Source organism: Allobacillus halotolerans (assembly GCF_018967645.1).
GTDB lineage: Bacteria > Bacillota > Bacilli > Bacillales > Alkalibacillaceae > Allobacillus > Allobacillus halotolerans.
Genome location: NZ_JAHLZF010000017.1, coordinates 1 through 57,671, shown reverse-complemented (window position 1 = coordinate 57,671; position 57,671 = coordinate 1). Strand labels below are relative to the sequence as shown.

Sequence of the window (57,671 nt, the reverse complement as noted above, 5' to 3'; positions counted from 1 at the left end):
GTTTCTTGGTGAGGTTAGCCTTATGGCTTCTTAATAGCTCTTTAGCTTCTTCAAAAATTTCCTTACTCTCATTAACCAAGTTATCTCTTTTTTGTATTGCACTATCTAAAGCCTGTTGAATGGTGTTGAGGTCATTGGTCACCCCCTTATTCTTTTCAATATCTTCAAGCTTATGGCTGTTAGGATTAACTATCTTTCCTTGAAGTTCTGCTTTCTTTCCTTCTAGTTTTTCAATGTCTTTGTTGAGTTCTTCCAATGGCTCATGGATTTTCTGCAAAAACTCATTTGCTCCATTAATATGAGTATGTCTTTCATAATTCATTATTTTTCCCCCTTAAATAGTTCCATATTTTCTTGAATTAGTTTTTGTCGCTTGGTAGCGTCTTTCTCGTTCATAATTGCTTGTTTACGTTCCTCACGTTTCATATAATCGGCTTTCTTAGGTGGTTGTTCTTCCTCTACAATCTGACTATTAATATTTCTCAATTTACTCATTAAACCTAAATTATCTGATTCCATAACTACTTGTGACAATTCTTGATAAGCTTTTTTATAATCCATAATATCTCTCCTTTTGTTTTTGTTTGTCTGTTCCATATTAGATATTCACCCCCTTTTCTAGCACATGAGGATTAACGTAAATGACTTGTTTCCTACCCTTTTTAGCCTGCTCGATATAGTGGCGATCTTCCAATTCATCTAGCACCTCGCCAAGTTTTTCAGTATCAAAGCGGTGTTTCACTAATTGATATAGATCACGTCTTGGAATTTCTTCTTTTAGCTGGTCTATGATACGTTTTAAAATATACTGATTATCTTCTAACTTGGAATTACTTCGCATAACCCCAAACGTAGCCTTGGCGTGTGCTATCATGTACGGTATTAAGTTTCTAGCACGTTCTAGGGTTTCTTTACTCACCATAGGGGTGAAACTATCACTTAGTGCATAGTCGCTTACATGTAGCAATCCAGCGATTTTAAATACCTTTTGATTGAGTCGACTTCCCCAATTCTTGAGGGGGTCACTTTCCCTTAGTTCACCATCTTCTCTTAATCTTGCTTCGTTTTCGTCAATGATCTGTTTCTTCAACTCGTTTGCTTCTTCTGTGAACTCTAATGTTGTTAGTTCTCCAAATAGATTTAATAAGCGTTTAATGGCCTTAAAATAGCTCGTTCTTACTTCTTCAGTTATATACTCGGTTTCATCACTTAGGTTTCTATAACCAACATTTGAAGGTGGTAGACTGAAAATGAACCTTTGAACAAAACCCTGCTCCATAAAGTCACGATTTAATGATTGAATGATATTCTCTTGCACAAATAAACACATATTGAGATATGGCTCATTTAACTGAATAGACTCCCTGCCTACTCGGTCTATATTGATTTTTTCGCCATCATAAGCACTTAAATATAGTTCAATATCACTTGTGCCATTACTTGAATACTTTCCAGCTATATTCTTGATGACTCCGCCACCTTCAGCGGTCATAATAGCCATTTTCTCCGCTTGTTCCTTCAGTAACATACCAAGTTTTTCGGCTGTTATATCTGAAGTGAAAAACCTAGGAGATTCTATTTTGTCCTTTTCAAGTTCGATTATCTCTGCTGTGAGTGCTTGTATTTCCTTCATAGATGTTTCTTCAGCTTTTTTGGCATACTCACCGCTTAGGTGATCCCTACGCTTATATAAGGCTTTTAATCTTTCCTCTTGGTTAGCTAGTTCAATTTTTAACGCTTCTTGTTCTTCTGCTTCATAGTCGTCCAATGGTTTGCGATAGTTTTTAAGAGTCCTAGATTTACCCCCTCCGCTTTCCATGGTTGCCATTACATAGAGATTTAGAGATTCACTCCAGCTATGTTTAACCTTGATTTTAAAGCGATTTGTTGAGATAATAGATAGTATAGAAAGGGCGGACAATGAACCTAAATCATTAGGCGTTTGCGTTGCCTTGCTAACACTTTCTATATACTCCCTAAGCCAAGTAGGGAATATTTCAACAGGAAATTGTGGTAGACTCACACTCTCGAAAGGTATCGGCTGACTCCATTCGTGTTCGTGAGTCTTATTTTTTTGTACTTTTTCAGCTTCTTGAATATCATTTAATAATTCTTTAGGTAGTGCCACGTTTTACGCTCCTTTCCTGCGTTGTATTTCTCTGTTTAGTACAGATCTGAATGTTCTCAATAACTCTTCTTCTTCGATTGGCGGATTGTTTCGGTCATTCCAAGCCATTAATAATTCCCAAGCTAATTCCAAGTTATCGAAAAACCTTCTGACCAGTAGACCGCTTAATGAGGTAGCTGATTCATTTCTTGCACCTTCTCCAACGCCTTGTATTATGCTATTCCAATGGCTTTTAGGTTTGGCTTGGTGTTCAACTCTGTTTGGCTCTTTAATCATCTCTATAAGCCATCTTGGAGCTTCTGCAATGTGCGTTTCTAGTGGGTGGTTAATCCATTCATAGCGGTTGCCTGTTTTGTCGTGGATTGAAGGCGAAACGACCAAATATCCATCCTGCCCCTTTATGTCCAAACCTTTCTGAAATTCTATTCTGTTCTTTATTCCTTCTTCGTACTTAAAAAGGAAGTGCGAACCTCCGCCACCTGTTTTCGCTTGAATCGTATGTGGTAGAACTCCGTTTTCTGTGATTAAATTGAATAGCGTATCTTGGCCATTGTTCTTTACGTCAACGTCTAAGGCAAAAAAACCATTTTCAAACCCTGTTGGAATGCCTATATTAGCGTTAGGCCACCTCGTCCACCATTCTTTTATCTGTTCTTCATCTCTTGTAGCGTCTTTAAATCCGTTAGCTGTGAGAGGATTTTTGCTCTTTGGTACGAGAGGGAAAACACTCCACGTTCTAAGTCTTGCATACGCTAAAGCTGATTCTAGATTACTCATAAATTCTTTCTTCCTTTTCACTCAACCATTTTTCTATGCTGTCCAATTTAAAGACCAAACGCCTACCAATACGGATATGAGGAATTGCTTTTTCTCTCGTCATCTTATAGATCATGTCTTTACTTAATCCTAGGTACTCGGCCACCTCGCCAACTGTTAATGTAGAACGCTTAATTTCCATTGATATCCTCCTAACTTAAAATGCTCACTCTTGGCAATTTTTGTATAGCTTAAATGCTGAATCGCTTCTACTTGTTCGTATTCCAATTAGATCACTTCCTCTTTTTGTCCGTTATCAACGGACGTTTGGATTAAAAAAATATCTTCAATATTTACGTTCAATCCTTTTGATATCTTGTTTGCAATTATTGGTGACGGGTTGCGTTTACCATTGATTATTTGAGAAACATAAGCACATGATACGCCAATCTTTTTTGAAAACCCTCTAAGGCTTTCCCCCTCCTTAGCAATTAATAAAAGTACTTCTTTTTTGTTTTTTAAAGTTAATCTAACCAACTAAATTCACCTCCTATTAGATGATTTGTATTTATTGTAATATTACTGTCCGTTATTGTCAAACATATTTATCATTTTCGCTAAAAATTGTTTGACAACAGCAAACACTATGGTATATATTTTAGGTACTTACAACAAAACAAAGGAGGTGAAAATAGTGTCATTAGGACAATATCTAAAAGATCTGAGGGAAGGTAAAATGTCACTAAGGGAAACAGCAAGAAGGGCTGGCATTTCAAGCTCTTATCTTTCTCAACTTGAAAATGGACACAATAAAAGACCTAATAAAGATGTATTAAAAAAGTTAGCTTCAGCATTAGACACAACTTATATTAGTCTTTTAATGAAAACCGATCTAGTTCAAAGTGAAGTAGATAAAAGAGCGGAAATAGCAATGTTGTTGAACGAATCTTCTGACCATGACACTGACCCGTCTATTAATCCTGAAGGCTTCCCTCAACCTAATACATTGAAAAAAACCATCAATGTTCCTAGTCAATACAAGATAGGTGAAGAAACAAAGCACTTTGAAAATAGCGACCTCTTAGATCTCTACTATCTTATACACTTAGCGATTGATAATAATGACAACATTAATTTGACTTTCAAAAACAAACCAATTGATAAAGAGAAACTTCCTAAGGTATTAGAAGCCATTCGGTTGTACTTGGATTAATCAATTGAGGAAGTGGGGCGACAAGTGAGGGAAGTGGGAATAAGCGGGGGAACAGCCCCCTCCAGTCGCAACCCTTGATATAAAAGCATTTAGGGAAATTGGGGGAATTGGGGTAACGTTTTTAACATATATACGAAAGGGGTAATGAAATGGCTGGTAGTATCCAAAAAAGAGGAAAAGAGTCTTGGTTATTAAGTTATCATGTTGGTTATGACTCCAAAGGGAAGAGAATAAGGAAAACTAGAACTGTACAAGCCAAGAATAAAACTGAAGCTGAAAAGTTACTCGCCAAGTTTATTGTAGAAGTGGACGCTGGAAAACATATAACTCCTACTAAAACAACCTTTGGTGAATATGTCCATCTGTGGAAGATTGAAAAAGAAAAAGCAGTTTCACCATCTACAATGGAAAATTATAACTACGATCTAAAGAATTACATTTTACCAAAGTTTGAGGATTATAAATTAAAGGATATAACACACATATATATAAATGACTTTTTGAAGGAATTAGAGAATGAAGGTCTAAAGTCTGCCACCATTAAAAAGAAATATAACCTTTTGAACAGCATTTTTAAAATGATAGAGAAAGATGATTTATTACCAACTAATCCAATGAAAAAAGTGGAAGTTCCTAAAGTACAGCATAAAGAAGGTGACGTTTATAATTCTAAGGAATTAAAGGAACTCTTCCTATTATTGAATGAGGATAACAATAAGCAGATGGCTTTAATTGTTAAATTAGCTTTAAAAACAGGTATGAGAAAAGGTGAATTATTGGGGCTTCAATGGTCTGATATAGACTTCTCAACGAATACCATTCATATTAAACGTTCGTTGAGCTATACCAAGGATAAAGGTTATTTCCTTAAAGAGCCAAAAACTAAGGGATCTAATAGGAAGGTAGCACCACCTAGAAAACTAATGGAAGAATTGAAGAAGCATATTTATATAAAGAAAACTGAAAGAATGGAAGCTAAGGAATTGTGGGAAGGTGGTAAATACGAGTTTGTGTTCTCCACTGACTTAGGAAAACCACTCAATCTTGATTATGTTAATAAATGGTGGAATAGATTTCTAAAGCGTACAGGATTTAAGAAAATTCGCTTCCACGATCTACGCCATACAGCTTCAACAGATTTAATTAATCGTGGAGCAAACATTCATTCTATATCTAAACGCCTTGGCCATTCCAATATAACTACTACGCTTAATATATATGGCCACTACCTAGAAGAAGCTGACCAAAAAATAGCTGATATGTTAGATGAAGATTATATATAAAAAAAGACCTCACAATAAGTGAGATCTAACCCCTAATTTAGCACCGCTTAGACGGTGTTTTTTGTTGCCATTATATACGAACACACATTCTAATTTTAGAATTGGTCAACAATTGGACAACAACTAAGCATTATTTATAACCATTCTAGTTAGGATTAAAACTCTCAATCCCTTATGGCTCTAAGGTTAGGTAGGTATGACTCCGATTGGACTTGAACCAACGACTTCCACCCTGTCAAGGTGGCGCTCTCCCACTGAGCTACGGAGTCATTTGAGATAAAGTTTTTGTCGACAATTACTAATATAATGTTTTATACTGAACTTGTCAATCTTTTTTTGGAGGTTTTATTATGATCGCCAGAATACTTACTTTTCTGTTAATTGGCGGACTACTATTGGCAGCAATTGCCGTAGCAGCACCTCAATACTTAACTGAATTTTGGATTGTTTTAGCGCTTTTATTTTTAATTGGTATATCGACCTTAGTTATTATTTACTTAAGAAGGGCTATATCCTTAATCAAGGAAATGAATGCTAAGGAGTAAATTGATTCATTTTTTAGATATTACTTTCAATTCGCACTCCCTTCGAATAAACTATAGGTAAAGAGAGTCTTTGGGAGGGGTTATGATGTCAAACCAATTCGTAACAGCAATTAATTGTATGGATGGCCGTGTACAAGAGCCGGTCATTAAATGGATGAAAGAAAAATACAATGCTACCTATGTCGATATGATTACAGAAGCAGGTCCGAACAAAACACTCCTTTATGGAACCGACGAAGATAGAAAAAGAATTAGGGATAAAGTGGACATTTCCTATCATAATCATGGTTCTAAAGTTCTCGCTATCGTTGGCCACCATGATTGTGCAGGTTATTCACTTGAAGACTCTAGAAAAAAAGAAAAAATTAAATCAAACGTACAAATGTTTAAAGATTTGGGTTATGAAATGGAAATCATCGGACTTTTTGTAAATGCAGATTTTGAAGTCGAAGTTGTAGTTGATTAATAAGATGCCGTTCAAGTGATTCATCATGCTTGAGCGGTTTTTAAATGCATATTTTTAATCCGTTTGGGGAACCTCGTTTGTATGGGATTGGGGTGTAAAAATGGCAGATGTTCAACTGACAAAAGAAACAATTGAAATCAATCATACAAAGATCTATTGTGAGCATGCAATAAACGATCGGCCACCGTTATTCTTAATACACGGCTTTCTTGCCTCTACATACACGTTTAATCGAATAATTCCATTATTGGCTGAAGATTTTTCAATAGTGGCATTCGATTTACCAGGGTTCGGGAGCAGTGAGAAATCTACTTCTTTTAATTATTCATTTGAGAGCTATTCACAGTTCGTCAATGATTTAATGGATTACTTTCAATTGGATAAAGTTTTTATTGCAGGACATTCCATGGGTGGCCAAGTTGCTTTGTACACTGCGAAAAACTTTCCTGATCGTGTAAATAAGCTCGTATTATTAAATAGTTCTGGTTACTTAATGAGACCTGCACAAAAATATGTGACAGCTTCTTATCTTCCTTTTTTCCCATCATTTTTAATGCGTTATTTTAAACGAATAGGTGCTGAAAAAACATTACAAAATGTTTTATATGATCACTCGCTGATTAATCAAGAAATGATTGATGTATACGAAAAACCTTTTTTAAAGAAAGATTTTTATCGCTCATTAGTACGTCTCATCAGGCAGCGGGAGGGCGATCTATCTCCCGAACAACTTCGTTTAATTCATCAACCTACATTGTTGCTTTGGGGGAAGAATGATAAAATCACCCCCCTTCGAACAGGAAAACGACTGGCAACAGATTTACCGAATGCAACCTTGAAGGTATATGATCAGACTGGACATCTGATCACAGATGAACGACCGAAAGAGATTGTTAAGGAAATGAAGCAATTTTTACTTGAATAGTCCATCTTTAATCACTTTTGATTAACTGGTGGTCGAGCGGTTGCATCGCTTTGTCGAGCGGTTGCATCACTTTGTCGAGCGGCTGCATCGCTTTGTCGAGCGGTTGCAATGCCTGGTCGAGCGGCTGCATCGCTTTGTCGAGCGGTTGCATCGCTTTGTCGAGCGGTTGCATCGCTTTGTCGAGCGGCTGCATCGCTTTGTCGAGCGGCTCGAGTGTTTTGCAATGCCGACGCCAAGAAAAAGCCCTGAACGAAGAATCACTCCTTCGTCCAGGGCTTTTATACTTACGTTTATTTTGTAACATTTCCCTCTGCAGGGATTGGTTTCGCATTCAACATTCGTGCGAAATGAGTAGTGTTATAAGCTAGCGTTGTAATGGCGTTTTGGGTGAAGTCGCTATCTGTGCCAGCTTCCATATAAGATGGACCCGGACCTGCTTCACCTACCCAATAGGCGTCGGCGTTTGGTGGAATGGTAAATCCTAAATGGCTCAAACCATAAATGATGTCGTGTGAAGCATGCTTGGCGCCGTCCTCATTACCTGTAACCACTGAACCTGCAACACGGTTGTAGAAAATCTCTTGGCCTTTGTCATTCGTTTGTCCACTGCTTCCGTTCAGTCGCTCTAGAGCCTTTTTGGCCAAGCTACTTTTCTCACCTAACCATACTGGTGATCCAAGGATAAAAATATCTGCATTAAGGATTTTTTGGAGGATTCCAGGCCATTCATCACCCTCACCTAAATCATCTGAAATTCCAACAGGAATATTGTAATCGGCCATCCGCAATACTTCTACTTCAACGCCTTCTTTTTCATAAACTTTTTTCGCCTCATCAAATAAGGCTTCTGTATTAGATTTTTCACCACTTTTCTTAAGTGATGTGTTTAAGAATACACATTTTAAAGCCATAAAAAATACCTCCTATCTATAAATTCTTTTCCCGTCAGATAGGAGGATTAAACGAAGTTGGTTACTGGACCATCTCTACAGCCATGACGTGACGTTTCGTTCGCATGCATGCTTCTTTATTAACATCCGATTTCGGACAACCTTTACAATACTTACCGCTATTTGTTTCATAATTAAAGCAGCATGTCCGGCGTACACGGACCGGTTCATCTTTACCTTCTACTTCAATTTTATTCGTATAAAAGCGTTGTAATGGGTTGAAGCTCGTTTGGAAGAATTCCCCCTTCAATTGGAGGAGATAAGCAAAGTCATTCCATGCTTCCTTTTGTTCATACAAGTTCAATACTTCACTTTGTAACTTCGATTCATATAATTTATAAATATAAACAGCCACATTCTCCCATAACAAAGGAGTTGGCACTTTTGCGACTTTGTTGATTGCCTGAACATAATAGGAAATCTCACGGATACTTTTTTCCAAATATGCATTGCGGTCTGCACGATTAATTACTTCTGTTACTTTATCTGTCTCGCTATATAAGTAAGGCATCCATTTTTGTTTTTTCATCGCTGAAATGATATATCGATTGTCGGCACTAAAGTCTATTTTTTTATTGAAAACAGCTACGGTATATAGAGCAGGAACGAATAGTATGTTTGTTAAACGTTTTATTAGTTGTGATCCTACAACCAATAACTGGTCTGTTTGCAAGATTTCACCCGTCTGCTTTAGATAATCATATAGATAGCCTTCATCTAATAATGATTGAACTACAACAGGTTGGTCAGTTAAGTTGTTTTGAAATAAAATTCGAAATGTTTGTTGTAGCTGTTCTTTTTCTATTCTTGTAAGCGTCATTTCCATATTGATCATCCTTTACGAATTAACCTTTTCATGATTTAACAAACCTCAGACATTTTTAACAACTCAATCTATACCTCATTATAGCTTAAATGATAATCATTCTCAAACATAGTATGTCAATGATTAAAATGACACAAAAAAAACCACAGCTTATTTACTGTGGCGTGAATGGCTCTATCTCATTGTTTGATTGCTTCTATAGGCAAAACCTGTCTTTTCGTTACCATACATGCAGCCTTATTGACGTCTGTCTTTGGACAGCCTTGGCAATACTTTTTTCCAGCCTTTGTTTCATAGTTGAAACAACACGTTCGTCTGATACGGATCGGTTGATCATTTCCTTTTACATCGATTTTATTTGTATAAAAACGGTGTAATGGATTAAACCGTTCGTCAAAACACTGCGGATCAAGCTGTAACAAGTAAGCAAAATCATTCCATGCTTCTTTTTGTTGGAGTAATGTAAGGTCTTGATCCTTTAACCGTGTCTCATATAACCAGTAAATATAGACCGCGACATTTTCCCATAATAAAGGCCTTGGCACTTTTGCTACACGATGGACAGCTGTAATGATTTTTGCGATTTCTTGAATGACTTGTTGGAGATAAAGTTCACGGTCGGATTGATCCTCAACAGAAGTTGCATTCCAATTTTTCTGATATAAATGGGGCAACCATAATCCTTCTTTTATTCTCGATACTAAATATAAATCATCCATTTGTATGTTTAATTTCTTTTTGGAAGTGGCTAATAAGAAAAATGCTGGAACAGTTAAGATAAATCCAAGTCGTTTAATAAATTGAGAGCCCAGTGCCAATAGCTGATTTGTTTGAAACTGTTCCTTCAAATTCGGCAAGTAGGTTGATAAAAATTCTGCGTCACGTAATTGTTGGAATGAAACGGATGTATCTGTTTCATCCAAATCAAAAAGAATTCGAAATTGATTTTGGAATTGCTCTCGATTTTCAGGCATCCATTTTTCTTTCATGGTCAGCATCCTTTTTACGTCTTCCCCTACTGAATGGAATACACATTGGTGTTCCACTATGCGGGTCATTCATAATTTGGCAACGAAGACCAAAAACATTCGCCACTAATTCTGGTGTTACGATAGTGTCTGGGTCACCTTGTTGATAAATATTTTTATTGCTGATTGCTACGATATGATCAGCGTAACGACAAGCAAGATTGATATCATGCAACACCATCACGATTGTCCGATTTTCTTCCTCATTCAAATCACTCAACAAATCCAAAATATCAATTTGATGGGTCAAATCTAAGTAAGTCGTTGGTTCATCGAGTAAAATAATATCTGTATCTTGCGCTAAATTCATCGCAATCCAAGCCCGTTGACGTTGTCCACCGGAAAGTGAATCTACTTTTCTTTCGGATAAATCTTTTACTCCGGTTACTTCCATTGCCCGCTGAACCGCTTTTTCATCTTTCTCAGACCATTGATTTAACCAACTCTGATACGGATACCTTCCCTGTTTAACAAGTTCAAGAACAGTCAAACCTTCCGGAGCTACAGGTGATTGAGGTAATATCGAAAGCTTCTGGGCAATTTTTTTCGTTGGCGTCCGCGCAATATCAGCTCCATCTAATACGACAGATCCATCTTTCGGTTTTAGCAAGCGTGCCAGTGAACGAAGCAATGTCGATTTCCCAGAACCATTCCCTCCGATGAATACAGTGATTTTTCCTTTTGGAATCACTAAATCAAGCTCTTCAATGATGTCTTCTTCTCCATAACCTAGCGTCAATGCATTCGTACGAATGGCATCCATTCCAAACACTCCTTTCAGGTCGATCATTCTGAACCTTTATTGATTTCTACTTTTGTATAGCAAATAAATGAAATACGGTGCACCGATCGCTGAAGTGAGCACACCTACTGGGACCTCAAGCGGTGCGAATGCCGTGCGTGCAATTAAGTCAGCCGCAATGACAATACATCCACCGACCAAAGCTGAGACTGGTATAAGCGATCCAAAAGATGAACCAACTAATCGTCTAGCCATATGCGGAGCCATCAAGCCAACAAATCCGATTCCTCCCGCAAATGCGACTGCGATTCCAGCTAAGGAAGTACTAAGGGTAATCAACATGAATCGGTCACGTTGAATGAGGCTACCTGCATTCGCTGCAAGATCCTCACCTAGCTCCTGAACATTTAATCTTCTTACATAAACAAACAAAATGGCCATCAAAAGAAAGAACCACGGAATAATTGTCCAAACTTCACTCCAATTTGCACCATTTACACTTCCAGTAATCCATATATTTGCTCGTGAAGCCGTAAATATAGGTCCTAAAATCATAATCATGGTTGTAAATGCTTGTACAGCAGCTGAAACTCCTATACCTATGAGTACTAACCGTATGGGTTTGATTCCACCTTTTTTCCAAGCAAGAAAATAAACAAGAAAGCCTGTGACAATCGCTCCTATAAATGAAGCAAGTGGTAACCACTGAATACTGACCGTTAATGTATTGCTCCGATCACTGAAAAAGGCTAAAAATCCGACGGTCGCGAATGCAGCCCCGCCTGTGATTCCGATAATATCCGGAGATGCCAATGGGTTACGAATCATGCCTTGCAGAATCGCGCCTGATACGGCTAATCCAGCACCTGCAAACAGGGCCATTAATACACGAGGCATTCGAAAAGATTGTACGACTAAGTTATTCATGTCTGAACTGGAGTCGAAAACCGCTCTGACTACTTCTAATGGTGACACTTTTAATTGTCCAATGCCTAAGCTTAAGATAATTAAAATGATAGTTAATAAAACTAAACCGATCACATAAGCTATGGATCGATAATTCATTAAAAATGAAATATTTCCAATTCGAAAAGGCACATATCTCTTCATTCGTTAATCCCCCTTCTTGCAATGTAAATAAAGAAGGGAACTCCAATGAATGCAGTCATGACACCTACTGGAACTTCTGCTGGCATAATGATGTATCTCGCTCCAATATCGGCTATCAATAATAATACTGCTCCTAACATGCCACTGTAAGGAATAACCCACCGATAATCAATGCCTACCATCCATCTGGCGACATGCGGAATGATGATGCCAATGAAACCAATCGGCCCAGCAACCGCGACAGCTCCACCTGCCAATAGAACAATTGTCAATGCGGCCAACACTTTTATTAACCACGTTTTTTGTCCTAATCCTTTGGCCAAATCTTCTCCCATAGCAAGGACGTTGATTTGTTTTCCAATCAGTAAGGATGCGACCAAGCCAATAAGTATATATGGAAAAACCGCGACTAATATGTCTAAATCCCTTCCTTGCACAGAGCCTGCAAGCCAAAATAATGCCTGATCTAATGATTGCTCATTTAATGTAAGCATTCCTTGTGTCAAAGATGAAAATAAAGCTGCAATGGCTGCACCAGCTAATGTCATTTTTATTGGTGTCAAGCCATCTTTTCCTAAGGTGCCCAATGAATAAACAATGATCACCGCTAATGCTGCTCCTAAAAAGGCCAACCATGTAAAGGACATGAGAGATGTCATGCCAAAAGCGGTAATTCCAAGAACGACGAAGAAACTAGCACCAGCATTCACACCAAAGATACTCGGTGAAGCTAATGGGTTATTCGTAATACCTTGCATAATCGCTCCGGCGATCGCTAAACTCGCTCCAACTGCTGCAGCGATGAGTGACCTAGGAATCCGGGTGTCCTGAATGATAATATGCTCATTCGATCCATCGAAATGAAGAAATGAATCAATGACCATTTGTGTATCAATCTTTGTCAACCCCCAGATGACACTTCCCCACATAAAAAACATTACGAGAATTGAACCAATTCCTAGCCCAATCCATTTCCCTTTATTTTTTTCTATCATAATGATGTTACCTTTCTACACTGAAACTCCGTAGGTACGGGCAAAATAGCACATAGCTCTCACCAGTCTAGATGAACGTGTCTAGTGTGTCAAAACAGAAAGCGCTTATAAATTAGCTTTTACATAAAAGATAAATAAAATTTAATAATTTTGTTGACACTCTTATTATAAATGATTACGATAGTTATTGTAAATGATAATCATTCTCACCAAGGTGAATGGAGGAACAGAAAATGAAAAAAAGCATATTTTATTTAATTACTGGTTTACTCGTATTATTCTTAGCTGCTTGTGGCGGAGATGATTCGTCAGAAGAAAGTGGTAGCAATGAGAACGGTGACAACCAGACTGAAAGCGAATCAAGCAATACTTATGAGGTAGAGCATGCGATGGGCACAGCAACCATTGAAGAAGATCCGGAAAAAATTGTCGTATTGACAAATCACGGAACAGAAGCTTTACTCTCTTTAGGCATCACACCAACTGGCGCCGTCCAATCGTGGGTTGGCGATCCTTGGTATGAACATATTAGCGACGATATGCAAGGTGTTGAGGTCGTCGGTACGGAAAGCGACATTAATTTAGAAGCAATTGCTGCTCTTGAGCCTGACTTGATCTTAGCAAACAAAATGCGTCAAGAAGAACATTATGAAGCCCTTAACGCTATTGCACCAACGGTCATGGAAGAAACATTGCGAGGCGATTGGAAAGTAAACTTTGAATTGATTGCCGAAGCTGTCGGGATGCAAGACGAAGGCCAACAAGTACTTGATGATTACCAAAGCAAGGTTGAAGAACTTTCTGCAGATTTGGAAGACGCAGGTAAACTAGATACAAAAGTATCAATGGTACGCTTCATGCCACAAGATGTGCGTATTTATTATAAAGATTCATTCTCAGGAATTATCTTGGAGGAGATTGGATTAGATCGTCCAGAATCCCAAAAGAAAGATGAATTTGCAGCAAAAGGTGTTACAAAAGAACGAATCAATGAAATGGATGGTGACGTCATCTTTTACTTCACCTACCAAAAAGCTGAAGATGGTCAGCAAGTCCAAAGTGAGTGGACAGAAGATCCATTATGGCAAAACCTTGAAGCAGTTCAAGAAGGAAAAGCCTACGAAGTCAGTGATACAATCTGGAATACGGCTGGTGGCGTCATTGCAGCCAACATTATGCTCGATGACTTAAGAGAAAAGTTATTGAATGAAGGAGAATAATGCATAAGAAAAGTACCGGTGTTCATTTATAAGTAGTTCCGTTTCGGTGGAGAAAAGTTTAAATAACATACCATATGGGAGACCAAATCGCATAGCGATTCGGTCTCTTTAAAATGCTGTTATATCAATGCTTATGTTAAATTATCATATGAAATCGCATTGAAAATAGCATACTAAATAGCTAACTGACAATAGCTGTTGTCAATTGAATCTTTAGTATGCTAATTAGGGTTCTAATTGGAGTGTTATTTGGTGTGTAAACTTAGAATGAACAAAAGGCAGTTTTAGTGTTCAAAAGATAGCTGGCAACCTAAGTGAACGAATTGTTTTAAAGGTAAATGGAAATTTTATGTTAATATTAAAAATAGAAATTATGATAAATTGTACTTAAACTAACTGGTAATTTAGTGCAAGAGCTATGATTAACTGATATTTCAACAAACGGGCCATTTTGTTGAGAAAGGGGAACAGGATGAGTGTAATAAATATAATCGGCATAATTTTAGTAATAGTTCTGCTGGCATTGAGTTTGTTCAATGTTTCCTTAAGTAAAATAATTATAGTATTATTTATTAGTTCTCTTGGATTATTTGTTGTAAGAATGACTATTGAGAATAAGGATTTTTTAGATGCCTTTATAAATTCATTTGGTTTAATGACAATAATTTCGTTTGTCGTGGTTATCGTCAATTTTTATAAAAATCGTTCGTTTGAAAATAGCGAAAAGGAATAATGGGATTTCACCAACAGGGCGCGTTTGTGGAATAAAATGTGAAATGATGTACTTAAATTAAAGTGTGAATTAGTAATACAAGACAGTATAAAAGAGCAAACGCTTGGACATTAAAATGTTCAAGCGTTTTTGGTTGATATTTATACTGTTATTTTGATGTTAATTATAGTAATTTTTAGTGTGATAATCAGAATGTTTTTTCGCATTTTCTCCACAGTATCGGAACTACTTATGTTCATTTACCGGTACTTTTTCTTATTCCATTTGTATATGCGACCTAATTTCGGATATATGAGCCGAATACCTGAGATATGCTCCCCCGATCGCAACTTATGCTACCTTCTTTATTGTTTGTGCTCCCTTCATCGAATTTTATGAGCTCAAAGCTAAAATATATGTACCCTGCTAACTTTTCAATGAAGAAACAGTCGATACTTTTTCATTCCATTTGTATATGCGCCCTAATTTCGGATATATGAGCCGAATACCTGAGATATGCTCCCCCGATCGCGACTTATGCTACCTTGTCTCTTGTTTATGCTCCCTTCATCGTATTTTATGAGCCCAAATCGAAAATATATGCGCCCCTTTTCAAGCCTTCCCACAAAGAAAAATGCCCGTGAGTGACCACTCACGGACATTTTCTTCATTATATTTAACTAACCCGTCTTCTTCTCTTTTTTCTCGGAGGATTTTTTCTTGGATGTGCTTTTTTCGGATGATTTCTTTGCCGTCGATTTCTTTTGTGTCGACTTTTTCTTTATTCCGGTCGATTTTTTCTTGTTTTTTTGCAAGGATTTTTCTAAAGCATCCATCAGATCAGTGACATTATCCTGCTTTTTCGGTTCTTTTGGAATGGTGACTTCTTCCCCGTCTTTTTTCTGTTCGATTAAGTCCTCTAAATTTTCACGGTACTCATCTTTATATTGTGTTGGATCGAATTCCGCTGTTAGTTGGTCGATAAGCAATTTTGCCGTATCGAGTTCTTTTTTACCGACATCCTCTTGCTCAGGTACATTCGGTACTTCTCCGACATTTCTCACTTCATCCGGATAATGAATCGTTTCCATGATTAATGTATTTTCGTAAACACGAACGACAGCAAGGTGTTCTTTTGAACGAATCGTGATTTTAGCCACTCCTATTTTCCCTGTGTCTTCCAAAGCTTTTCTTAATAACGAATACGCTTTTGCTCCTCCTGAGTTCGGAGAAAGATAATAGCTTCGATCAAAATAAATCGGGTCAATTTCTTCCAATTGAACAAAGTCCAAAATCTCAACCGATTTATCATCATTTTCCTCTTTTAACTCTTCTAATTCTTCATCGGTCAAAATGACGTACTTCCCTTTGGCATATTCAAACCCTTTAACAATTTCATCGTTTTCAACATCATCGCGTCCACATTCTGGGCATGTTTTTTTATAACGGATCGGAGTCTTACATTCTTTATGAAGTTGGCGTAATTTGATATCTTTATTTTCTGTCGCAGAATGCAACTTTACGGGTATATTCACAAGGCCAAAGCTAATGGATCCTTTCCACATCGTATGCATAAGGGGCTTCCCTCCTAGTCGAAATCAAAGTATTGGTCCTCTTTATATTCCCGAATTCATACGAATTTATTCATTGGATAATGGTGTAAAGAGTTCATTTCTGTGGTATCAATAACTACGAGGCTTGTGTACATAAGGATGGTGATGGTCATGTGGAAACCAATGCTAACCACATACAGCGAGGATGCGCCAATTGGCGACCAGTGGCGCTATGAAGTGAAATACGACGGTTTTCGCTGTGGTTTGGAATGGAAAGCAAGTAGAGTTACCTTATGGTCCAGAAATGGAAAAGAATTAAATGATCAATTTCCTGAAATCATCAAAGCCTGTGAAGAAAACCAAGACGCCTTCGAAAATGCCCTTCCTTTATTGCTCGATTGCGAATTAGTGATTCCCGTCACGAATTTGCGTACCAATTTTTCTGAGTTGCAAACGCGAGGTCGAATGAAATCAACGGAGGCCATAGCAAAAAAAGCGGCGGAACGGCCTGCCAAGCTTTATGTGTTTGATTTACTGAAACATACCGGAAAATCATTAAAGAAAAAAACGTACCAAGACAGGCGCAATCAGCTAGAGAAGCTATTCAAAAAGAACCCGACCAAAAGGTTAAATCTGGTAGCCCAATACAAAGATTTGGCCAGCATCGAAGAAGATGTATTTTTGCATCAAGCTGAAGGCATTTTAGCCAAGAAAGTTGATTCAACCTATCAAGAAAATACACGCTCAAAACAATGGTTAAAAATCAAAAACTGGCGGCAGGTTCAAGGCATCGTTACGGGATGGAATCAAGCGAACGATTATTACGACCTTAGCGTTTATGACAAGCAAGAACTTGTTCCACTCGGTAAGGTAAAAAACGGTTTTCCAGACGACGACCGACAGACGTTGAATCAATTCATCCGAGAAAATGGACAAAAACTGAACCAATCCACTTGGCAAATCCCTGAAGGCGTTTGCATTGAAGTAAACTGTTTGAATGCACGCAATGGAGAAATTCGCGAACCGTTATTTAATCAGTTTCGATTTGATTTAGTTCCAAAAGAGTGTACGTGGGACCGCGTTCAAGAACAACTCGCCCAACTTCCGGAAGACATTGACTACTCAAATTTGGATAAACAACTGTTTTCCAAAGCAAGGAAAGTGGATTTATTGATCCATTTACGAAAAGTTGCACCATTGATGCTCCCCCATTTGTACAATAAAAAATTAACGGTCATTCGCTTTCCAGACGGAATTTATGAAGAGTCGTTTTACCAAAAACATGTCCCAGAATACGCGCCTGGATATTTCCAAGGAAATGAACATCTTGTCTGCAATGATTTAAAGAGTCTGATCTGGTTAGGCAATCATGCGGCATTGGAGTTTCATGTCCCTTTCAATCGGTTAGATGAAAAAAATCCGAGGGAAATGGTATTTGACATCGACCCACCAAATCAAAGCAAGTTCCCAGTTGCCGTAAAAGCCGCCCAACTGATCAAAGAATTATGCGATTATAAAGAGTTGGTCTCCATCGCTAAGACTTCTGGACGAAAAGGATTACAAATCCATATTCCAACGGACGGAGCATGGACGTATGACGAAACGAGAGAGTTCATGGAAACAGTAGCTAAAGTACTTGTACAAAAATATCCCGACTTATTTACGATTGAACGAATGAAAAAAAATAGAGGCGAACGCGTTTATATTGATTTCTTACAACATGCTGAAGGAAAAACAATCATCGCTCCTTACTCCCCTCGTGGACAAGGAAATGCAACGGTAGCCACTCCATTATTTTGGGAGGAAGTGAATGAAGATTTAGATCCGAATGATTACACGGTTTTTAACGTAGCTGAGCGGCTGCGTAAAAAAGGATGCCCTTTTCAATATGGTCAACAGTGAGGAATACTTTTCACTGGGAAGGGTATTTGTTGTTTATGAGGAGTGATAAACAATGCCTTACATCCAAATTAATGACCTCGATATTGAAGCCGCACCTTTTCAGGACTTAGCGCAAGCAAGACAGTTTTGTACAGAGGAACAAATCGTCGTGAAACATGAAGATACCTTTTATGTCGTGAACGAGACATTTGAAGAAGATCTAATCACTTATGGATATGAAAAAGTCTAATGCAATCATCACCGGTTGAGAAATTTCCGGTGGTGATTTTTTAGATTTGGCTCATATATGTTTGAATGGGTCTCATATTTCTGTTCAGCAGGTTCCTATTTTTGAAATTCATGCCTTTATATTTTTCTCATGGGAACATATCAGCCTAATTAGGCAAACACACGAGCAGGGTACATATGATCGCTATTAAGCGATATGACCTTGTCTCAGAAGAGGACTTTAATCAACGGTTATCGAAATAATGATTGTCGAGCAGCATGTCATGAACATATTAAGGTAACTTATCGCATCATTACAACGGGTTATGCAAGTGATCAACTACATAAATATTCAATCGACTATACTTTAATTACCGGGAGGAGGAACATTGTTGAAAGTAAAAATTGATCTGGATGAAAACCATCATGAAACGACCATCACGATTCATGCGAAGGAGTGGTCTAAAGAATTGGAACTCTTAGTTGAAAAATTAAAAGAACAAACAACCGGTAAATTGATTGGTACGGAAAATGACAAATCAATCCTACTACATCCAAACGAAATTGACTTCATTTATGCACAGGACCGAAAAGTATTTGCTGCCGTGAACAAAAGATCCATAGAGATTAACATGAAGCTTTATGAGGTGGAAGAATTGTTGGAGACTTATCACTTTACCCGCTTCTCAAAGTCAGTCATTGGAAACCTGCAACAAATAGATTCATTCGAGTTAAGTTTTAACGGAAACCTTTGTGTCTTTTTCCGTTCGGGTAACAAGGAGTATGTTTCACGGAAATACGTCATGAATGTAAAAGAAAAGCTTATACTAGGAGGTGGTTCGAAATGATGGCTGAAGCATTCAAAAGAAGTCTTGGCGGCATGGCGTTCGCAGCGTTAATCACGTTTATTTTCATTACAGTACTCTTAATTACAGAAACTGAATCAACTATTTTGGACATATGGAAAGGAATGTTCGGTTCTTTAATTATGGGGATTTACTTTGGCTCAGCGTCGTTGATTTTTGACAATGAAAAATGGAGCCCATTAAAACAGACAATCATTCATTTTTTCTTGTCCGTGACCGTTTGGCTTCCTCTTGCACTCCTTCTTGGTTGGGTACCTGTTGGAATCATTCCAATCGTGATGGGTTTAGTTGGTTTTGTATTTATTTACACAGTATTTTGGTTTGTTTTGCGGAGTTACTTTTCAAAAGTCGAAAAGGATTTAAATGAGCATCTCAAAAAAACGTAAAAAAATGGCTGGCAACCCATGAAGGGAGCCAGCCGCCTATTATCGATTTCTCATTTGTTTAAACAGCTGATGACTAAACACAGCAGCACCAGCAATCAAGATCGATTGGATGGTTGATTCAAACGAGAGACCTAGCATCACACCGGTTAACAGGAAACTCAGACCAAGCAATGTGATTGGGATAAAGCGTGTTGGTAGATTCGTTGATATTTTTAAAATCCGACCGATGATGATCAATACGGGAATCAAAATATAAGCTTCTTCCATAATAAAATCCAACATAGCCAATGTTATTCCCCCTTTACTTGCGAAGGATATCGATGAACGCTTCGTACCCTGCCTTCTTGAGCTGTTCGATTCTTTTCTCAGCATTCTCCCTTTTATGAAAGGAACCTGTGACAACACGATAAAATGTTGGGCCCTCTTCTGTCGGTTCCTGGGATGCTTGTCTATAAGGAACGCCTTCTTCAGCACAGATAGCTTGGATGACGCATTCATAAAGTCCTTCGCGATAATTCTTGTCTTTTAATCTATGCAGGTTCGGACCATCTAAGAAGCCATATTCTACAATTGTTGTTCGTGTACTCCCGGTTTCTCGATTCATATAATAATAGTCTTGTTCATTGTTACCTGGATACGTTTTTGTGAAGATCCGTCTGAATGGATACCCGGCTTTTTCAAACTTTCTTTGAAGACTTTTTTCAAATTCTCCATTCGCATAAATACTGTGAATCAATTCCGTTCCTGAGCCCCCACCTGCATTAAAGTGGTGAGAAATTGCCTTATCATATTCGGAAACAGTTGCAATTCTTTCTTCCCTTGTCAATGTTTGATCTGATTTTCGCGTAACATCACTTGTTACACCTAATTCATTTAACCGGCGATTGACATATAGAGCTGCTTCAAGTGTCCAATCCTTTTCAGCTATACCATCATGATATGCTCCAGAGTCACTTCCACCATGTCCGGCATCTTGAATCCAATTACTCATAAAATCCCTCCTTCAATAATAGATTATGAAAAACCAATCAATCTGATTGAGTATCTGTTCATAGAATCGTATGTATATCGAAAAATGGGGGAAAAAATTAATAAAAATAAAAAAGCCAGGCAATTGCCTGACTTTTTCACACTACTTAATCGTCTTATTCAACATTTAATACTTCCCCTGTCTTAGCATCAATTTCGACTTCTACTTCTTGGTCATCATCTTCAAACTCAACCTCAAAGATATATTGCCCATCATCTTCGTCTAGTTCAGTCTCCTGAACGGTTCCGTTATGAGTTTCTTTTGCAATTTTTATGGCTTCTTCACGGCTAATTAAATCACTTTTTGATGTTTGTTCAGCTGATTTCACTTTTTTATCTTGAGTTGAATTTTTCTTATCTTCAGCAGTATTGTTATCATCATTGTCTACTTCTTGATCGTCGTCATCTTCTGCTTCTTCGTGGTCGTCACGATCGTCATATTCAACTTCGATGACTTCTCCTGTATATGCATCTACATAAACTTCCGAATCTCTATCTTTTTTGTTTTCTACTTCAACCTTAAAAATGAGCTTGCCATTTTCATCTTCCAGTTCAATTTCTTCAATCGTTCCTTGGACTTCGTTAAGTACGATATCTTCTAATTCTTGGGCACCGACTAATTTATTCGTGTCTATTTCCATATCGGTGTCCACCTCTGTTTCAATTCCATCTTTCCCATAACTTTTATCAAGTGCTTGATCACTCATTGCAGATACCCCAAAAGCTCCTCCTGCAGTTACAATCACTGCCACTGTGCCTAATAATATTTTCTTCTTCATTCAACTTCCTCCTTTGATTTCTTGGTATACTCTTACTGTAAACGTTCAATATGAGAAACAACGGATAGGATTATGAGAAATTGATTAGAAAAGGGTAAAAATCCATAAAAAAACGAACGAAGGATAAATAGTTCCTCGTTCGTTTTCGTTCTGTCGCATGCTTTGATTAATCATCTTTAGAAACGGAAATGACTTTCCCTGTGATGGCATTGATTCGAATGACATAATCTTCATCTTCATCGTCTACTTCTTTTTCTACTTCAACATGGTAATATGCCGTTCCGTCAACTTCTTTCAGTTCAATATCTTCTAGTTTTCCGGATATTTTATCCAAAGCAATTTGGCCTGCTTCTTTCTTTGTGATCAATGTTTGTTGCATCTTCTCTTCTTCTGTTGGCTGCTCTTTACTCACTCGTTTTTGCTCGCTTAGTCGACCTGATTCTGCATCCACATGAATTTGAATCGTTTCTTGGTCATTTTCAATCGTTACTTTAATGTACGGAGACTCTTCATCAATAAATTCGGATGAAGTGATCTCACCTTTGTATGATTGCTTTACCTTTGTTTCGGCTTCAGTTAAAGTCAGCTGATTTTCATCAGTTTCTTGCTTGTTTTCGTTCTCTTGAGTATTTTCATCATTTTGTTCTGTCGGTGGATCTGCGCCTTCTTCTATCGTGTAACTTTCTTCAGATGTTGATGAATTTTTTGATACTTCGTTAGACAGTGTTTGAATCTCGAGTACTTGCCCCTCTACAGAATCAACGAAAACTAAGTATTTTCCATTGCTTTCTTTGATCCTTACTTCGAATTGATCCTCTTTTTCTTCAATCGATAGCACTTGAGCTTGGAACCTTTCTTCCATTTGTTCCTTTACTTCTTCAACAGAGAGCTCTTCAGCAGAGGATTCACCGAAAAAGAATTGCTGAGCGATCAGAAAAAGAGTGATCGTCAGTATCGATCCTCCAGCCATCCAAAAGATTCTTTCTTTATTCAAAAGGCATTAACCTCCTTGAGTTGACCATTTATCCACAGTATAAAACATAGAGATTAAAATTTAATGAGAATCGAATGATGGAATCGTTAGAGTGACCGTTGTTCCTTTTCCGACCTTACTTTGAACATCGATTTGAATATCTAGGGCTTTAGCTAGATCACTAGCCAGGGCAAGACCGAGACCACTGCCTCCTTCATCACGTGTCCGCGCCTCATCCACACGATAGAAGCGATCGAACACCTTAACGATTGATTCTTCTGGTATACCGATTCCGTAATCTTTAATGTTGATGACATAGTTTGTCGCCCGGTTTTTTACATTGATTTCAATCGACTCTTCACTGTACTTACGAGCATTGTCGACAAAAATGTATAGTAATTGTTTGATTTTTTGTTGGTCTGAGTGAATCGGAGGCATCTCTTCATCTACGGTTAAATTTACTTTTCTACCATAAGAGTTCTCGATGTTTTGTGATACTTTTTGCACAACTTCTGCCAATGAAAATGATTCAATGTGTAATTGCCAGTCCTTTTGTCTTCGGGCCAACATGAGTAATTGCTCCGTCAAGTCTCTCATTCGAACGGCTTCTGAATGAATAGCTTCAATTGATTCCATAACCAACTCGGGTTTTTCCAATCCGCGCCGCTTAATTAAATTAGCATAACTTTCAATGACAGTAATTGGTGTTCGTAGTTCGTGGGACGCGTTGGAAACGAATGCTTCTTGTTTTTCATAGTTGTCTTTCAATAAATCAATCATTTCATTAAATGTACGTGTCATTGTATACAGTTCATCGCCCGACTTTTGTTGATATTCGATATGCTTAAATGATGAACTCGTTTGAATATCTTGCATGGTGCTGATGAGTGATTGAATTGGACGACTGATAAAATCAGCGAGCACTCTTCCCGAGACGACAACTGGGATAATCGCAACTAAAACGACCAAAAATAACACAAATCGAAGTGTCCTTAAATTATCTTGAACAGCGCTTAAATCTTCAAAAAGCTGCACATAAACAACTTCACCATCTTGCCAAATCGTCGGCACTTGGACGTAACCGATCTCTATGTTCGAATCATTGGTTCTTCCGCTTATTCGAACAGGATTAAATGGGACGGTTACATTACGTAATGCCAAATGATCGCCTGCGGTGATTTCACTAAATTGGTTACCTTGTTCATCTAAAATGCGCAACATACCATTTGACGGTACATACACTCCGAGCAAGTCGTTTACTGGAAAATTTTCATCTGCTTGAGCTAATCCTGTTAAAATATTCGTGACCTCATCTTCCATTTGGTCAATTTCCCGATCATAAGTAATATGAGAAAAAGTAAAATAAATTGTAATGGAAAGCATTACCGTAATCACAATAAACAAGACAGCGGTATATAAGAAGATTCTATTTTTTAGATTCATAAGCATCCTTCATAACATAGCCGACTCCTCGGACGGTATGAATTAATTTATCGTCTCTATCCCCGTCGACTTTTTTTCGGACATACCTAACATAAACATCAACGACGTTTGTCTCACCATAATAGTCGTATCCCCATACGGTGTCCAAAATCTGCTCTCTACTCAAAACATGACGAGGATTTTTCATGAAATAAACAAGTAAATCAAATTCACGAGGTGTCAAATCGATCAACCGGTCACCACGATATACTTCTCTCGTACCCTCGTTCAGCTTTAAATCAGAGAAAATCAACCATTGATCATCAATCTCATTCTTGGACTTTTGTTTCAAGCGCAATGCTGCTCGAATTCGAGCAAGGAGCTCCTCGATTTGAAATGGCTTGGTGATATAATCATTGGCACCCAAGTCGAGCCCTGTCACTTTATCTTCAATGGAATCCTTTGCCGTCAACAATATTACGGCTACTTGTTCGTCTTCTTTTCGGATACGTCGGAGGATTTCGATTCCACTCATCTCAGGAAGCATAATATCCAGTAATACGACATCCCATTCGTTTGAACGATATTTTTCCAACGCCTCAAAACCCGAAGAAGCCTTCTCGACTGTATAACCTTCAAATGATAGCTCCAGTTCAAGCACTCTGGCAATTTTGTCTTCGTCTTCTATAACTAAAATCGATGCGCTGTCAGTCATTGCATTCACCTACTAATTTTCTACGTTAATGATATATACATCTTATCATAAGAGAGAAAAAGCCAGCACAAAACGAGTTTAATAGCTACTCGAATCGTGCTGGCACTTCGGTCGTTCATTTATTGATTTATTCGAAAACCAATCTTTCCAAAGTTTTTACTTTGCTCTAAATAATTAAAAGCATCCGCATAATTCTCCGCTTCAAACATTCGATCGATTTCTGGTTTAATCTCATGCTGTTCGATAAACTGAAGCATCTCACGGAACTCTTCTCTGCTTCCCATCGTCGAGCCTAGCAAGTTGTATTGCCCATAGAAAAACTTCCGTATATCAATCGTCACTTCATCATCTGTTGTTGCACCAAATGTGACAATCGTTCCACCGCGTCTGATGATTCCGAGAGATTTTTCAAAGGTTGCTGCACCAATCGATTCGATCAACAAATCAACTGACTCATCTTTCAACTCTTCATTCCAGTCAGAACCGGTTAAAATTCCACGGTCGGCGCCGAGCTTCTTTGCTTCTTCTAACTTTTCTTCACTCCGTGACGTAACAATCACACGTGCACCAGCTGCTTTCGCGTATTTTAAGGCGAACGTGAGAACACCGCTTCCAATTCCAGGAAGCATTACGGTTTCATCCTTTTGTAAGTTCCCTCTTGTAAACAAAGCTCGATAGGCTGTCAATGCAGCAAGTCCTAAAACACCCGCTTCATCCCATGATAATTGGGTCGGCTTTTTCTCCACTTGTGACTCTGGCAAAACGATGTATTCAGCGAAGGTCCCGTCGTCTGGAAAACCAACAATATTGAATCCTTCCGGTGGAACATCACTGTTTTGCTCCCACCCTAAACTTGGATTGATGATGACTTCTTGGCCAACATCAAATCGCTTCACATCATTTCCTGTCGCTTCAACAACCCCAGCACCATCCGAACCTGGGATTAAAGGTGGGTCATTTTCCTTGTGACGTTTTGTAATGACAGCTAGGTCCCTGCGGTTCATACCTGCCGTCTGCAACTTAATTAAAACTTCACCAGTCTTCGGTTCCGGCTTCTCTGTATCCGTCCAATTGACTCCCTCAACACCTGCAATTTTTTCATGAATTAAGGCTTTCATATGACGAAGCTCCTTTCTATACATCCTCTTCTTGTAATGGGTATCGTTCGAAAAATAGTTTTCCTCCTGGTGGCAATTGTGCTATTCGCCATAAATCTTCCGATAATACGGTTCCGATTGTTGGATAGCCTCCAGTTGTTTGCGCATCAGCAAGCAATATAATAGGACTTCCTTCCGCCGGCACTTGGATGGTTCCATACGTTGTCGCTTCTGACAAAATATCTATATTTTCCTTTCGCTCTAAACGATGTCCCTGTAATTGGCACCCCATCCGATCAGCTGCCCTGATCGTAAAACCTTCTTGGTAAAAGCGGTGAATGGATGAGTCTTTAAAGCTACTCTCATAATGACTTGGAACAACCCGTACCGTGACTTCCTTTGTATACGTCGGGATCTCCATTGGTTGAATGGATTTGGAAGACGCCGCTGCTGCCTGTCTCCCTTTAATGTTATCACCTTTTTGAAAGGCTTTCCCGAAACCTGCTTTCTCAAAGGTAGATTGGCTTCCTAAATAGCTCGTCGATTCAATACCACCGGGCAGAGCTATATACGTGCGCATGCCTGATTTTGGACCTTTAAACGTCAATTGATCGCCCGAGTGTACCGTCAGCTTTTTCCACATTGGAAGTGGTTGTTCATTGATCAAGCCATTTAGGTCCCCACCAGTGACACTTATATCTGTATCTTCCATGACATCGAATGTCACGCCGCCCATGGTAATTTCAATAACTGCTTCCTTTTCTGAATTACCTAATAAATAATTGGCACAATTCGCGGCGTAATGGTCCATGACACCTGATATGGGCACACCGAATGAACGATAGTTTTTTCTTCCCTGATCTTGAATTGTCGTCAAAATTCCCGGATTAATCACTTTCAACATAGATTTCTGCCTCACATTCCAAAAGTGGTCGTAATGTTGATTCCCTCTTTTTCAAAAGCTTCCTTGCACGCCTTTGCATGCTCGACAGCTTCTGGGGTATCACCATGAAAACAAAGCGTATCTGCATGGAGTTCAATGACCTCACCATCGACAGAAATTACTTTTCCATCTTTTGCGATACGTAATGCTTGTTCAATGACATCGTGCGTATCATGTAAAACAGCATTCTTTTCACTTCTCGGTGTAAGTGTTCCATCATTTTGATAGGTACGATCAGCGAAAGCTTCTTGTGCCGTTTCCAGTCCCACTTGTTTGCCTGCTCGAATTAACTCACTATTGGCCAAGCCGAATAACACAAGACGATCATCAAAGTCTTTGACCGCTTGAGCAATCGCCATTGCTATTGACGAATCCTTGCAGCCCATATTATATAGGGCGCCGTGTGGTTTTACATGGTTCAAGCGGCCACCATGCAACTGAACAAAGCCCTGTAATGCCCCTAGCTGATAGATCATCAACTGATAGATGTCTTCTGGTGTATGGGGAATCTTTCTTCTACCAAACCCGTGCAAATCGTAAAAACTTGGATGAGCCCCCATCTGCACTCCTTTTTCCAACGCTTTTTCGATCGTTTGCGGAATAGTTTTATAATCCCCTGCATGAAAGCCACAGGCAATATTGCAAGAGCTGATGATACTCAATAATTCTTCATCATTCCCAACAGAAAATGCACCATAACCTTCGCCAAGATCCGCATTAAAATCAATCGCCATCTTGAATCACCTCAATTTTCGGTTCAAATAATTTGTTTTGTCGAATGGATTCATACGCTTCTTCATCTATTGGATAAAAAGTGATATAGTCACCCGCTTGATAATAAAATGGATATTTTCTATCTAAACGGATCAGTTCCACTGGTGTCGTACCGATAATATTCCACCCACCTGGCGATGAAACAGGATAGATCCCGGATTGTGAATTGATGATCCCGACACTTCCTTTCGGCACTTGATTGCGTGGTTTATCCAACCGTGGAATTGAAAGTTGTTTAGAAAATCCACCGACATATGGAAACCCAGGTAAAAAACCAACCATGTAAATAGGGAATGCTTGATTCGTATGGAGTTGAATGATTTCATCTTTACTTAAACCTGTTTTTTCAGATACCCGTTTTAGATCCATTCCATTATAAAACACCGGTAGATAAATGTTATGAATGGTTTTTTTCGTATCGTAATTTTCCTCAACTTCCAACAATCGCTTTAATTCACTTCGCACCTCTTGATACGTTCGTTTGGATGGATCATAAAAAACAGTTACATTGGTAAATGTGGCAACTACATCCACGATAAACGACCAACTTTGACGAAGCAATAAATGACGAAAGTCTTGCACTCGTTGATTCGTTTGCTTGCTGAGTTCATTTCCGAAAGATACAATAATCGCTTGATCGCCTAATGGCTTAAATTGGATTGACTTCATACATTTCGACTCGCTTTCAATCTCAAAAATTATATTCTTTCTATATTTCTAATACCCTGTTAACCCTATAAAAGAAACGATTAACCTTCTGTATTTTCAGCACTTCCAAGACTATTTTAACATAATTCGGGTATAACAATATTTAGGCTGAGACTCATTTTAAGGAGACCTAATTACATGGCTATTTCTTTCGAGTATGCTAAAATAAATTTATATTCAGTAAATGGAGGTTTGTTTTGTGGGTAGAGCCGGAACATTGATTGACAGGGAAATCGAAAGTGATTTCCTGAACGAAAATATCACTATTAAAATTTATCAACCAGAAAATTTCAGCTCGCTGTATAAATATCATCTATGTATTATGCAAGATGGAGATGATTATTATCAACTTGGAAGAGCCGCTACTGTAAGCGATCGATTACATGCAGATGAACAAATTGAGAATACCATTTTTGTAGGTATCCATTATCAAGATCGCTATGATCGTTGGGATAAATATCACCCAGACGGAGAGAAAAACGCTGAATACATTAAGTTTTTACGGTCAGAAGTCGTACCACTCTTGGATGAAGAGCTTCCAGGATATAATGTAGGATCTTGTCGTGTACTTATGGGAGATTCACTTGGTGGAACTGTCTCTTTGATGACCGCATTGAAATACCCTAACGCATTCGGCAAAATTATCATGCAATCTCCGTACGTTGACGAACAAGTCTTAAAGGCTGTTGAGGCTTCTGAAGAAATTGCAAATATGACCATTTATCATACGATTGGAAAAGATGAGACCGAGGTTCCCACGACAAAAGGTAGTAAAGATGACTTTCTGGAACCTAACCGAAAGCTTCATGAGCTTTTAAGAAACAAAGTAACTGATTATTACTACAAAGAAAACGAAGGTAAACACACATGGAAACAATGGCAGAAAGATTTACCACAGGCCATTCAGACTATTTTTGGAAATTAATTTGCACATGAAAAGTTTTTCAGTCTCATTTCTGTTATAATAGAAGTTAAACAAAAATTGAGACGATTACAATTTTTAGGAGGGATGATTGAATGAGTCAATTAACTTATGGAATCGCTGTTTTTCCATCAAAAAAAATTCAAGACATTGCCAATTCTTATCGGATGAGGTATGATCCGCAATACTCCAAGATACCTCCGCATATTACGTTAAAAGAAAGTTTCACTGCTGATCAACAAACGATTGACAAATTAACTGAAGACCTTTCAAAGATTGCAAAAGAGACGGAACCATTTGACATTGAAATCAAAAAGGTTAGTTCCTTCAGCCCTATTACTCACACGGTTTATTTGAAAGTGGAACCAAATGATACATTAAGTAAGCTGAATGAACAGATGAATGCTGAAGGCTTTCCTGGCGAACAAGCATTCAGTTTTGTCCCACATATAACCATCAGTCAGGATCTATCCGAAGATGAACACTCTGATGTTTATGGCACGCTGAAGATTTCTTCGTTTGATCTAAAAGATACAATTGATCGTTTCCAATTGCTTTATCAGCTCGATGATGGTTCTTGGACCGTCTATGAGACATATAAGTTGGGTGAATAGAGAAAAATGATGAAGATAACGGAAGTAAATAGTGAAAGAGAAAAAAATGACGCTTTTCAGATTCGCCAAGAAGTCTTTGTAGACGAACAAGGTGTTTCGATGGAAGAAGAGATGGATGAATATGATGATCACGCCATCCATTTTGTCGGTTATATCGATCAACGACCTGTACTCGCAAGCCGTTTGAGATTTGTCGATGAATACGGTAAACTTGAACGAATTTGTGTCGTCAAGGATGAACGTGGGAATCATTATGGAAATCAAATCATTGGAGAAATGGAAGAAACGATCAAAAAGCATGGATACTTTAAAGCTAAATTAAATGCTCAAAAATATGCAGAAGAATTTTACAAAAAATTAGGATATCAAACAATATCGGATGAATTTCTCGATGCTGGTATTCCTCATATTACAATGGTTAAGGATTTATCTATTTAGTAATTTAAATTCATCGCTAACAATTTAAATCAAGAAAGTCGGTTCAACTTTATGTTGATTCGACTTTTTTATGTGAGAACGCTTTTGTGTAGTTAATTTTTGCATATGGATCATCAACAACTGAACGTGTCTGTTTATCGTCCAGTTACCGAGTGTATTTCCATCGAGTGAAAACCCAGCAAAATTATGTATGATTCACACCTTCCAAACGCATAATATTGATAGGATTTATTGATTTGGAGGGAACAAAAATGGAGTTCGGATCCATTGCATTGGAAGCTATCGTTGGATTTATCGCGCTATTCATACTGACAAAAATTCTTGGTAAAACACAAATGAATCAAATCACCGTCTTCGATTTTATTTCTGTTTTGGTATTAGGTGAACTCGTCGGAAATGCAGTATTTGACGAAAATGTTGGTGTGCGAGAAATTCTATTTGCGGTAGCTCTATGGGGAGCACTCGTTTATTTCATTGATTTTTTTACCTTGAAAGTTCGAAGAAGCAGGAAAATCCTAGAAGGAATGCCTTCAATTCTTATTCGTCGAGGTGTCATCCAGTATGATGAATTAAAGCGAAATAAGCTAGACCTTAGCCAAATGCTTCAGCTTTTACGTAACAAAAATGTTTTTTCATTAAAAGAAGTTGAGTACGCTATTTTTGAACCAAGTGGGACCATTAATGTATTAAAGAAACACAAATACCAACAACCAAATCATCAAGCATTAAACATCCCAGAACAAGAAGTCCTCTTACCGATCACCATCATTGGCGATGGGAAAATTATTCAAGAGAATTTGAAAGAAATTGAATGGGATGAAAATCGTGTTACAATGGAAGTAGAACAACAAGGTTATCAATTAGAAGATGTTGTTTATGCAGAATGGGAGAAAGGGAAAGGCCTTTTTATCCTAACTTCTGAGTAGACCTTTCCCTTAATCTATATTTAGCATCCAGTCAATAATTTGTCTGGATGTTATTTTCTGTGTTGTACTATTACCCGGTTCATAAAAAGAGAAACCTTTATTATACAGAGTCACTAATAAACTTTCCTTTACCTGTAATTTCGGATAGTAGAGGTGTTTCCCTCTTCCCTACTTTCGCCTGTTCAGATACAACCACTGCCTGATGTTTTGCTCGATTCTCTTGATCTTGTGCCGCCTGTCTCTTCAACTGCTCTTTTCTTCGGTAAACTTCATCCAACTCTTGATGTTTCGCTAATTGTTCATGTAACTTTACACGATAAATACGTTCCCACGTAATTGGCTGAACTACATTTTGTATTGTTCTTAATTGATATTGTGCTGTTTGTTCCATATTGACAGGAGCTATATAACCCATTTCAACCGACCTCCTCTATCTACTAATCTATTCCCTTTATCCCGAAAAATATGCTTTCTCTTTACGACGTTTGTACAACTTTTACGTTACATTCATTTAACTTGTACTTTTTTAAAAAAAGTATGCTGAGATAAGAGTTTGTAAAAAAATCAAACCCGAACGAATTAGACCTAAATAAATCGTTCGGGTTTTTGAATCTCCAAATACACTGTGTTTTAATGGATAATTTTAAATCCAAAAAAAAGGCGGTCTTCTTCTTTCTCCATCGAATTCTTCTTTATCGTACCCTTCATTCTCATGCTCTGTTTCTAACTCTTCCCTCTTTTTTTGTTCTGTTCCTTTCCATAGATCTGGCTTTTCGGAACCAAAAAATGGTTCTTTTCTTTCTGGTGGCTCAAAGGATACATGATTCGCTTTAATCACTAGGTCATTTACGTGAATTTCTTTTTTGTCTTCTGACAAGTTGTTCAACCCCTTTTATGAAAATGTACATTAATACTATATTCATCAATAGACAAATGGGAATAGTCAAATGCCTTTCCATACCTAATAGGATTAAATTGATTTTCGATAAATACAACGTCCGCCCACACTCCACTTGGTAATTCGCATAATGTAGTAGCGTAGAAAGGTCAATTGACTAGAAAGGGGATATTAAATGAGTTGTCGCTGTGATAAGAAAGACAGAACGGAAAATTGTGTTTGCGATATACTTCGTCAAATCGTGGAGGCACAACGGGATACAGTTGATCATGAATGTCAGATTGGCTGCGAGCAATCGATTCAAGATTTGCTAGGTGATTCTTCTGCACCTAATAATCTAGATACGGTTCCTGTACTCCTATATTGTGGGTGTGAACCATTCAAAGGCTTTGGAGTTTATAACAACTCAAGCAGAACGGTTGTTGCAAGCTACTACTTCCGCGTCAAGAGTGTAGATAGTGATTGCTGTGCAGTTCTGGAACTCCTAAGAGATCCACAAGAATCGCAACAAAACTTTACAGATCCAACCCGTCAAAAGACTGCTAATCTTCAAACCACTGGAATCTGTATTACAGTTGACTTAGATTGCTTCTGCCATGTTACTTGCCTACCAGCAGTAAATGCTTGCGGTTTTTAAGTGAGTGAAAGAAAGCTGCCTTGAATTCAATCAAGGCAGCTTTTCTTATGCTTGTATTTTTGGATGCATTAAAAAACTGGCTCAGCCAAGGGCCTTGCCAGCGCATCTCCTATAAACCTGCCAAACGAATATCTTGGATAATCTTTCTGGATATTTTGAAAGCTGGTGCTTGCTGTGGTTTTAATGTTACCGAATCTTCATTGATATCCTTGATTGTTCCTTTAAAACTTGTTTCGTCAGTAATGATTTCACAGTTCATTTGTGGGATTGTTAATAATAACCGACTTAAATGCTTGAATTTCTCATCCAAATCGAATGATTCAAACGAAGACTTACTGGATTTATTTTCATTCGGTTGGTTCACTACCTCCTGATGTGGTTTGTCAGTTGAATCAAGTTCTTCTTCAGTTTTGTTATTTTTTTGAGTTGATTTTTTTGAGTAATAGAACGACTGCGCCTCAACTTCTGTTGAATGAGAACTTTTTTCTTCTATGAATAATAATGGTGGTTTTACGCGTTGCACGTATGGATCACTCCTTTGTCAGTTCTTCTCCATCATATGCAACGGATACATTCATGTGCGTTTGTACCGGGTGGTTTAGAAAAGATATTCATCAGCGACCACTGGAGTTAGGTAGTGGCACTGAACTTAGCTGTTTTGGTGGGTAATTGATTCAATTTCTAGCAAATTTAACGTCAATGAAAAGGGGCTGGGACAAATCAAGTTATAAACTCAGAAACACGAATATCAATCTAATTTAGCGTAGGAAATATACGGAGACTTCTGCGGGAGCAAAAGCCTAGGTGAGACCCCACAGTGCGAAGCACGAGGAGGCTCAACAGCTGCCCGCGAAAAGCGCAGTATATTTCCGAAGCGCGTATTTCCGCATTACTAAATTAGGTTGTTCGTATCTGAGTAAACTTTAAAGGGTTTGTCCCAGCCTCTCTAATTACTTTATTCTGTTAGTCCTAAAATATTGTACCCTGAGTCTACGTGTAATATTTCTCCTGTAATTCCACGTGAGAGATCGCTCATTAAGAAATAAGCCGTATCTCCGACCTCTTCTTGTGTAACAGGTTTACGAAGTGGTGCTCTTTCTTCGATTGTCTTCAAGATTGAGTTGAAATCTCCGACACCTTTTGCTGACAATGTACGAATAGGTCCAGCAGAAATCGCATTCACTCGGATTCCTTCTTTTCCAAGATCGTTTGCCAGATAACGCATGGTCATATCTAAGCTCGCTTTAGACACTCCCATAACATTATAGTTTTCAACTACGCGCTCACCGCCTAGATAGGTCATTGTCATGATGCTTCCGCCTTCAGTCATCAACTCTTTAGCCTCTCTGGATACCGCTACTAAAGAATAAGCGCTGATATTTTGAGATAGTAAGAAGCCATCTCTTGATGTATCAATGAATTCTCCTTTTAAGTCTTCCCGATTGGCAAAAGCAATACAGTGCGCCAATCCGTGAATAACTCCTACATCCTCTTTAATTTCGGAAAATGTTTTCTTGATGGCCTCATCGTCCGTGACATCACATTCATAAAAAAGAGAATCATCACGTTCTAGCGTTCCTGCTAACTCTCTTACCGGCTTTTCAAAACGTTCACTAGCATACGTAAAGATCAAGCGAGCTCCAGCATCATGTAAAGATTTAGAGATCCCCCAAGCGATACTTCTTTTATTGGCCACACCCATCACGACGTATGTACGACCTTCTAATGAGAATTTCATTTCATCGGCCTCCTATTTTAATAAATTAGCATTTGTTATTAGTACCTAGTCCTATTTTATAAGAAAGCGTACCATTTAACAATCTTTTTTAGCATTTATTTTTAAATGAAACATTTTACCCCGTTTTTTTGGTAGGTTTGTTCTCTCTTAAGTTTGGCTTTATATCAACAAATACATAAAGGAAGTGGCCAAGCCAAAATAAATCAATACAGAAATAATGTCGTTAATCGTCGTGATGAATGGTCCACTTGCGACCGCTGGGTCTATATTAAATTTATGCATCAATAATGGCATCAACGAACCGGCTATCGTAGCAACTAAAAGAGATGCAGCAATCGAAACACCGACAATGACACCAAGGTATAAATGATTCATCCATACAAGAATGATCAAAAACATCAATAAACCACATGTAATACCCGTAATGAAACCAGTTAATGTCTCTCGACGAAGTCGCTTAAAAAAGCCCTCTTTTGAAATCTCTCCTGTTGCCAAACCTCTTACTGTAACAGCTAGTGCTTGTGTTCCACTATTTCCAGCCATTCCAGCAATCAACGGTATGAATATAGCTAAAACCGCCACTTGGTCAAGTGTTTCTTCAAATCTTCCAATGAGGCTTGCTGTAATAAGTCCAAGAAACAGTAAAATAATGAGCCATGGCAAACGTTTTTTTGCAGCATTGAAAGCTGTTTGATCCCCAGGATCCATATCTGTAACAGCCGCTAATTTAGAATAGTCATCACTGGCTTCAATATCCATGACATCTAAAATATCGTCTACGGTAATGATTCCGAGCAAATGTTGTTGAAAATCGACGACAGGTAACGCTAAGAAATCATAGTCTCTCATTAACTGAGCAATATCTTCCTGGTGATCGCCAACATATGAAGAGACAACTCGGTCACTCATGACGTCACTGACTTTATCATCCTGTTCGGAAATGATTAAATCCCTAAGAGACATAACACCAACTAGTCTTTGTTCATCGTCAATCACAAATACATAGTATATCGTTTCTGCATCAGGTGCAGCCGAACGCAGATGTACCATCGCTTCTCGAATCGTCATATTTTGATTAATGACGACATATTCAGTTGTCATAATACTACCGGCCGTTTTTTCTTCGTAATGGAGTAAGCTGCGAATTTCATCAGCTTCTACTTTGTCCATTAACATTAACAAGCTCGTCACTTGATTTTTATCCAACAGATTCAATATATCAACTGCATCATCTGTCGGAAGATCATCGAGAATCCTAGCAGCATATTCTGGATTCATTTCAAGCAAACGCTCACTGAAGAAATCAAAATTCATATGTGTACTAAGTTCAGACATTTCTTCTGGTGAGAGATACGTATAGATTTGAAAACGATCTTCACTTGACACTTCTTCAAAAATCGTTGCCTGATCATAAGGATGAAGACTTAAGTAAGCTTCTCGGAATAGTTCTATATCATTGTCTTTTAACGATTTTAAAACATCACGATAATTTTCTTTTCGAAGGAATTCCATATTTTCTCCGTTGTTATTTTCCATAAAAAAACCTCCTCAAGGAAGCCAATCCGTAGTATTATTGTATAATGGGTCAATTTATTCGACAAATGACTCATCTATTTTAAATTGTCGAGAATTGACGTATGATTAAAAAGAAACAAACCTTATAAGGGGAATATACATGGAAAACTACTCTAAAGAAAAATATCCTTTAGATTCTTTTTTAATTACAATCATTGTAGCATTGATTGCCATCAGTTGCTTTACTTTATATACGTTACAGGATTTCTTGCCCGGTGACATATCAGGAATCAAATTTTCCATCCGGCAAATCATTTGGTTTTTAGTAGGTAGTATGGGTGTCGCCGCCATCATGATATTAGATTTTGATTGGTACCGAAAGATTGCTTGGGGCATTTATGGGTTCGGTGTGTTTTTACTAGCAGGACTGTTTTTCTTACCTTGGAGCTCGACATTGAACGGAGCTACACGATGGTATGAAATTGCTGGTCAAACCATTCAACCTTCCGAATTCATGAAAGTTTTCTTCGTTGTCGGATTGGCTCACATGATTACATCACACAATGAAAAATGGACAAAGAAAAATCTAACCTATGACTTGGTTTTGTTAGCCAAGTTATTAGCGATGTCTTTGCCTCCTTTCGTTTTAATTGCTCTACAACCTGATCTAGGTTCTGCTTTGGTAATTGTTTCGATCACTGGTTTTCTTACATTGATTTCTGGAATACGTTGGAGAACTTTACTTACAATTTTTGGACTTGCCTTTGGTACGTTGGCTGTCATTGTTGTTTTATATCTAACAAACACCGAAAGATTCATTGCCTTATTAATGGACAGCCCATTCGATCACGTAGCTTATCGGATTCAAGCATGGCAAAATCCTCATCTGTACAGTGACGGATCAGCTATGCAAGCAATTAAATCCATGCTCGCTATCGGTTCTGGCCAATTATTTGGTAAAGGAATTATGGGCTTTGAAGTTTATATTCCTGAAAGACATACGGATATGATTTTCACAGCAGTTGCTGAGCAGTTTGGTTTTATCGGTGCCAGTGTTGTCATCGTACTTTATTTTTTGATGATCTACCGAATCATTAAAATAGCATTAGATAGTAAAGATCCATTCGGTACGTACCTATGCGTTGGTATGGTTGGGTTATTTTCATATCAAATCTTTCAAAATATCGGAATGTCTGTCCAACTATTACCTTTAACGGGAATTCCATTGCCATTTTTAAGTTATGGAGGTACCTCCTTGCTTGTATATATGGCAGCCATCGGTCTCGTTCTAAATATTCATTCTCGTAAAAGAGAATTTATGTTTGAATCTGAACAATAATTCAATCATTATATTAATAGAGACATAGACAACAAATGAATTCTTATGATGGGGAAAACGGTTGATTAGCGGAGGGGAAAGTATGGACGAAGAAGTACAACGGAAGGTTTTGTGGGTGATCGGAGCGATCATCCTTGGAATCACTGGGATCTTAGTTTCATTAATTGGACCAAATATGATCTTGTACTATTTATATGAGCACAATCAAACAAATGTTTTTTTAATTGATGTGCCGATTATTGCTAATATCTTATTAGGTATTGGCACACTCTCTTTTGTCATGTTTTGCATTTTAATGATTTTCGAACGAAAAATGATTAAAGCAGCCGGGATTCTTATGTTAGTCATTGGTCTTGGCTTAAGTTACGTAAGTTTTAATTTGTACAATATGTTTGCAGTAGATGAAATCACCATAAAAAAACCGTTAGATAAAGAGAATTTTACATGGTCCGAAATTGAAAGTGCTGCTTTCACTTATGACGATGCAGCAAACGATACAGAAATTTCCTTTCATCTTCCTGATGAAAAGAAAGATTTTACGCTTTCTCAGAAACATGCCGGGGATGTCGGAACCATGAAGGTATTATTAAAAAGAAATGATGTCCCTTATGAAGAGAAAGAAGCATAAATGGATTTCAAGTCGTTTGGCAAATGGCTATTAAAATGAATTCGTTCTTCGCTGTATGGGTGAATGAAACTGAGCGACTGGCAATGTAACGCTTGTCGACTTAACAACTGTGTTGAACCTCCATATAAATCATCCCCAACAAGTGGATGCCCCATATAAGAAAAGTGGACTCGAATTTGATGTGTCCGACCTGTTTCCAATTGAATCTTTATAAACGAGCAATTATTCTTTTTTTCGAGTAAACGAAAATGAGTAATTGCTCGTTTTCCTGTTTCTGAGACCATTCGCTCAATGATAGAAGTCGGTTTTCGACCAATCGGCAAATCAATGATCCCCTCCTCTTCTTTCATATCCCCTTCAACGATTGCTAGGTAATTTCGATCGATTGGTCTTTGTTGCAACAAATGGTGTGTATATCGATCTTTTGCGATAACGACTAAGCCGGAGGTGTTCCGGTCTAACCGAGTGACAATGTGAAACGTCTTCTCTATACCTCTTTTTTGATAATCATGCATAACGCCATTCGCTAATGTTGGCATGTTTGCATCATTGGGATTCGGTAAGACAGCCAATCCACTTTGCTTATTGACTACGAGGATAGCTGAATCTTCGTAAACTTTCTCAATCTCTAACGGCATGGGAGAAATCGTTGTGGACCGAACTTCTTCTGGAAATTGTATCTCCAATTGATCACCAGATATAAGTTTTGTACGCACAGTCACATGTTCCCCGTTCAACCGAATCTCTCCACGCTCTTTTACATCTTTCAATAATCGATTCGAAAAAAACCGTACATGAAGTAAATAATCACGTACGGTTGATTGGCTATATTCATCAGTGATTTTCCATCTCATTTTGTTTCACCCTTACACGGACAATTAATCATTTTCTGTTCTGGCATTAGAAATAAATGAATCATGTACTCGTTTCCAGAACGGAAATGGTCTGAACCGAGCAAAGCGTACTCGTTCTTCTGCAACACGGCATTGAATCGAATGCACTTGATTGAAACTCATTGTCAAATGATCGATCGTAATCAGGAATGTTCGATCATTCTTAGGCCGTAATACCGTTGTATGGTGTTTCGGCAATATTAACGGTGAGCCGACTGTACGGAATACACGATTGTTAATCGATGCCATCTCGGTAATTTGATAGGCTTCTAACGAGGGATGGATGATCGCTCCACCCAATGCTTTGTTATAAGCTGTCGATCCTGATGGGGTTGAGATACATAGACCGTCACCTCGAAATGTTTCAAAATGTTCCCCTTTGATTTCCACGTCCAAGACAACTGAGCCTTCCGCTGTCTTTACAGATGTTTCATTCAGTGCAAGATAACGGTGTTCATGTTCATAATCTTTTGGACGGATGATTAGCTCTAACAAAGGATACTCAATGACTTGGAATGGCGTTCTAGCTATTTCAATGATCAGTTTTTCCAATTCACTTGGAATCCAGTCTGCATAAAATCCTAAATGTCCTGTGTGAACCCCAATAAAAGCTGTTTCTTTCAATCGATGATTATAACGATGAAATGCTTCAAGTAACGTTCCGTCTCCACCAACTGAAATGACTAGGTCCGGCTCTTCTTCATCATAATCCATATCGAATTCAGATAAGTAGCTTTTAAATTTCGATTTGATTTCCTTCGAAACGCTATCTCCTCTACACTGTACATAAAATTTCATAGAAATACTCCTTTTCTCTTCGAATGAAAATCCATTAATCTTTTTTTCTTCTGAACACTTTTTGGGCGTCTTGGATTTCCTGTCTGATTTTTGACATTTCTTCATCCAACCGGAAAGCTGCTTCTGCTGCATTACGCAGTCTTGTTTGGACTTCCTCTGGCAGTTGCCCTGAGTATTTATAATTAAGTGAATGTTCATTGATCGCCCAAAAATTCATCGCGAGAGTTCGGATTTGAATTTCGGCTAAAAGGTTCTTCACCCCATAGATTGTTTCTACCGGATAGCGAATAACAATATGATAAGAACGGTAGCCGCTCTCCTTATTTTTTTCAATATAATCTTTTTCCTCGATAATTTCAAAGTCTTGTCTTTCCCGTATCAATTCAACGATTTCATAAATATCTTCAACGAAAGGACAGACTACGCGAAGCCCTGCGATATCTTGTACTTCCTCTTCCATTTTCGAAAGTGGTATTCCACGCCGCTTCGCTTTTTCAATGATACTTGTAATAGGTTTTACCCTTCCGGTTACGAATTCAATCGGTGAATGGCGGGATTCATAATCGAATTGCTTTCGCATTCCTTTTAGCTTGATCTTCAGCTCGTCAACGGTTTGTGTATAAGGCGCTAAGAAAATATCCCAATTCATAGCTGCATTCCTACTTTCTCCAACTTACTGATTTTCCATATTCCATTGTATCACAAATTAATTATGGTCAGAATCTTTGCCATATGCCTAATAATATCGGATAATAAGAAGAAGATTTGCAGCCAGGAGGTGGCTCTATGCAAGAAATTGAAATTGAACTAAAAAACGAGCTGAACGATGAAGAATATACATATCTAAAAAACACGTTATTTAAAGAAGCGCAAATGAAAGAGCAAACGAATCACTATTTCGAGACAAGTGACTTTCAACTAAAAAATGCCAGCTCGGCACTTCGTATTCGATTCAAAAAAGGAAGCTATGTTTCCACATTAAAAGAACCTCAGTCAGAAGGGTTACTGGAAACACATGACGAACTGGACGATGAAGTTGCCAAAGCATGGATGAACGGCCATGTGTCACTTGGCCCAAACATTCGGAAGCAAATCGAAAAACTAAATATCTCAGAGAAGTCGATTCAATACTACGGACAGTTAACGACCTACCGACAAGAAATACAAAAAGATGATTGTTTGCTCGTATTGGATCATAGTATTTATCATCAGCAAGAAGATTACGAGCTAGAAATTGAAGCACCGAGCACACAAAAGGCAGAGAACATGCTTCAAGAAATTCTGACAACCTATCAGATTGAACGACGTCGTATTGAAAGCAAAATCAAACGGTTCTTTTCAGCAAAACAATCAGACTCACAATAAATTGAAAATTTTTCAAGTAACGTCAAAAGACATAATATTTGATAGATAGAAAGAGCGTTGCTACAATAATGAAGTATCAGAAAGAGAGGATCTAATTCATGACTGTTCAAAGAGCGAATATATACGATGACATTGGGGGAGCTGAAACCATCAATAAATTGGTCGATGCTTTCTACAAACGAGTCGGCAAGCACCCTGATTTGATTCCAATCTTTCCAGAAGATTTGACAGAGACAGCAAGAAAGCAAAAATTATTTCTAACTCAGTTTTTCGGTGGGCCGAATCTGTATGTTCAAGAACGAGGCCATCCAATGATGCGTGCAAGACATTCACCGTTCCCTATTACGCCAACAAGGCGTGATGCTTGGCTAGCGTGTATGGATGCAGCGTTGGATGAAGTAGAAATAGAGGAACCATACCGAAGTGCAATGTTTGAGCGTTTACGTATGACTGCAAATCATATGATGAATACGCCCGAATAAGTATTATAGGGGGAAAGGGGAAATCGATGTGGAAGAGAAGTCATCGCAAGTTATTGTCGAGCTAGCATCGAAAGAAGATTCCCAAATTGACCATTATCTAAATAAACCATTAGAAATGTACTTATTTATAGATCCGATGTGCCCAGAATGTTGGTCCTTTGAACCGTATATTAAAAAGTTGATCAGTGAGTACGGACATTATTTTAAATTAAGGCCGATTATTACCGGGTCACTGTCTTCTTTATATAATCCGACTCCAGCTTATATACGAGAGAAAATCAACGATTGGGATCAAACAGCAAAAATGACTGGAATGTGTTGTGATCCAGATTATTGGCTAGTCAATCCTGAAACATCACCTTGGCCTGTCTCTCTTGCAATTAAAGCTGCGGAGTTACAAGGACAACGAGCTGGCACAAGATATTTACGCAAGGTTCGTGAATATTTATTCCTAAGCAAGAAAAATATCTCCGAAATTGAAAATCTAGTAAAAATTGCCGAACGAGTCAATTTGGATGTCGAAGAATTTCAAAAAGATTTACATTCTGAAGCAGCCAAACATGCTTTATTGGGAGATTTAAACTTAACACGTGAAATGGAAGTTGACCAAACACCTTCAATTGTTTTATTCAATCGTGAAGATGAATATGATGGTCTCAAGATTACCAGTACATTTGACTATGAACTGTATGAGCGAGCTTTAATGGAGGTCATAGGAAAACACATTTCACCAAGTATTAAACCAAGTCTGATTGATTTCTTGGCCGAACATCAATTCGTCGCGACAAAAGAAGTCGCTTTTGTCTTTGATTGGTCAATGAAGAAAACAGAAAGAGAATTATTAAAGTTATCATTTAACAATCGAATTGAAAGAATTCATGCAAAGTACGGAAGTTTTTGGATGTATAAACAAACGACATAAATTTAATGATTCTAGTACTCATACTTTATCTACCTGCCCCGTAATATAATAGTAGACAGGAGTTGATCGCTATGTTGATCGTCTTAGGCTGGCTATTATTATTAATCGGGGCTTTTTTAGTGAACATCTTAGGAATGATGGAACTATTACCTCGTTTTTTTACGTTTCCACTTTTTTTCACTGTCATCTTTATATTTATTTACACTGTTTCGCAGAAGAACTCCATTCGACGGAGATAAACAGTATACGAACAGAAGTAGTGCGGTTAGCGCGGTGCTTTGAGCGTGAAATCTTAAAAGATGATAGCACTGCTTTGAACGATTAGCACACTTGATCGAACAATTAAGTACTTAAGAAATATTAATCCAATTCCTTTAACAGTGCACGACATCGTTTCGAGAATAATATTTCCCATAATCTTCGCTCTATAGGACTTTCTAGTACTTTTTTTCAACCGTTCGGGCGTATAGAGCCACTCTATAAGACTTTCCTGCAGGTTTTTTCAACCATTCGGGGGTATAGAGCCGCTCTATAGGACTTTCCTGTAGGTTTTTTCAATCATTCGGGCGTATAGAGCCGCTCTATAGGACTTTCCTGTAGGTTTTTTCAATCATTCGGGCGTATAGAGCCGCTCTATAGGACTTTCCTGCAGGTTTTTGTAACCGTTCGCGGGTATAGAGCTATAAAAAACCATTCCACAGTTGGCAGATATAATGCCGTATGTGGAATGGTTTTTTTATTTTTATTCAGCTAATAATTTTTCAAATTCGTCTAGTTTTGCATCGAATACATCCAATGCTTTATAAATCGGATCTTTCGTCGTCATATCGACGCCCGCTTTTTTCAATACGTCAATCGGGTCTTCGCTACGCCCTGCTTTTAAATAATCCTTATAACGTTCGACTGCAACTTCTCCCTCAGTTAAGATTTTATCAGCTAAGGTTGTTGCCGCAGCGTATCCTGTTGCATATTGATAAACATAGTAGTTCATGTAAAAATGCGGGATTCTTGCCCACTCATACCCAATTTCTTCGTCTACATGAACGTTGTTGCCGAAGTATTTTTTATTTAAATCATAATAAATAGACGTTAATTTGTCAGCTGTTAGTGCTTCACCATTTTGGTCACGTTGATGAATTTCATGCTCAAATTCAGCGAACATTGTTTGACGGAAAAATGTTGCTCGGAATCCTTCCAAGAAGTTGTTGAGCAAGTATAATTTTTTGTTCTTGTCTTCCAATGTTTTTAGCAAGTAATCATTCAATAGGGCTTCGTTTGCAGTTGATGCAACTTCAGCAACAAAGATTGAGTACGAGCCGTATCTCTTGTTTTGATTTTGATGGGTGTAATAACTGTGAAGCGAGTGGCCCAATTCATGTGCCAATGTAAACAAGTTATCGATATTGTCATTCCAATTCATCAAAATATACGGTCGTGTCAAGTAGCTTCCAGATGAATAGGCTCCACTTCGTTTCCCTTTTGTTTCTAACCAATCGATCCAGCGTTCATTATAAGCTTTTTGTAAAATGGAGTTGTATTCTTCTCCAAGTGGCTTAAGGCCTTCCAATACATGCTCTTTCGCTTCATCAATTGTCACTTCAATTTTCTCATCCACGAGCGGTGTATAAATATCATACATATGCAATTCATCTACACCTAATACTTTTTTCTTAAGATCCATAAAACGATGAAGTGATGGTAACCGATCATTGACCGCATCGACTAATTGGTCGTATACTTTTTCAGGGATATTGTTTCGGTCTAGTGATGCTGCACGAGCTGAATCATAATTGCGTGCATCCGCATAAAAGTTCGCACCTTTTACTTGGCCACTTAGTGTTGCCGCGAATGTATTTTTAAAGCTTTTATACGTGTTATGCATACCCAGGAATGCACTTTTGCGAACTTCTCGGTCCTTGGAATCAAGAAATTCCCGATAACGACCACTGGATAATTGAACTTCTTCTCCCTCTTCATTCGTAATTTTGGGCAATTCAATATCCGCATTATCCAACATACCAAATGTTTTTCCAGCTGTAGTTGAAACTTCTTGTGATTTAGCGAGCAATACTTCTTCTTTCTCGCTTAGAACATGAGGTCGAGATTTCATAATATCTCGCAATGTTTTCTCATACGTCTTCAATTCTTCATTTTGGGTTAAAAATGACTCAATTTGTTCATCAGACATTCCAAGAATCTCTGGTGTCACAAAACTGAATGCACTCATCGCTTCTGTCGCAAGACTTGCAGCTCTTGCATTTTGGTCTTGGTATTTACTATTTGTCGTATCCTGATCGGAACGCATATGTGCATAAACATATAACTTTTCCAATCGTCCATCAAACTCGTCTTCAAATTGGAATAACTTCAGTAAATTTTCTGGTGAATCTGCCAATGTCCCTTTAAATTTCTCAACCTTCTTATACTCTTCTTTCAACGCTTCAAATTCTTCTTCCCACTCTTCATCGGTTGAAAAAATGGCTTCCAGATTCCATGTCAGCTCTGTGGGAACTTCTTCTCTTGTCTTCAGTCCTGTACTCTCTTCACTCATCTATGTAACCTCCCTGTTTAATGATTCTTACAATTCTTTATTTTATAGCAGTTTCCACGGATTGTAAAAAGAAACTTCCCTCTCTTCTTAGTATTTCCCCAAAATGTTCTAATATATTTCGATCAAATAAAATGGCTTCATCTAAGGTTTTCGGGAATCGAGGATGTTTGCGGACAACCCAACCGTGTGGTGTTTTTTGAAGATAACCGAATAAAGTCAGTAAGGAAAGATATTCATATAGCGGATGAACAGATGACGTAGAATATTGCATAGTAACTGTTTTTGCAAAAGATTCGGTACAGACCATTAAAGCTTCTGTCCAAGAAATACACTCGCCAATGTTTTTCTTTTGCCAGCAGTTCAGTAGGAATTGTGTTTGCCAAACGTAATTAGGAATAAGTAAACGGTGATTTGATTGGACCGGTAAGTGCACACAGGCTGGGAGGTATTGAGGATGAAGATACTTTTGATATAACATCGACATGAACTTCTTGTCGACTTCTGAAGCGTACTTTTGTTGCTTGGAACGTAGTTGCTGTTTTTCTTTCAACCAATACGATTTAAAGCGATTCCAAGGAATGTTCGTTGGCAAGCTTTGAAATGTTTCTAATCCTACCTGTCTGAGTGATCGATGCGTGCGTTGGACAAAACTTCGTAAATGTGAGGAATAAAATTGTGATAATAGGGTCAGTCTTTTTTTGGAAGTAGAATAAAATAAAAGGATTGGTTGATTAAAAGGAGGTTCTTTCATAATTGCAGATTTCAAAAGAGGTGAGAGTCGAAAGGAGTGATTATATAGAGATTTTAAATAACGTTCACCAAAAATCCAGATTGGCACAAATCCTGCCTGTCGAATTCCTGTTGTCCTTGTTTCAAATTCTTCTAATGAAATGGGAGCGCATTGATATTCAAAGGCAATAGCTGTTTTACCAACTCTTGCGACGACATCAATGCGCTGATCGACTTCAAGTAGTGAATATTCCAAGGCGGAAGGATAACCATGATTCTGGCACCATTGATATAATTCCATTTTCCCATTCAGATGCTCTGCTGATTCTCCTTGTTGCATTGAACAATTGCTCGTTTGTTCATGCGCGAAGTGAGGAACGTTGATCCTCCCGGCCTTCAGAATGACTTTCTCATTACATTCGGGACATGTAAAGGATTCGTGACGAAGTTGGCTGATTTCTTGCTTATTCTTTTTATAAGCAGTAATCAATTTACCGTACTTATTTTTTGCAACCAGCAAGGGCAGCCCTCCTCTCATTTTATAATAATGGAGATAATAAGCGGAAAAATGATTCCATCACACGGATAAAAATAGAACGTTTATTAAATGTTTCAGGGACCAACTCGTTTGAGTCAAGAAAGTCTCTTTCAAAATCTTCTTTAAGTTCAATCGTACTATCTGTTTTAAAGAGAAAAGCATTCACCTCAAAGTTTAAATGAAAGCTTCTCATATCCATATTGGACGTACCAATGCTTGCTAATTCGTCATCAACTAACATGACCTTACTATGCATAAAGCCTTTTTCGTATTCAAACACCCGGATTCCTGCATCAAGCAACTCTGCAAAATAAGACCGAGATGCATGAAAAACCACACGTTTATCAGGCTTGCTAGGAACTAACAAACGAACATCCAGCCCACTTAGACTAGCGACTTTCATTGCTGTTAACACGTCATCATCAGGAATAAAATACGGAGATGCAATCCAGATTTTTTTCTTCGCGGATATGATCATCGCAAAATAAAGCTTTTTAATCGTTTCCCATTTATTATCAGGGCCTCCAGCAATCATCTGGACGCCACCCTGAATTTGATTATGATCTAAAACTTCAGGTTGAAGATACTTATGCTCCAAGAGTTGTTCGTCCGTTTCATATTGCCAGTCTCTCAAGAAAATCAATTGCAAACTTCGAACAGACTCACCGCGAACGTATAGATGCGTATCTCGCCATTTACCGTACATTTTTACTTTGCCTAAATATTCATCACCAATATTCAAGCCACCCATGAAACCGATTTTTCCATCAACAATAACGATTTTACGATGATTTCTATAATTGATCCGACTCCCAATTAACGGGAATCGAACAGGGGCAAATGCTTGAACATGAACTCCTGCTTCCTTCATTTGATCAAAATAGAGTCTAGGTAATGCCCAGCAACCAACGGCATCATATAAAAATCGCACCTCTACACCTTGCTTGGCTTTCTCGATTAACACTTCTTGAATTTGTTTTCCAATTTGATCATTACGCACAATATAATATTCCAGGTGAATATGATGCTTTGCTTCCTTTAAAGCTGCGATCAACTCTGGAAACTTCTCTGCTCCATTGGTAAGTACATGCGTATCCGTGTTAAAGGATATCGGAGAATTTCCGAGTTCCTGTGCCAAACGAAAAAACATTTTTTGATGGTCGCCCATTTGCTCAATTTCTTCATGGTCAAATATCCGGCTGACTTCAAACATGTTGAATGCTTTTTCATCTGCTTCTTTTTTCTTTTCGAAACGCTTTTTCTTTTTGTAATTTCGTCCGAATAGCAAGTAAAAGAAGAAGCCGATTACTGGAAATACGGCAAAAATAAGAATCCAATTTAGTGTTTGTGATGGGTCCCTATTTTCAATGAAGATTGTAAAAACAATTAATGTTGCCGAGACGATAATAAAAATCGTGACAGTACCGATTAATTGACCTTCCAAAAAACTGTAAGATATCCATCCAGTTATAACCAATAATCCTAAAAATAATGACACTTGCACCCATTTAAGCATCATAAAGCCCCTTTTTATGTTAACTCCTAAGATCGATGACTATTGCTACCATACTCAATAGCCCATAATTATTCAATTGCCCATTATCTCATTATACCATGAGCAAATTGAAGTTTCAGTCAATAGTATGCTTGATTTAATGCATTTGTTTATAATAATTAAAAATTACCCTTTTTACAGATTCTTTTTGGCAGCAGAATAAATTTAATCGGTGGCTCTGCGTAAATTTCGTGAAAAAGGGCTCCCTATATAATCAAATGGAATCGATGGTTTGTCATTCGGTTGAATAAAGATTTCCTATTCACCCGAATCGAGGCGCGCATTCGTTATTCGGGCGAATTGACTGCCTCTATAAACCCGAACCGAGGCGTGCATTCATTATTCAGGCGAATTGATTGTCTCTATAAACCCGAATCGAGGTGTGCATTCATTATTCGGGCGAATTGACTGCCTCTATAAACCCGAATCGAGGCGTGCATTCGTCGTTCGGGCGAATTGACTGCTTCTATTCACCCGAACAGAGGCGTGCATTCGTCGTTCGGGCGAATTGACCGTCCCTATAAACCTGAATCGAGGCGTGCATTCATTATTCGGGCGAATAGACTGCCTCTATACACCCGAACCGAGACGAGCATTCGTTGTTCAGGCGAATAGACTGCCTCTATACACCCGAATCGAGACGAGCATTCATTATTCAGGCGAATAGACTGCCTCTATACACTCGAATCGAGACGAGCATTCGTCGTTCGGGCGAATAGAGTGTCAATAATTTATCGATCACAAGATGCCATCATATGTAACATGCTTCTTAGAAAATAAGACAAAAAAATAACTGACAAAAGATGGTTGTCAGTTATTAAAACGTTTCTCTCAATTGTTTTAATGCATTTTGTTCAAAAATACTGGTTCCATACTCGACGAGAAGGTGAATCGTTTCGCTCGTTTCTTCACCATATTCCAAGATGCGGCTAATATAGTTCTCTTGCTCTGTTTCACTTAAGAATCCAATCGGAAAGTTAACATACAAGTAATATTGATTTTCTTTTGCAAAAAACTGATCCTCAATAAACCGTGTATCCCGAATGGAATGACTTAAAGAAATAGCGTCTTCCAGATCATCGAATTTCACAGTCATATTCAAATCTTCATCTTCTTCAGGCGCTGTTTTCGTTCGTTTTGAACCTCTCGCATAAGCCTCTTTTTTCCTTTGTTTGTGAGGAACACTGTTTTCGATTAGTGATTCAATTTTTTCATTCATACTCGTATCCATCGGTGTTTCTTCTCCATCTGGAAATTCCAGTTTAGAACCGTCTTGAGATATTTCTGCTTTCGTAACGACGATTTCTAAGCCTTTATCCATCGCTTGCACTTGAATCCATAATGGACCATCAATATTAAACGTCTCTCTGTCGTTAACTTCATCCATCATTTCCCAGAAGAGTTGCTCACCTTTATCGCGGTTATACCAGATATCTTCCCGTTTAAAGCCACGATCTTCAATGTCTCTGTATGATATATAAAATTTCAACGTATTTTCATTGATACGTTCTATTTCCATTTATCGTCCTCTCCCTTCGAATTATTTTGAGGAAGGATTACGTTTCTTCTTACTAGTGTATTACCCGTAATCAAAATCATTCAATCATCGCATAAATCAATATACTTATTCATATTGTATGGTAACTACATTGATTTGGTATGGACAATTTACAAGTTCCATATTCGCCCTTGAATCGGACAAGCGATGCCTCTCGTCTACTCTTTGATTTCTATAATCGCTTAAAAATTTCCTTCAACTTTTTTCTTTATTTTTATCTAGTTTTAAAAATTAATTATAAAGGATTTTATCTCTTTGAACAACTAAATTGCTCTCGTACTCGATTGTGATTTATTGCCAACTGGAATCACCTTTTTGCGATTAAAATATGGAGGTTTATTATGGAAATATTTTTTACAGAACTATTCACTGATTTAAACTGGGATATCTTCAAGGCTGTATTAATTATTATTGGTTTGGATTTAATCCTTGGAGGTGATAATGCAGTTGTCATTGCAATGGCTAGCCGGAACCTACCTGAACGACTACAAAATAAAGCAATTGCACTGGGAACAATTCTCGCGGTTTTCATTCGTTTTTTACTCGCTTGCGTCGCCATCTATTTACTCACAATTCCTTATTTACAATTAATCGGTGGATTGTTTTTACTTTATATTGCCTTTTCTTTACTAAAAGATGAAGAGGACGACCAAGAAATCCAAGCATCTGGTACATTATTTGGAGCAGTTAAGACGATTGTTATTGCTGATGTTGTCATGGGATTTGATAACGTTTTGGCAATTTCAGCGGCTTCCAATCAAAATTTTCGACTAATTTTGTTTGGATTGGCTGTTTCTGTTCCGATCATCGTTTTTGGGAGTAGATTAATTTTATTTGCCATGAAAAAGTATCCGTTAATCATTTATTTTGGTGCATCTTTATTAGCTTATACAAGCGGAGAACTAATGTTAAATGAAAAGAAACTTGAAACGTTTATTGAATCCGTACCATACATCCAAATTGGTTTACCAATCTTTCTAATTCTTGTCATATGCTTTTATGGCCGGTCAAAAAACATACCCATAAAAGCATAGAAAAACAGCCACCATGTAGTTTACACAATGACTGTTGACATCCTATTTTTTAATTTACCATTCGCTGTGCTTCTTTTAACTGGAAAGAACGAACTTTCCGAGGTAAGAAACGACGAATCTCATCTTCGTTATAACCGACTTGAAGTCGCTTATCATCCAAGATAATTGGTCTTCTCAATAATCCAGGATTGTCCTGAATCAATTTAATCAACTTTTTCAATGGTAATTGATCTAATCCCACGTCTAAGGTTTGGAATACCTTTGAACGTGTAGAGATAATCTCATCCGTACCATCTTCAGTCATGCGAAGAATTTGTTTAATTTCATCTTCGCTTAAATTCTCAGAGAAGATATTGCGTTCGTTGTAAGGTATTTCGTGTTCTTCTAGCCACGCTCTTGCCTTTCTACAAGATGTGCAGCTTGGTGAAGTAAATAATGTTACCATGCCATTCACTCTCCTTAAAGGGCTTTCAACACGAGTTAAAATATTTTAAAATCGCTATTAGATTAAAATAACTTTAATTTACTTGGGTATGGCTTAAGTATACTACAATCAATCTGATATGAATAGGTGGATTCAACATTTGTAATCAAAACTTCATATTTGCTATTATTCGCTTTAGTTAAGTATTACCCTGTATATATTATTATAAACCTAAAAGTTGGATTTTTTTAAAATAAAAAAGCTGCCTCTTCTACTAGGCAGCTGTAAACCTTACGTGGATTGCAATTTATTAGCATCTTCAAAAATATCCGTCTCTCTTTTTCTGCGTTTAAATACTTGGTCAACGGGCTGATAGCTCTCCCCATATATTTCTTTATCTTTATATGTGTGTATGTCCACATATGTTTTTTTCATTTTCTCATAAATCTGTTCCTCATCTTCATCGATTGGTGACCAAAATAAAATTTCCAGTGGATTCACTTCATTCGTTGCAATCGATTTTTTCTCATAACCAATCGTTTTAGCATGTTGAAAATTCTCTCGTTCATAAAACCTCAGCCGTTTAGCCGTGTCTGTATCTTCGTAATCTATAGGTTCCACTTCAAGAATAATGGGTTTACCCTTTGATTTTAGCTGTTCGAATAATTGCTTTCCTATTCCTTTACCACGAGCTTTTGATGATACATATACATAGTCAACGAAAACAAATTGCTCATATTCAGCATACATCAATACATGATCTTCACTCTCATCTTTGTGATAAACATTTCCTTTTTCATCTAATAAAATCTCAAAGTGTTCTTTCGATTTCATTTCTTCAATTGGAAAGTATTCATTTAACTTTTCGTACCAACTCATATTTCCGCTCCTTTATCGACCAAATTAATTTCTGATTTTTCACTTACATTTATTTAGTCTATAGGAAGGCGATTAGAAAGTTAAACCGCATTAAGCTTGATTATTCAGCTTTGAATTGGATTAAATGGAATCAGGATCACCTTAACTCCTGTATTCGTATAGATCCACTTAATGCCTTTCGGATGGATCAGTTTATGGAAATTAATAACTTATTTAATCCAAAAAAGTGCCGTAGAAAGATTTAACTTTCTACAGCACTCCCTGTAACTATTTCGGATCGAAGTTGACCCCTTCTGTATATTGATTTCCTGCGTTCCAAATCAGATATTCGTAAATTTCATTATCGTATAAAGCACGGATTTGAGCCTCTACTTCTTCTTTTCCATATGTGAACGCCTGACCAGACGGATATAACCAACTGGCTGTGAAATCTTGAATCCATGGTCTGGAAATCGGTCGGTCCTCAAGTTGGCCCAACAATTCATTTTCCTTTTTACTGTATTCATCAACAAGTTTATATGGTTCGGTATCAGGATTTTCAATACCAAAATAAGATGTCCAGTGACTTGGATAAATCATGGAAGAGATCACATCAACGTTATCGGCAATCTGTAGGAAGTTTTGCCCGATGCCTGGTGCTTCTTCAATCGTTGCCGTATAGCCGAAGATATCTACAGAAACATCTACATCATAAGCTTCTAGTTCCTTATTTGCATATTCTACGAAGCTAGTCACCGCATTGACACGCTCTTTTATGTTATTTAAGTCTGCTTTGTCAAAGTCTCCTCGACTATATTCAAGTGATTCATCCCGTTTTTCAAAACCTTCTGGGAAACGGACATAGTCAAATTGAATTTCCTGAAAACCCATTTTTGCTGCCTCTTTGGCTATTTCAAGATTATATTCCCAAACATCTTTAATAAATGGGTTAACAAAAGCTTCTCCTTTACCATTTTTCCATATGGATCCATTTTCTTTAAATGACCATTCAGGTTTCTTTTCTGCTAGTTTCGTATCTTTGAAAACAACAATTCTAGCAACTGGGTAAATCTCTTTTTCTTCCAATTCTTGCATCATTGCTTGAGGGTCTTTAATATACTCTTGAGAAAATTCGCTATATAACTTATCTTCATCTTCCACTTTGTATGTGATATTTCCAAAATCATCTTTAATATCAATGACCATTGTATTTAATGCCGTAGAAGAAATCAGATCCGTCAAGTAATTAAATCGTTCACCACCTGCCGAATGACCTGTAACGTAAACGCCTCGAACTGCATCCGGATACTCAAAATCAAAACCAGTTTGATAAACGAAACGAGGGACAGGATCAGGTAGCACTTTCTCCGCTAATTCTGTAGAGAATTGCGTATGTAACTGCACGACTTGTCCTTCTTTTTCTTCTTCTTCTTCTTCTGCATGAATTGACATTCCAAATAACAGCGTAACTGATATCACTATGAGAATCTGTGCAAAAATCTTGTTGTTCTTCATCATATACTATCCCCCATCTATTACTCATACAATAAGTCTATTATATTATGTTTTCACTGTAAATGGGACTTATTTCTACAATTTTTTCAGGTCTATCAAAATAGCATTTATGTGGGTTACTAAACATCGAAAACTTTAAAGAACTTGGCCGGTCGTAAATTTCTCTTCAACCGATATTCTTATTTCCCGCCAACTTAGTGGCTAAAACTCGACTGACCAAAATCAACCATAATAAAAGAGCGGAGTTTACTCCGCTCTCAGTAAATTTAGCCTAATGCAACGTCTAAAATCATCATGATGACAAAACCAATCATTAACCACATTGTCGCCATATCTTTATTCCCATTTTCTTGTGAGCCAGGTATGACTTCCTCGACAACAACGAAGATCATTGCACCCGCTGCAAAACTTAGTGCATAAGGAAGCGTTGGCGCCATCCATGTTACTGCTAAAAAGCCGACGATTGCAGATATCGGTTCGACCATTCCTGAAAACTGTCCGTAAAAAAAACTTCTAAAGCGTGACATTCCTTCACGTCGAAGTGGCAAGGAGATCGCAGCACCTTCAGGTATATTTTGAAGGCCAATTCCTAATGCGAGTGTACTTGCTCCGATAAGAGCTGTTGTCGAATCAACAGCAGAAGCAACCGCACCAAACGCTACCCCGATCGCCAGACCTTCAGGAATGTTGTGAAGTGTTACAGCCAGAATTAACAATGTACTCCGTTTTCTTTTTTCAGGTTGATATCCTTCCGGTTGATTCCGTCTTGCATAAGCATGCATATGAGGTATTAGTTTTCCCATTGCCCATAAGAAGATTGCACCAACAAGGAATCCGATCGCAGCAGGTAGCCAACCAGGTAGCCCGCTCTCTTCTGCTCTGCTGATTGCTGGGGATAACAATGACCAAAAACTGGCTGCAATCATTACGCCTCCCGCAAATCCAAGCATACCGTCCATAATTTTTAAATTAACTTTCTTTGCTACAAGCACGGATGCAGCGCCTACTGATGTTGTTAGCCACGTAAATAATCCTGCAATTAATGTTTGATTAAATAAACTTAAATCCATAAACCAATCAAGCATAAGTTGATCTCACTTCTTTCTATTTTAAATTCAAAATTCATTAGTCAATTTACCATATGTGAAATATACCAAAAGTGTTTCCCTTGGTCAACATTTATTTTAAAATACTTAAAAACCAAGCACCTGTGGCTTTTGCTCACTAATCAATTCTATGCTTGCCTTCGAGTTTTGGCCCTTCCGTCAATTCGTAGCTCCTCAGTTGAATGATTTTACTGTTCTTTTGGAATCTTGTCTTTGATTAATTACCCCATTCACCCTGACATTAATTATGATTTTGCAACTTATAATATTGTCAGAACTCTTTAATCATTGGCTGCATAATCGTTCTAATTATGCAAACCATACATACAGATATAAATGGACATAAATTCAATGATAGGATGGATGATTACATGAGTGAAGATTTATCAAAAGATCAAAATAAGCGTGCAACGAACCCAAAACAAGAGCAACTTGATCAGTATCGCATCCAAAATACCGGTAAGCCTATGACAACGAATCAGGGAAGGAAAATATCCAATGATTCAGAGACGTTAAAAGCAGGTGAACGGGGTCCTTCTTTACATGAAGATGTTCATTATTTCGAAAAAATGACGCACTTTGTGCAAGAGGAAGAACCTGAGAGAGTTGTGCATGCAAGAGGTTACAGCGCACACGGTGAGTTTGAATGTTACCAATCAATGCAGCATGTGACAAAAGCATGCTTCCTGAATGAACCAGGTAAAAAAACGCCTTTAACCGTCCGCTTTTCAACGGTCCAAGGGCCAAGAGGTTCTTATGATACCGCAAGAGACTTACGCTGTAAGGGAGTTAAATTCTATACAGAAGAAGGAAACTATGATTTAACGACGATTGCTATGCCGGTTTTGATCAATCAAGATCCAATGAAGTTCCCTGATGTTATCCATGCGTATCAGGCTAAATCGGATGATGATATACCGACTGCAACTGGAGCACATGATCACTTTTGGGATTATGTAGCGAATAATCCGGAAGCACTTCACATGGTGCAATGGATTATGTCAGATCGAGGGATCGTCAGAAGTTACCGAATGATGGAATCTTGGTCGATCAATACGTATTTGTTTGTCAATGAAGAAAATGTCGCGACATTTGTCCGTTTTGTTTGGAAACCAGTGCTTGGAACGCATTCCTTGCTTCAAGACGAAGCGATGAAACTAGGTGGAATTGATCCCGATTTTCATCGAAAAGATTTACGTGAAGCGATTGATAAAGGTTTTTATCCAGAATATGAATTAGGTGTTCAACTGATCCCTTTAGAAGATGAATTTAAATATGACTTCGATATTCTTGATCCGGCAAAGTTTTGGCCGGAAGAACTCATTCCTGTACAACTAGTCGGTAAATTGACACTCAATAAAAATATTGATAATTATCATACGGAATCTGAACAAGCTGCTTTTAATCCAGGAAATGTTATTCCAGGAATCGATTTTTCAAGTGACCCGATATTACAGGGCAGACTGATCGCCTATCAAACGGCTCAAGCTCATCGTATCGGGCCGAATTTTCAAGAATTGCCAATCAATAAGCCTGTCTGTCCGTTTCATAATAACCAACGTCGTGGACCGATGCGTTACCGAATCGATGTGGACCAAGTAAATTACCATGAAAATTCAATGGCGAATAATACACCATACACGACACCCCCTGAAGCTGGTGGTTATGAACATTATCCTCAGAAAGTGGATGGTCGGGTCGTTCGTGGTCGAAGTGAATCATTCAATGATTTTTTTACCCAACCACGCATTCTTTGGAATAGTTTAACACCAGTTGAAAAGAAACATACAATACAGGCTTTCAGCTACCAATTAGGTAAGGTGGAAAGTGAATCGGTTCGCCAGCAAAACGTCAACTTATTAGTGAACGTGGATCGAGAGCTTGCTTGTACTGTTGCTGACAATATTGGTGTTGAACATCCTGATGGGACGCATGTTCCTGTCACGACAAGCTATCCATCATTAAGTATGGCCAATATGCCATTTTATGCAGCCACACAAAAAGTCGGCGTACTAATCGGGAATGGCTTTGATGATAACGAAGTGACTAATATAATTCAGTTTCTAGAGAAGAATGATGTATTTGTCGATATTATTAGTGAACGACTTGGTACAGTGACAAGTAAAAACGGTATGCAACTAAAGCCGAATAAAACATTTTTAACGACCAGTCCTTATCCATCTACATAGTAGGTGGAGAATCCAAACAACAAGCCAAATTCATGAATGATATCTCCGAATTTGTGCATAACGCCTACAAGCATTACAAACCAATTGGTGTTGCGACGACTGGTCAGCCTTATATACAAGCATTTGAGAACAATAACTTATCAGGTGTCGTATTTGCGGCTAACAATCCAAATTTCAATCAAGATTTCCTATCTGCGATTGCACAGCAACGATTTTATGACCGAATCTAAAAAGTATGTTATTGATACATCCCCGTACGAACGATTTTGAATTTTTGATCGTCGTACGGGTTTATACTTGAATGCGTCATCAAATCACTCCGCTTTTTATTCATTTCACTCTCCCTTTGATCCTCTCCATTCAATCTTTTTTTATGATTTTGTATGAATCATTTTCAACTGCACAAGCTAGGGATGAACATTCTTTATGTACCAGTTTATCAAATAACAGATGACGTTTAGACGAGCAGGAAACGTTACACGTTATGGAATGATCGAAAACCCATACTTGAGCAAATATCATTTACAGCTGAACTATAATCAGGGGGGTGAATATGTGAACACTGCAAAACGAATCGCATTATTACTTGTAATTATTGGGGCAATCAACTGGGGCCTAATTGGTTTTTTCCAATTTGACTTAGTCGCATCACTTTTTGGTGGGCAAGATTCCCTTCTATCTAGAGTTGTATACGCACTCGTCGGGCTAAGTGGTCTTTATGCGATATCAATTTTATTTGATTCAGAAAGTGAAACTGCCTCGTCTTCGGCAGGGACATTACAATATGGAACAGAATTCAGTGAAGAAGATGATTTCACAGCACTGGAAGAAGAAAGACCAGATGATGATTTCGATTTACGTTAATTGTCAACCTGGAATGTATAATGTGAAAGCATTCGTTCAATTTGACGATGTCTTGTGATCGCGAAGACAGTCTAGCCACATTCAGTTATTCCTTTTCAACCTTATCAATGGAAAAATGTCATACGAATGAAGAGGCACTGACTTCGGTCGGTGCCTTTTTGGTGCTTATACTTTAATATTGAATCAGAGGAAGCCGACACCACAGCGCTCAGGTAGGAAGAAATTTGATAGCCAGCTAAAGTTCCATTTTAATTAGGCTTTGTCCTAATCAGGGATAGCGAGATTAAATAATGCGCTACCCTCGATTAGAGGCGTTCTATTCCATGGTAGCGAAGGAAATTAATGCGCTACCCCCGATTAGAGGCGTTCTATTCCATGGTAG

Annotated in this window: 64 protein-coding genes, 1 tRNA gene and 1 pseudogene (1 of these 66 running past the window's edge); 26 read left to right on the top strand and 40 right to left on the bottom strand. The window is 38.0% G+C overall.

All coding sequences use genetic code 11. The features are described 5' to 3' along the window. From KQ486_RS11080 to KQ486_RS11055, 6 genes are all read right to left on the bottom strand, one after another. Positions 1–322 carry the 5' end (the start) of a coiled-coil domain-containing protein gene (locus tag KQ486_RS11080; protein WP_216687653.1) on the bottom strand. It extends 368 nt beyond the left edge of the window, so only the first 322 of its 690 coding nucleotides appear in the window; its start codon is at positions 320–322; its stop codon lies off the left edge, out of view. Next, positions 322–597, bottom strand: a complete 276-nt coding sequence (locus KQ486_RS11075; RefSeq protein WP_216687652.1) for a hypothetical protein — start codon at positions 595–597, stop codon at positions 322–324. Before KQ486_RS11075 ends, KQ486_RS11080 begins: the two co-directional genes overlap by 1 nt. A 1-nt stretch (position 598) precedes the next feature. Continuing rightward, entirely contained in the window at positions 599–2,128 is a 1,530-nt protein-coding gene (locus KQ486_RS11070) for a YfjI family protein (protein WP_216687651.1), read from the bottom strand. 3 nt (positions 2,129–2,131) lie between these two features. Continuing rightward, a complete protein-coding gene (locus KQ486_RS11065) occupies positions 2,132–2,905 on the bottom strand; it encodes a bifunctional DNA primase/polymerase (RefSeq protein ID WP_216687650.1) in 774 nt (257 codons plus the stop codon). Then, positions 2,898–3,086 (bottom strand): helix-turn-helix domain-containing protein, encoded by a 189-nt coding sequence (locus KQ486_RS11060; protein WP_246569297.1) that lies wholly within the window; start codon positions 3,084–3,086, stop codon positions 2,898–2,900. The genes KQ486_RS11065 and KQ486_RS11060 overlap by 8 nt, the downstream gene beginning before the upstream one ends. A gap of 86 nt (positions 3,087–3,172) precedes the next feature. After that, positions 3,173–3,421 (bottom strand): helix-turn-helix transcriptional regulator, encoded by a 249-nt coding sequence (locus tag KQ486_RS11055; protein ID WP_216687649.1) that lies wholly within the window; start codon positions 3,419–3,421, stop codon positions 3,173–3,175. Between the two features lie 157 nt (positions 3,422–3,578). Here KQ486_RS11055 and KQ486_RS11050 point away from each other — a divergent pair, with 157 nt between their 5' ends. Both KQ486_RS11050 and KQ486_RS11045 read left to right on the top strand, forming a co-directional pair. Beyond that, positions 3,579–4,097 (top strand): helix-turn-helix domain-containing protein, encoded by a 519-nt coding sequence (locus KQ486_RS11050; protein ID WP_216687648.1) that lies wholly within the window; start codon positions 3,579–3,581, stop codon positions 4,095–4,097. A 149-nt stretch (positions 4,098–4,246) separates the two neighbouring features. Next, complete coding sequence (locus tag KQ486_RS11045; protein WP_216687647.1) at positions 4,247–5,380, top strand: tyrosine-type recombinase/integrase; 1,134 nt, start codon at positions 4,247–4,249, stop codon at positions 5,378–5,380. Positions 5,381–5,577: 197 nt separating this feature from the next. Here KQ486_RS11045 and KQ486_RS11040 read toward each other — a convergent pair. After that, a tRNA-Val gene (locus tag KQ486_RS11040) sits at positions 5,578–5,649 on the bottom strand. An 81-nt stretch (positions 5,650–5,730) separates the two neighbouring features. On the opposite strand from KQ486_RS11040, the gene KQ486_RS11035 reads away from it, so the two are divergent. From KQ486_RS11035 to KQ486_RS11020, 4 genes are all read left to right on the top strand, one after another. Then, a complete protein-coding gene (locus tag KQ486_RS11035) occupies positions 5,731–5,925 on the top strand; it encodes a hypothetical protein (protein WP_144160001.1) in 195 nt (64 codons plus the stop codon). Positions 5,926–6,010: 85 nt separating this feature from the next. Further along, the gene (locus KQ486_RS11030; protein WP_246569296.1) at positions 6,011–6,391 is read left to right on the top strand and encodes a carbonic anhydrase; all 381 of its coding nucleotides are present in this window, start codon (positions 6,011–6,013) and stop codon (positions 6,389–6,391) included. Positions 6,392–6,491: 100 nt separating this feature from the next. Further along, on the top strand, positions 6,492–7,316 hold the full coding sequence (locus KQ486_RS11025; protein ID WP_144160007.1) for an alpha/beta fold hydrolase: 825 nt from the start codon (positions 6,492–6,494) through the stop codon (positions 7,314–7,316). A gap of 40 nt (positions 7,317–7,356) precedes the next feature. Continuing rightward, a complete protein-coding gene (locus tag KQ486_RS11020) occupies positions 7,357–7,617 on the top strand; it encodes a hypothetical protein (RefSeq protein WP_216687646.1) in 261 nt (86 codons plus the stop codon). Here the strand turns inward: KQ486_RS11020 and KQ486_RS11015 are convergent. The 6 genes from KQ486_RS11015 to KQ486_RS10990 form a co-directional block, all read right to left on the bottom strand. Then, positions 7,607–8,227, bottom strand: a complete 621-nt coding sequence (locus KQ486_RS11015; RefSeq protein ID WP_216687645.1) for a flavodoxin family protein — start codon at positions 8,225–8,227, stop codon at positions 7,607–7,609. The genes KQ486_RS11020 and KQ486_RS11015 overlap by 11 nt on opposite strands. A 61-nt stretch (positions 8,228–8,288) precedes the next feature. Further along, entirely contained in the window at positions 8,289–9,092 is an 804-nt protein-coding gene (locus KQ486_RS11010; protein WP_144160016.1) for a (2Fe-2S)-binding protein, read from the bottom strand. Between the two features lie 179 nt (positions 9,093–9,271). Beyond that, a complete protein-coding gene (locus KQ486_RS11005; RefSeq protein WP_216687644.1) occupies positions 9,272–10,081 on the bottom strand; it encodes a (2Fe-2S)-binding protein in 810 nt (269 codons plus the stop codon). After that, positions 10,059–10,883, bottom strand: coding sequence for an ABC transporter ATP-binding protein (locus KQ486_RS11000; RefSeq protein ID WP_216687643.1), 825 nt, complete (start codon positions 10,881–10,883; stop codon positions 10,059–10,061). The genes KQ486_RS11005 and KQ486_RS11000 overlap by 23 nt, the downstream gene beginning before the upstream one ends. A gap of 36 nt (positions 10,884–10,919) precedes the next feature. Further along, positions 10,920–11,972 (bottom strand): FecCD family ABC transporter permease, encoded by a 1,053-nt coding sequence (locus tag KQ486_RS10995; RefSeq protein ID WP_216687642.1) that lies wholly within the window; start codon positions 11,970–11,972, stop codon positions 10,920–10,922. Beyond that, positions 11,969–12,970: a FecCD family ABC transporter permease gene (locus KQ486_RS10990; protein ID WP_216687655.1), complete on the bottom strand. Its 1,002-nt coding sequence runs from the start codon at positions 12,968–12,970 to the stop codon at positions 11,969–11,971. Before KQ486_RS10990 ends, KQ486_RS10995 begins: the two co-directional genes overlap by 4 nt. A 230-nt stretch (positions 12,971–13,200) precedes the next feature. On the opposite strand from KQ486_RS10990, the gene KQ486_RS10985 reads away from it, so the two are divergent. Both KQ486_RS10985 and KQ486_RS10980 read left to right on the top strand, forming a co-directional pair. Beyond that, positions 13,201–14,187 carry an ABC transporter substrate-binding protein gene (locus KQ486_RS10985; protein ID WP_216687641.1) on the top strand — a complete coding sequence of 329 codons (987 nt, stop codon included), beginning with the start codon at positions 13,201–13,203 and terminating at the stop codon, positions 14,185–14,187. 472 nt (positions 14,188–14,659) lie between these two features. Continuing rightward, on the top strand, positions 14,660–14,920 hold the full coding sequence (locus KQ486_RS10980) for a hypothetical protein (RefSeq protein WP_144088551.1): 261 nt from the start codon (positions 14,660–14,662) through the stop codon (positions 14,918–14,920). A gap of 659 nt (positions 14,921–15,579) precedes the next feature. Here KQ486_RS10980 and ku read toward each other — a convergent pair. Continuing rightward, positions 15,580–16,473 carry a non-homologous end joining protein Ku gene (gene ku, locus KQ486_RS10975; protein ID WP_144088552.1) on the bottom strand — a complete coding sequence of 298 codons (894 nt, stop codon included), beginning with the start codon at positions 16,471–16,473 and terminating at the stop codon, positions 15,580–15,582. A gap of 150 nt (positions 16,474–16,623) precedes the next feature. Here ku and ligD point away from each other — a divergent pair, with 150 nt between their 5' ends. The 4 genes from ligD (at position 16,624) to KQ486_RS10955 (ending at position 19,813) form a co-directional block, all read left to right on the top strand. Beyond that, on the top strand, positions 16,624–18,354 hold the full coding sequence (gene ligD, locus KQ486_RS10970; protein WP_216687640.1) for a DNA ligase D: 1,731 nt from the start codon (positions 16,624–16,626) through the stop codon (positions 18,352–18,354). Between the two features lie 52 nt (positions 18,355–18,406). After that, positions 18,407–18,583 (top strand): hypothetical protein, encoded by a 177-nt coding sequence (locus tag KQ486_RS10965; RefSeq protein ID WP_186279584.1) that lies wholly within the window; start codon positions 18,407–18,409, stop codon positions 18,581–18,583. Between the two features lie 370 nt (positions 18,584–18,953). Next, the gene (locus KQ486_RS10960; RefSeq protein WP_144160034.1) at positions 18,954–19,409 is read left to right on the top strand and encodes a LytTR family DNA-binding domain-containing protein; all 456 of its coding nucleotides are present in this window, start codon (positions 18,954–18,956) and stop codon (positions 19,407–19,409) included. Further along, positions 19,409–19,813, top strand: a complete 405-nt coding sequence (locus KQ486_RS10955) for a DUF3021 domain-containing protein (RefSeq protein WP_186278514.1) — start codon at positions 19,409–19,411, stop codon at positions 19,811–19,813. Before KQ486_RS10960 ends, KQ486_RS10955 begins: the two co-directional genes overlap by 1 nt. A 39-nt stretch (positions 19,814–19,852) precedes the next feature. Here KQ486_RS10955 and KQ486_RS10950 read toward each other — a convergent pair whose 3' ends face one another. The 10 genes from KQ486_RS10950 to pxpB form a co-directional block, all read right to left on the bottom strand. Then, positions 19,853–20,095: a phage holin family protein gene (locus tag KQ486_RS10950; protein WP_246065413.1), complete on the bottom strand. Its 243-nt coding sequence runs from the start codon at positions 20,093–20,095 to the stop codon at positions 19,853–19,855. Between the two features lie 19 nt (positions 20,096–20,114). Continuing rightward, on the bottom strand, positions 20,115–20,804 hold the full coding sequence (locus tag KQ486_RS10945; RefSeq protein ID WP_216687639.1) for an N-acetylmuramoyl-L-alanine amidase: 690 nt from the start codon (positions 20,802–20,804) through the stop codon (positions 20,115–20,117). A 154-nt stretch (positions 20,805–20,958) separates the two neighbouring features. Further along, a complete protein-coding gene (locus tag KQ486_RS10940; RefSeq protein ID WP_216687638.1) occupies positions 20,959–21,621 on the bottom strand; it encodes a PepSY domain-containing protein in 663 nt (220 codons plus the stop codon). Positions 21,622–21,787: 166 nt separating this feature from the next. Beyond that, positions 21,788–22,615 carry a PepSY domain-containing protein gene (locus KQ486_RS10935; protein ID WP_144160042.1) on the bottom strand — a complete coding sequence of 276 codons (828 nt, stop codon included), beginning with the start codon at positions 22,613–22,615 and terminating at the stop codon, positions 21,788–21,790. Between the two features lie 60 nt (positions 22,616–22,675). Then, positions 22,676–24,037: a HAMP domain-containing sensor histidine kinase gene (locus tag KQ486_RS10930; RefSeq protein WP_186278515.1), complete on the bottom strand. Its 1,362-nt coding sequence runs from the start codon at positions 24,035–24,037 to the stop codon at positions 22,676–22,678. Continuing rightward, complete coding sequence (locus KQ486_RS10925) at positions 24,021–24,731, bottom strand: response regulator transcription factor (protein WP_144160048.1); 711 nt, start codon at positions 24,729–24,731, stop codon at positions 24,021–24,023. Before KQ486_RS10925 ends, KQ486_RS10930 begins: the two co-directional genes overlap by 17 nt. A gap of 119 nt (positions 24,732–24,850) precedes the next feature. After that, entirely contained in the window at positions 24,851–25,849 is a 999-nt protein-coding gene (locus KQ486_RS10920; protein WP_144160051.1) for a zinc-binding dehydrogenase, read from the bottom strand. A gap of 16 nt (positions 25,850–25,865) precedes the next feature. Next, on the bottom strand, positions 25,866–26,732 hold the full coding sequence (locus tag KQ486_RS10915) for a 5-oxoprolinase subunit C family protein (protein WP_144160054.1): 867 nt from the start codon (positions 26,730–26,732) through the stop codon (positions 25,866–25,868). An 11-nt stretch (positions 26,733–26,743) separates the two neighbouring features. Further along, a complete protein-coding gene (locus tag KQ486_RS10910) occupies positions 26,744–27,505 on the bottom strand; it encodes a LamB/YcsF family protein (protein ID WP_144160057.1) in 762 nt (253 codons plus the stop codon). Next, a complete protein-coding gene (pxpB, locus tag KQ486_RS10905; RefSeq protein WP_144160060.1) occupies positions 27,495–28,214 on the bottom strand; it encodes a 5-oxoprolinase subunit PxpB in 720 nt (239 codons plus the stop codon). The genes KQ486_RS10910 and pxpB overlap by 11 nt, the downstream gene beginning before the upstream one ends. A gap of 238 nt (positions 28,215–28,452) precedes the next feature. Between pxpB and KQ486_RS10900 the strand changes: the two genes are divergently transcribed. The 4 genes from KQ486_RS10900 (at position 28,453) to KQ486_RS10885 (ending at position 31,153) form a co-directional block, all read left to right on the top strand. Then, entirely contained in the window at positions 28,453–29,178 is a 726-nt protein-coding gene (locus KQ486_RS10900; protein WP_144160063.1) for an alpha/beta hydrolase, read from the top strand. A 92-nt stretch (positions 29,179–29,270) separates the two neighbouring features. Then, a complete protein-coding gene (locus KQ486_RS10895; protein WP_144160066.1) occupies positions 29,271–29,789 on the top strand; it encodes a YjcG family protein in 519 nt (172 codons plus the stop codon). A gap of 6 nt (positions 29,790–29,795) precedes the next feature. Then, on the top strand, positions 29,796–30,227 hold the full coding sequence (locus tag KQ486_RS10890; protein ID WP_370512017.1) for a GNAT family N-acetyltransferase: 432 nt from the start codon (positions 29,796–29,798) through the stop codon (positions 30,225–30,227). Positions 30,228–30,478: 251 nt separating this feature from the next. Then, positions 30,479–31,153, top strand: coding sequence for a DUF421 domain-containing protein (locus KQ486_RS10885; protein ID WP_144160069.1), 675 nt, complete (start codon positions 30,479–30,481; stop codon positions 31,151–31,153). A 100-nt stretch (positions 31,154–31,253) separates the two neighbouring features. Here the strand turns inward: KQ486_RS10885 and KQ486_RS10880 are convergent, their stop codons facing one another. Further along, positions 31,254–31,568: a hypothetical protein gene (locus KQ486_RS10880; RefSeq protein ID WP_144160071.1), complete on the bottom strand. Its 315-nt coding sequence runs from the start codon at positions 31,566–31,568 to the stop codon at positions 31,254–31,256. Positions 31,569–31,796: 228 nt separating this feature from the next. After that, positions 31,797–32,030, bottom strand: coding sequence for a hypothetical protein (locus KQ486_RS10875; protein WP_144160074.1), 234 nt, complete (start codon positions 32,028–32,030; stop codon positions 31,797–31,799). 196 nt (positions 32,031–32,226) lie between these two features. On the opposite strand from KQ486_RS10875, the gene KQ486_RS10870 reads away from it, so the two are divergent. Further along, positions 32,227–32,688: a CotY/CotZ family spore coat protein gene (locus KQ486_RS10870; RefSeq protein ID WP_144160077.1), complete on the top strand. Its 462-nt coding sequence runs from the start codon at positions 32,227–32,229 to the stop codon at positions 32,686–32,688. A 109-nt stretch (positions 32,689–32,797) separates the two neighbouring features. Here the strand turns inward: KQ486_RS10870 and KQ486_RS10865 are convergent, their stop codons facing one another. From KQ486_RS10865 to mgtE, 3 genes are all read right to left on the bottom strand, one after another. Further along, on the bottom strand, positions 32,798–33,211 hold the full coding sequence (locus KQ486_RS10865) for a CotO family spore coat protein (protein ID WP_144160080.1): 414 nt from the start codon (positions 33,209–33,211) through the stop codon (positions 32,798–32,800). A gap of 432 nt (positions 33,212–33,643) precedes the next feature. Continuing rightward, positions 33,644–34,426: an enoyl-ACP reductase FabI gene (gene fabI / locus KQ486_RS10860; RefSeq protein WP_144160083.1), complete on the bottom strand. Its 783-nt coding sequence runs from the start codon at positions 34,424–34,426 to the stop codon at positions 33,644–33,646. Between the two features lie 159 nt (positions 34,427–34,585). Continuing rightward, positions 34,586–35,962, bottom strand: coding sequence for a magnesium transporter (mgtE, locus tag KQ486_RS10855; RefSeq protein ID WP_246569293.1), 1,377 nt, complete (start codon positions 35,960–35,962; stop codon positions 34,586–34,588). 139 nt (positions 35,963–36,101) lie between these two features. Between mgtE and KQ486_RS10850 the strand changes: the two genes are divergently transcribed. Together KQ486_RS10850 and KQ486_RS10845 are read left to right on the top strand one after the other, a co-directional pair. After that, the gene (locus KQ486_RS10850; RefSeq protein WP_144160086.1) at positions 36,102–37,280 is read left to right on the top strand and encodes an FtsW/RodA/SpoVE family cell cycle protein; all 1,179 of its coding nucleotides are present in this window, start codon (positions 36,102–36,104) and stop codon (positions 37,278–37,280) included. Between the two features lie 82 nt (positions 37,281–37,362). After that, the gene (locus KQ486_RS10845; protein ID WP_216687637.1) at positions 37,363–37,908 is read left to right on the top strand and encodes a hypothetical protein; all 546 of its coding nucleotides are present in this window, start codon (positions 37,363–37,365) and stop codon (positions 37,906–37,908) included. On the opposite strand, the gene KQ486_RS10840 is transcribed toward KQ486_RS10845, so the two are convergent. From KQ486_RS10840 to yjbM, 3 genes are read right to left on the bottom strand one after another with little or no spacing between them, the layout of a single operon-like run. Beyond that, the gene (locus KQ486_RS10840; protein ID WP_144160092.1) at positions 37,887–38,762 is read right to left on the bottom strand and encodes an RluA family pseudouridine synthase; all 876 of its coding nucleotides are present in this window, start codon (positions 38,760–38,762) and stop codon (positions 37,887–37,889) included. The two genes, KQ486_RS10845 and KQ486_RS10840, sit on opposite strands and share 22 nt — an antisense overlap. 24 nt (positions 38,763–38,786) lie before the next feature. Continuing rightward, positions 38,787–39,599: an NAD kinase gene (locus tag KQ486_RS10835; protein WP_144160095.1), complete on the bottom strand. Its 813-nt coding sequence runs from the start codon at positions 39,597–39,599 to the stop codon at positions 38,787–38,789. A gap of 34 nt (positions 39,600–39,633) precedes the next feature. Continuing rightward, entirely contained in the window at positions 39,634–40,248 is a 615-nt protein-coding gene (gene yjbM / locus KQ486_RS10830; RefSeq protein ID WP_144160098.1) for a GTP diphosphokinase, read from the bottom strand. A gap of 137 nt (positions 40,249–40,385) precedes the next feature. Here yjbM and KQ486_RS10825 point away from each other — a divergent pair, with 137 nt between their 5' ends. From KQ486_RS10825 to KQ486_RS10810, 4 genes are all read left to right on the top strand, one after another. After that, a complete protein-coding gene (locus tag KQ486_RS10825) occupies positions 40,386–40,964 on the top strand; it encodes a CYTH domain-containing protein (protein WP_144160101.1) in 579 nt (192 codons plus the stop codon). 98 nt (positions 40,965–41,062) lie between these two features. Continuing rightward, positions 41,063–41,446, top strand: coding sequence for a globin domain-containing protein (locus tag KQ486_RS10820; protein WP_144160103.1), 384 nt, complete (start codon positions 41,063–41,065; stop codon positions 41,444–41,446). Positions 41,447–41,474: 28 nt separating this feature from the next. Then, a complete protein-coding gene (locus KQ486_RS10815; RefSeq protein ID WP_255439647.1) occupies positions 41,475–42,368 on the top strand; it encodes a DsbA family protein in 894 nt (297 codons plus the stop codon). Between the two features lie 71 nt (positions 42,369–42,439). Continuing rightward, positions 42,440–42,607, top strand: a complete 168-nt coding sequence (locus tag KQ486_RS10810; protein WP_186278516.1) for a hypothetical protein — start codon at positions 42,440–42,442, stop codon at positions 42,605–42,607. Between the two features lie 503 nt (positions 42,608–43,110). Here KQ486_RS10810 and pepF read toward each other — a convergent pair. The 4 genes from pepF to mecA all read right to left on the bottom strand — a co-directional run bounded on the left by pepF (position 43,111) and on the right by mecA (position 49,260). Next, on the bottom strand, positions 43,111–44,919 hold the full coding sequence (gene pepF / locus KQ486_RS10805) for an oligoendopeptidase F (protein WP_144163617.1): 1,809 nt from the start codon (positions 44,917–44,919) through the stop codon (positions 43,111–43,113). Positions 44,920–44,956: 37 nt separating this feature from the next. Then, a complete protein-coding gene (locus tag KQ486_RS10800) occupies positions 44,957–46,168 on the bottom strand; it encodes a competence protein CoiA (protein WP_216687636.1) in 1,212 nt (403 codons plus the stop codon). A 19-nt stretch (positions 46,169–46,187) separates the two neighbouring features. Next, positions 46,188–47,702: a cardiolipin synthase gene (gene cls / locus KQ486_RS10795; RefSeq protein WP_216687635.1), complete on the bottom strand. Its 1,515-nt coding sequence runs from the start codon at positions 47,700–47,702 to the stop codon at positions 46,188–46,190. Between the two features lie 856 nt (positions 47,703–48,558). Continuing rightward, the gene (mecA, locus tag KQ486_RS10790; RefSeq protein ID WP_144163619.1) at positions 48,559–49,260 is read right to left on the bottom strand and encodes an adaptor protein MecA; all 702 of its coding nucleotides are present in this window, start codon (positions 49,258–49,260) and stop codon (positions 48,559–48,561) included. Between the two features lie 380 nt (positions 49,261–49,640). Between mecA and KQ486_RS10785 the strand changes: the two genes are divergently transcribed. Beyond that, a complete protein-coding gene (locus KQ486_RS10785; protein ID WP_144163620.1) occupies positions 49,641–50,333 on the top strand; it encodes a TerC family protein in 693 nt (230 codons plus the stop codon). Positions 50,334–50,382: 49 nt separating this feature from the next. Here KQ486_RS10785 and spxA read toward each other — a convergent pair whose 3' ends face one another. From spxA to KQ486_RS10765, 4 genes are all read right to left on the bottom strand, one after another. Next, the gene (spxA, locus tag KQ486_RS10780; protein ID WP_144163621.1) at positions 50,383–50,778 is read right to left on the bottom strand and encodes a transcriptional regulator SpxA; all 396 of its coding nucleotides are present in this window, start codon (positions 50,776–50,778) and stop codon (positions 50,383–50,385) included. A 270-nt stretch (positions 50,779–51,048) separates the two neighbouring features. Continuing rightward, positions 51,049–51,636, bottom strand: coding sequence for a GNAT family N-acetyltransferase (locus KQ486_RS10775; protein ID WP_216687634.1), 588 nt, complete (start codon positions 51,634–51,636; stop codon positions 51,049–51,051). Positions 51,637–51,903: 267 nt separating this feature from the next. After that, entirely contained in the window at positions 51,904–53,130 is a 1,227-nt protein-coding gene (locus KQ486_RS10770; protein WP_216687654.1) for a putative glycoside hydrolase, read from the bottom strand. Between the two features lie 266 nt (positions 53,131–53,396). After that, positions 53,397–54,215 carry a ZIP family metal transporter gene (locus tag KQ486_RS10765; RefSeq protein WP_144163623.1) on the bottom strand — a complete coding sequence of 273 codons (819 nt, stop codon included), beginning with the start codon at positions 54,213–54,215 and terminating at the stop codon, positions 53,397–53,399. Between the two features lie 392 nt (positions 54,216–54,607). Between KQ486_RS10765 and KQ486_RS10760 the strand changes: the two are divergent. Together KQ486_RS10760 and KQ486_RS10755 are read left to right on the top strand one after the other, a co-directional pair. Beyond that, a pseudogene (locus KQ486_RS10760) lies at positions 54,608–56,655 on the top strand (catalase). 325 nt (positions 56,656–56,980) lie between these two features. Continuing rightward, positions 56,981–57,289 (top strand): DUF378 domain-containing protein, encoded by a 309-nt coding sequence (locus tag KQ486_RS10755; RefSeq protein ID WP_144163625.1) that lies wholly within the window; start codon positions 56,981–56,983, stop codon positions 57,287–57,289. Positions 57,290–57,671: the final 382 nt, after the last annotated feature.

Excerpts from the sequence above, each read along its gene's own strand:
- KQ486_RS11075 (WP_216687652.1), bottom strand. The coding sequence starts at position 597 with ATGGAACAGACAAACAAAAACAAAAGGAGAGATATTATGGATTATAAA.
- KQ486_RS11065 (WP_216687650.1), bottom strand. The coding sequence starts at position 2,905 with ATGAGTAATCTAGAATCAGCTTTAGCGTATGCAAGACTTAGAACGTGG.
- KQ486_RS11060 (WP_246569297.1), bottom strand. The coding sequence starts at position 3,086 with ATGGAAATTAAGCGTTCTACATTAACAGTTGGCGAGGTGGCCGAGTAC.
- KQ486_RS11045 (WP_216687647.1), top strand. The coding sequence starts at position 4,247 with ATGGCTGGTAGTATCCAAAAAAGAGGAAAAGAGTCTTGGTTATTAAGT.
- KQ486_RS11035 (WP_144160001.1), top strand. The coding sequence starts at position 5,731 with ATGATCGCCAGAATACTTACTTTTCTGTTAATTGGCGGACTACTATTG.
- KQ486_RS11030 (WP_246569296.1), top strand. The coding sequence starts at position 6,011 with ATGTCAAACCAATTCGTAACAGCAATTAATTGTATGGATGGCCGTGTA.
- KQ486_RS11025 (WP_144160007.1), top strand. The coding sequence starts at position 6,492 with ATGGCAGATGTTCAACTGACAAAAGAAACAATTGAAATCAATCATACA.
- KQ486_RS11015 (WP_216687645.1), bottom strand. The coding sequence starts at position 8,227 with ATGGCTTTAAAATGTGTATTCTTAAACACATCACTTAAGAAAAGTGGT.
- KQ486_RS11010 (WP_144160016.1), bottom strand. The coding sequence starts at position 9,092 with ATGGAAATGACGCTTACAAGAATAGAAAAAGAACAGCTACAACAAACA.
- KQ486_RS11005 (WP_216687644.1), bottom strand. The coding sequence starts at position 10,081 with ATGAAAGAAAAATGGATGCCTGAAAATCGAGAGCAATTCCAAAATCAA.
- KQ486_RS11000 (WP_216687643.1), bottom strand. The coding sequence starts at position 10,883 with ATGGATGCCATTCGTACGAATGCATTGACGCTAGGTTATGGAGAAGAA.
- KQ486_RS10995 (WP_216687642.1), bottom strand. The coding sequence starts at position 11,972 with ATGAAGAGATATGTGCCTTTTCGAATTGGAAATATTTCATTTTTAATG.
- KQ486_RS10985 (WP_216687641.1), top strand. The coding sequence starts at position 13,201 with ATGAAAAAAAGCATATTTTATTTAATTACTGGTTTACTCGTATTATTC.
- KQ486_RS10980 (WP_144088551.1), top strand. The coding sequence starts at position 14,660 with ATGAGTGTAATAAATATAATCGGCATAATTTTAGTAATAGTTCTGCTG.
- ku (WP_144088552.1), bottom strand. The coding sequence starts at position 16,473 with ATGCATACGATGTGGAAAGGATCCATTAGCTTTGGCCTTGTGAATATA.
- ligD (WP_216687640.1), top strand. The coding sequence starts at position 16,624 with ATGTGGAAACCAATGCTAACCACATACAGCGAGGATGCGCCAATTGGC.
- KQ486_RS10965 (WP_186279584.1), top strand. The coding sequence starts at position 18,407 with ATGCCTTACATCCAAATTAATGACCTCGATATTGAAGCCGCACCTTTT.
- KQ486_RS10955 (WP_186278514.1), top strand. The coding sequence starts at position 19,409 with ATGGCTGAAGCATTCAAAAGAAGTCTTGGCGGCATGGCGTTCGCAGCG.
- KQ486_RS10950 (WP_246065413.1), bottom strand. The coding sequence starts at position 20,095 with ATGTTGGATTTTATTATGGAAGAAGCTTATATTTTGATTCCCGTATTG.
- KQ486_RS10945 (WP_216687639.1), bottom strand. The coding sequence starts at position 20,804 with ATGAGTAATTGGATTCAAGATGCCGGACATGGTGGAAGTGACTCTGGA.
- KQ486_RS10940 (WP_216687638.1), bottom strand. The coding sequence starts at position 21,621 with ATGAAGAAGAAAATATTATTAGGCACAGTGGCAGTGATTGTAACTGCA.
- KQ486_RS10930 (WP_186278515.1), bottom strand. The coding sequence starts at position 24,037 with ATGAATCTAAAAAATAGAATCTTCTTATATACCGCTGTCTTGTTTATT.
- KQ486_RS10925 (WP_144160048.1), bottom strand. The coding sequence starts at position 24,731 with ATGACTGACAGCGCATCGATTTTAGTTATAGAAGACGAAGACAAAATT.
- KQ486_RS10920 (WP_144160051.1), bottom strand. The coding sequence starts at position 25,849 with ATGAAAGCCTTAATTCATGAAAAAATTGCAGGTGTTGAGGGAGTCAAT.
- KQ486_RS10915 (WP_144160054.1), bottom strand. The coding sequence starts at position 26,732 with ATGTTGAAAGTGATTAATCCGGGAATTTTGACGACAATTCAAGATCAG.
- KQ486_RS10910 (WP_144160057.1), bottom strand. The coding sequence starts at position 27,505 with ATGGCGATTGATTTTAATGCGGATCTTGGCGAAGGTTATGGTGCATTT.
- pxpB (WP_144160060.1), bottom strand. The coding sequence starts at position 28,214 with ATGAAGTCAATCCAATTTAAGCCATTAGGCGATCAAGCGATTATTGTA.
- KQ486_RS10895 (WP_144160066.1), top strand. The coding sequence starts at position 29,271 with ATGAGTCAATTAACTTATGGAATCGCTGTTTTTCCATCAAAAAAAATT.
- KQ486_RS10890 (WP_370512017.1), top strand. The coding sequence starts at position 29,796 with ATGATGAAGATAACGGAAGTAAATAGTGAAAGAGAAAAAAATGACGCT.
- KQ486_RS10885 (WP_144160069.1), top strand. The coding sequence starts at position 30,479 with ATGGAGTTCGGATCCATTGCATTGGAAGCTATCGTTGGATTTATCGCG.
- KQ486_RS10880 (WP_144160071.1), bottom strand. The coding sequence starts at position 31,568 with ATGGGTTATATAGCTCCTGTCAATATGGAACAAACAGCACAATATCAA.
- KQ486_RS10870 (WP_144160077.1), top strand. The coding sequence starts at position 32,227 with ATGAGTTGTCGCTGTGATAAGAAAGACAGAACGGAAAATTGTGTTTGC.
- fabI (WP_144160083.1), bottom strand. The coding sequence starts at position 34,426 with ATGAAATTCTCATTAGAAGGTCGTACATACGTCGTGATGGGTGTGGCC.
- mgtE (WP_246569293.1), bottom strand. The coding sequence starts at position 35,962 with ATGGAAAATAACAACGGAGAAAATATGGAATTCCTTCGAAAAGAAAAT.
- KQ486_RS10850 (WP_144160086.1), top strand. The coding sequence starts at position 36,102 with ATGGAAAACTACTCTAAAGAAAAATATCCTTTAGATTCTTTTTTAATT.
- KQ486_RS10845 (WP_216687637.1), top strand. The coding sequence starts at position 37,363 with ATGGACGAAGAAGTACAACGGAAGGTTTTGTGGGTGATCGGAGCGATC.
- KQ486_RS10840 (WP_144160092.1), bottom strand. The coding sequence starts at position 38,762 with ATGAGATGGAAAATCACTGATGAATATAGCCAATCAACCGTACGTGAT.
- KQ486_RS10835 (WP_144160095.1), bottom strand. The coding sequence starts at position 39,599 with ATGAAATTTTATGTACAGTGTAGAGGAGATAGCGTTTCGAAGGAAATC.
- yjbM (WP_144160098.1), bottom strand. The coding sequence starts at position 40,248 with ATGAATTGGGATATTTTCTTAGCGCCTTATACACAAACCGTTGACGAG.
- KQ486_RS10825 (WP_144160101.1), top strand. The coding sequence starts at position 40,386 with ATGCAAGAAATTGAAATTGAACTAAAAAACGAGCTGAACGATGAAGAA.
- KQ486_RS10820 (WP_144160103.1), top strand. The coding sequence starts at position 41,063 with ATGACTGTTCAAAGAGCGAATATATACGATGACATTGGGGGAGCTGAA.
- KQ486_RS10810 (WP_186278516.1), top strand. The coding sequence starts at position 42,440 with ATGTTGATCGTCTTAGGCTGGCTATTATTATTAATCGGGGCTTTTTTA.
- pepF (WP_144163617.1), bottom strand. The coding sequence starts at position 44,919 with ATGAGTGAAGAGAGTACAGGACTGAAGACAAGAGAAGAAGTTCCCACA.
- cls (WP_216687635.1), bottom strand. The coding sequence starts at position 47,702 with ATGCTTAAATGGGTGCAAGTGTCATTATTTTTAGGATTATTGGTTATA.
- mecA (WP_144163619.1), bottom strand. The coding sequence starts at position 49,260 with ATGGAAATAGAACGTATCAATGAAAATACGTTGAAATTTTATATATCA.
- KQ486_RS10785 (WP_144163620.1), top strand. The coding sequence starts at position 49,641 with ATGGAAATATTTTTTACAGAACTATTCACTGATTTAAACTGGGATATC.
- spxA (WP_144163621.1), bottom strand. The coding sequence starts at position 50,778 with ATGGTAACATTATTTACTTCACCAAGCTGCACATCTTGTAGAAAGGCA.
- KQ486_RS10775 (WP_216687634.1), bottom strand. The coding sequence starts at position 51,636 with ATGAGTTGGTACGAAAAGTTAAATGAATACTTTCCAATTGAAGAAATG.
- KQ486_RS10770 (WP_216687654.1), bottom strand. The coding sequence starts at position 53,130 with ATGAAGAACAACAAGATTTTTGCACAGATTCTCATAGTGATATCAGTT.
- KQ486_RS10765 (WP_144163623.1), bottom strand. The coding sequence starts at position 54,215 with ATGCTTGATTGGTTTATGGATTTAAGTTTATTTAATCAAACATTAATT.